Below are 41,526 nucleotides of genomic sequence, written 5' to 3' on the forward strand. Positions count from 1 at the left end.
CTGTAGCTCTGGTTGAACATCACCATTAACAAGCCTTTCTTCTGTATCACCACTCTCGTATTGCGGCATTGTTTCATCATGTCTAGGTTGCTTTGACGCCGTTGCTAACCTAATGGAACTCAGCGTTTCTAACGGTTGGTCACTCTGAGAAGGTGAGTGCGAAGGGGACTGAGAGAGTAATGGCGGTTGAGAATGCTCTTTGTTTTTGTTTTCGTTCTCGTTTTCGTTCTTGTTTTCGTTTTCCTTTTCGCTTTTATTTGGCTGATGGTCCTGACGAGACTGATGAAATCCACGTACAGGTGATGGGACCGGCGTTGATTTTTGTAAATGGCCTTGGAAAAAGACTCTTTCTTTGTTCCAGTCGGCTGGGAAGTCTGTGCCCACGACATCAGTAGGGTCTTCTTCCTGAGTAACGTCTTCTTGCCCTTTAATCTCCATTTCTTCATGACGATCGGCTTTATCCTTTACGGCCATATAAGGGTTATGGGAAGCCCAACGTTGCCCTTCTTTTTGCCTTTGCTCTTCAATCCGTTGTTGTACCTCCGTCATGTCTACATTTTCCGTTACTCGCTGGTGGGAGTAGACGTAAGCGACACGCCCTTCTACGCGCTTCGCATCATGCTCAGATTTTATATTTTGTTGATGATGGTTCAGCGTACCGAGCTTAGACGCTCGGTATAGACTCTCTTCTTGGCTTGTCTCTTGAACCTCGTTCTCCCATCTATGTTTAAGTCTTTGAATCCATTGTTTTAACATTTCTCCATCCCCCGTTGCTCGTAATGTGTCTTGCTGTCTATGCCATTTTTTTATATGTAAATTTTGGCTCTTGCTATCGTTATTTCTTTCTTTATAACATAATTCATCGTATAATATAAGGACTCTTAAATGTTAGGAGGGATCAGCATGGCTGATACTCACGAATATACGCTTAAAGAAGAAATTGTGAATGCCATCACCCATGGGATTGGCTTCTTACTCAGTATAGCGGCCTTGGTGTTCCTTGTCATATACGCTGCCAAGGATGGCACAGCTTGGCATGTCGTCACATTTTCAATATACGGTGCGACCATGATTTTTCTTTATCTCTCTTCTACTTTAGTTCATAGTTTTCCTAGGGGTAAAGTCAAAGATATATTTGAAGTGTTCGATCATTCTGCCATCTATTTATTTATCGCTGGGACGTATACGCCCTTTACGTTGATCGTGATCGATGGTCCTTTAGGTTGGACACTCTTAGGAATCGTTTGGTCCATTGCCATTGTCGGGATTATCTTCAAGTCTTTCTTCGTTAAGAAATTCTTATTTTTATCGACGGTGCTCTATCTTGTCATGGGCTGGCTCGTCGTGACGGCCTGGGGTCCATTAACGAGTACCCTCCCTCCTGCTGGTATAGCCCTACTCGTCATTGGTGGTGTCGCTTATACCATCGGGAGTATCTTTTATGTATGGAGAGGATTTCCGTATCATCATGCAGTCTGGCATCTATTCGTTATTGGGGGTTCTGCGGCCCATTTCTTCGCCGTCATCAACTATGTACTCCCCGTACAATAAAAAAAGTTTTTCCCAATCTCCCTTTATATTCAAGGGTGATTTTTTTTGCGCAGATATGGTATGATAAACAAAAGTCAGAATTTTCGTTTACTTCTTACAAAAGGTAAATAGACCTTTTCTTGAATTTGCAGTGATATGATCTTATGAACATGAAAAAGTCGCCCAATTTTTTGAAACGATGGAGAGAAAGGAAGAGGGGTTATGAGTAGATTCAGAGTAAAGCAAATCGATACGATTTACCTCCCTGTGTCGAAACCCGCCGTTGCAGCAGATTGGTACGTACAGTATTTAGGGTTGGAAATGGTTCTTCCTGTACATCCAGAGTCTGACCAAGCTCATCTGAAATTAACACCTGAGCAGTCATTATTTTTGATACAATCAACAGATCGTCACTGTGCAACCTTTACTGAAGCGAACGGGCATGAGCAGTGTGTGTTGACATTAGAAGTTGAGAACTTCCAAGCTTGTTATGACTATTTAAGCCGGCACCGGGTCAATGTTTCAGAAATTATCAATCATCATGAATGCGGCATGAATTTTTATGTCTATGACCTTGACGGGAATAAAATCGACATCTGGAGCGGCTGGCCTGAATATCAAATGAAACCACATGGCATGAGAGAAAAAGTGCATGGCAATGTATAAAAGAATAATGGTTCCAATAAGCCCCCTTTCACGTTGAGGGGGCTTTTACCATGATATCGTGACTTTATAGTCTTGTGGAAATGATTCGAATTGGCTCGTATCATAGTTTTGATAGTTCTCGCTATTGCCTGTCACACCTAAGGCCTCACGGTGTTCTAAATTGAGCCTAATGTGGTCAGAATGCAATGGTCCTATATCCTTCTGTACCGTTAAGCTTAAAGTATTTCCTGTATGTGATATAACTTCAATAGTGGATTGTTCTTCTATCCCCAACTCATTCATGGTATGTTCATTGAGTAAAGCGATGTCTTCTCCTCCCTGTACATCGGACCTTGAAAGCGCGACAATGAATGCCTGACTCGGGATGTCTTCAACCTCTGCTGCTTCATCTTTTTCTGTTTCTTCCTCCTCCGATTGCTCCAACATCCTTGTCACCGACGGATGTCTGTCCTCAGCTTCAGTTGTGTCGGATGCAAATAGTGGCCAAATCATATTGAATAATGATTTCAGTCCAATGAGTATCACGATGACGATTAAAGCTTTTTTCCAATGAGCCTGAACGTGTGCCTTAATGGTGGGTAATTGTTCATATAACTTGGGACTCACTTGCTGGGTGATATCCTTCAGGTCACTTTTGGCATCTTCGACAAATCCTTCGAATTCTTCTTTTAATACTTTTTTGTCAAAAGGGGCTGGATTATCTGGTGTGGTTTGGTGATTGGTAGAATTTGAGCCTAACAAGGTGGTTGTTTGTGATGCAGCATGTTTATGGTTATCCTGATTCTCCGATTCTTCCTTTTCTTCACGTCCCGCTCTATTATTGGAAGCAACATATGAATATTTAGGTGTAGAAGATGTCTTGTGATGGTCGTTGAACGCCTTATCCTCATTCTCTTCCTTGAGTCGCAAACGGAGTGCATCATCCAACCATTGTTGACGTATAGACGTCTCACTGTGAGCGTAAAAGAACTGGAGTACTTTCTCTCTATGATTTTCATCGAGCATCTTACCTTTATTCAGCTCTGGGAGTACGTCATAAAGAAGATCAGGAATGATGTCCTCCGTCGGTGTGAGTATGACTCCTCTTTCATTGGTTTCATCTAACAAATGGTTATACTGATCGATTCCAATTTGCTGCAAGCTTTGGTGTTGAGCTAAGATAATGACCATCCCTTGCAACCAACCTATTTTTTCTTCATGCACGAAGAAGTATCTATTACTGATCCAGCGACACTGATTAGCCACTTCATATATGGGGCTTTCTTGGAACACGCTTTCAGTGACCCAATCCTCTTCATCAAATTGCAGGGTCTGTTCCTTCGACTCACCCAGTCGAAACACAAATATTTTTGATCCTGTGACCAAGACAAGGTCCGGCTTTGTATGGGTTAGTCCTTTTTCTTTATCTAGGTAAGGAATTTTCAAATCCGTAAAGTATTGGTTATCATCGCCCTCAGGAAAAACCTCTTTTATTTTGTCTATGATGCGTTGATTAAATTCTAGCCCTTGTTCATCGTTTCTCCTTACCATACTCTTATCCTCCTGCCATACTTTGCCCTTGAATACCATTGACAAATATTTCGACAAATTAAATGAAATTCCTTTATTTTTGGGCATAAAGTTCTATGCGATTCTTTGTACCCAATTATGATTTAGACTTAGGACCTATAACAACGTATGAACCTTTTTTACAATGCCTTAACCACTAGGCACTACGTATGAAAAGTTTAATATATTTTAAAAATATCATCAGATTGATAGACAAATCTCGAACTAATTCGATAAAATATGAGTAATGAGAGGAGGAATTATTTAACATGGATCCAATTTTACGTACATATTTAGGGTGGGAAGTGAGTATTACACTTGCATTGGAGATTAACGGACGTAAAGTATTACAAGGTAAATTAGAAAGTGCAGATCATAATGGGATTCTCGTTTGTCCCAACGGCAGTAAAATCTTAGAATTCTATCCCTACGATAAAATTTCTGCCGTGTCTATTAATAGAGGCTAAAGGGTAACCTTAGTCAGCATTAATTTTATAAGAAGACTCAATATAAATGAAGAACCCTCGGGCATGAGGGCTCTTTTTTTTTAGCTAATTATTGAGTTAAAAGTTAGGAGATAGCCGATTGCGAACCTGATTGAGCTCCAGTTATCTGTGGATGCGTTGCATCTTTAATGTGTTGTTCTAGCTCATTTGTCATTGTCTGTTGTACGTTTTTGTTCCAACCCAAGCGCTTGGCCATATAAGCTATGACCTCACCTTTCCACTGTTGTACTTCATGCACGTTAAAGAATAGTGAACCTGTACGTCGGACAAAGAAATCTGCGGGCGTCACGACCATTTCCTCTTCAATACTGTATACGAGTGCGAGAAACATTTCTGGTGGCAGTGCTGTCTGTTTGGCTTCTTCTTTTAATACCTTGAAACGATGATAAAGTCGGTCGACGTTAGATCCGTATGTGTGTACAAGCCGCTTTGCGGTTTCCTCGTTTAACCCTAACGACATGCCTAAAGCCGTTTTTTCCTGTACAAATGGTGGGAAGTGTTCGGAGCCGCCTACATGTCCTCCTGAAATCGGCATGTCCTTTGTCTGACAAGGTTTGAACCGGTCATGTTCTTCTTTTTCTAACTGTTGGGCGAGCATATTGACAATACTCTCTGCCATCTTGCGGTATCCTGTCAGTTTCCCGCCGGCAATGGTGATCAGACCCGTATCGGACTGCCAAATTTCATCCTTTCGAGAGATTTCAGAGGGGCCCTTGCCCTCTTCATGGATGAGTGGTCGAACACCGGCCCAGCTAGATTCTACATGCTCCGCTGTCACCTTAAGGGTTGGAAACATATCATCAATGGCGTCGAGTAGATAATCTAAGTCATCTTTTGTCATTTTAGGATACGCTAAGTCCTCCTGAAACACGGTATCCGTTGTACCAACGTAAGTTTTACCATCACGTGGGATAGCAAATATCATACGACCGTCCGGTGTATCGAAATAGATCGCTTGCTGCAACGGAAAATACTTCTGGTCAATGACGATATGCACCCCTTTGGTTAATTGGAGCGTCTTGCCCCGTTTAGATTGGTCTTTTTCACGCAAAGTGTCTACCCATGGTCCCGTTGCATTGACTACTTTTTTGGCATAGATATCGGACGTCTTACCGCTCACATGATCGAGGACACGAACCCCAACCACTTGGCCATCTCGATAGATTAGAGATTCGACCTGCGCGTAATTGACAGCGCTTGCGCCTTGAGCCACAGCTTCTTTCAATACTTCAATCGTCAGTCTCGCATCATCAGTACGATACTCAACATATACCCCACTGCCTTTGAGCCCTTCCTCTTTCAGGAGCGGCTCCTTATCTAGGGTCGCCTCGGCCTTTAACATCTGTCGTCTTTCCTGCTTTTTCACGTTTGCTAAATAATCGTATACCATTAAGCCAATGGATGTACTGAACTTTCCAAATGTCCCGCCTTTATACACCGGCAATAGCATCCATTCCGGTGTGGTAACATGAGGACCATTTTCATAAACGATGGCTCTTTCCTTACCCACACTGGCCACCATCTTAACCTCTAGCTGTTTGAGGTACCTCAACCCTCCATGAACCAACTTGGTTGAGCGACTCGATGTTCCTGCTGCAAAATCCTGCATCTCGACTAAGGCTGTTTTCATCCCGCGAGTCGTCGCATCTAAGGCCACCCCTGCTCCTGTAATTCCTCCTCCTATGACGAGAACGTCATAAGTTGTCTGTTCCATTCCCTCTATTAAAGCGCGACGGTTCATACTTGAAAAATGAGACATAAAACCACCCTTTCTATGATTATCCTTCATTGTGCCGTGAAAAAAATGGTGGATATACAAAAAGAGACCACGACAAGTGACAGGGCAATATGCCCATGCTTGTTCGTGGTCTCTCCTAGTCTCCGACCCATCATATTCATCATTTTGTCATGTTATTATAACACGGATGTGAGTGAATCGGTAGGGGCGTGCGGACTATTTGCTAACGCTGGAAAAAACGATATAGAGTGCCTTCTTCAATGCCTACCCTTAGCTGTTCCGCACCCACGTACGTTAAGCTAGCGAAAGCCACACTCCACAGTGTTATGCTCGCCAGCATCCAGGCGGCGGTGTGTTTTTTCGTTCCTCCTAAAACCATACTCATCAAAGCAGTCAAGTGACTCCCAACGAAAAATGGTCCTATGATCGCTAAACCTGGTAATCCGTACTTTCCCCAAATCTTCCTCGCTCTTCTTTCTCGCTTGGATTCTTTGACAACCGTGTCTTCATTATTTTTTTCAGTTTCAACAATAGTAGTAGCATTCAGTGTATCGATCTCTTCGTTCCTAACCTTCGCCTGTTTTCTGTTTTGTCTCCAGCGTTTAATTTTATCAATGAAGACAATCATCAGAATCACTGTAGCTAAGTTCCCTAGTAATGCTAGAAGCAAAACAGGTATAGGTGCCAACCCAGCTATTATTGCAATGGGGATGACAACGGCGACCTCCAAAAACGGTATTGCGGCAAGCAAAGCCACTAGTATATATGCCCAAAGCCATTCAATAATAATAGATCAACCTCCTACAGTCCTATTACGTTTACCTAAGTATAACATGTCAATATTGCACAAGTATGACAAAAACCCTTTCTCATTTAGGTACAAAGAACTAATTTTGTTCGCCTTCTACTCATTTCGACAAATCCCTTTACTCGACTTTATTGCGCTTGTAGCCGCCATAACCATCGCTTCCTCCATTAAGAAAGCGATCATAGATCCTGTGGCAACTGTGGCAATGGTTGTCTCCTACCATGATGCCGTCCAGGATGAACAGCCCGCTGTTAATATGAAAGAAACGCTAGCAAATGTGTCTAATGGATTTAAAAAATTATTAGCAAAAGAAAATGAACCTCTACCTCAATCATCTTCGGAAGCCAAAGGGGGCGTCTCGCTTAAAGGTTAATCTGGAACAAAACCTTAGTGATTAAGTTTGTGATTAACAGGGATGATGTAGCCCTATGCTCCTGACAGGTGATAGGACAAGGGCTACTCAGTCTCCTATTTATCGTTTCACAAATACCACATTATCGGTACCCTAAGTGATGTAGTTCATTGGCTATGACCTGATAGCCCTCGGCATTGGGATGTAGATGGTCAAGGAATAGCAACTCTTTCTCCCTGCCTTTAAACGCGTGATAAACATCCGTTACTTTGATATGCCCTCCCTCAAATGACCTTAATTCTTTGTTGAATCTTCTAATCCATTTATCTGCTAAAGCTGAGCCTGGATACGGGTTATATAAATCCACGAGCCTGATGATATAGCGCTTTTTTTGCTTCCGTTTAAGGTGGTCAATTTGCTCTAACATGGACTCAAGATTGATGAGGTGAATGTTGAGGGCACGCTCTAGCACTTTCTGATCATGAAAAGCGACGAAGGTATCTGACGCCCGACGTAAATCATTGCCACCTGCCGTAATGGTGATGATTCGAGCATGCTTGATCGCTTGCCGCACCACTTTGTATTCGAGCTTCTTCAAGATCTCACCCGTAGTGGCGCCGTGTTTGGCAAATATGAAATGGTGTATTTCTTTGCCCAGTGTGTTCTCGGCCATTTCTTTGTACCTTTTCACAAACCCTGACTTTAAGATTGCGCCGATTCCTAAGCTGAGAGAATCGCCCAGAGCCACATAAAAAAGAGCATTTTGACCACGCTTTTTCTTTTTTTTAGCCATCTTGATCGTCAACCTTTTCCTTCATAAATTCTATAGCACTCTTTATCTATATATTCAAGAAAGGAATAGGCCGTCACCAGACCATTGATTTCTCCTTTAGAGACGTTAAACTTAGAAACGTCGTTAGTTAGATTTTTACAAGTTGAAGATATCGGATAGCGTACGAAGCAATTGCAATGTCACATGCTTCAAAATGCTAGATATCCATTCTCCCTGCGATATGTGGCAACGTCATCCACGGTTATCATATTAATGCCATACTGATGTGAAAAAGCGATAAGCTCCTGCTCCCTCGCCATATGCCCATCTTCTTTCATGATTTCACAAATAACAGCGGCGGGATAAAGTCCGGCTAGGCGCATGAGATCAATAGAGGCTTCCGTTTGTCCTCTTCTTTCCAACACGCCATTCTGTTTGGCACGTAAGGGAAACACATGCCCTGGCCTAACAAAATCTGTGGCCTTGGCATCCGCATCAATCAATCTCCTAATCGTGGTCGCTCTCTCGTACGCTGAAATTCCTGTTGTAACCCCTTCTAGGGCATCGACAGATACGGTAAACGCCGTTTGGTGTGACTCCTCGTTTTTATTCACCATTTGGGGCAATTCAAGATAAGTGAGACGTTCTCCTAGCATAGGGGTGCAGATGAGACCACACCCATTCCGAGCCATGAAATTGATGTGTTCCCCAGTTACCATTTCAGCCGCGCAGACAAGGTCTCCTTCATTTTCCCTAGACTGATCATCCTGTATGATCACCATCCTCCCCTGTCTTACGTCAGCCATCGCTTGTTCCACTTTGTTCAGAGCGGTTTGTATCATTCAAAAACCTCCTTAAGATTTTTGAATTGAAACAACCTAAAAATGCCTCGCTGTGGTAACGGGGCATGAGGAAATAAGCCTTACGATTATATTTTTTAATCGTAAAGCCACTTGTACCTTCTCCCATCCGGACTATACCGTCGGCCTCAGGTTCTCACTAAGTCAGTCACCCTCCATCACTGGTCCGTCTACAATGCTAACGACAAATAAAACTTTGTGATGAGAAGGTGAGTCGCGGGCTTAAACCTCATGGTTATCACCGCCGGTTGGGACTTTCACCCGACCCCGAAGGTTGTATTCAATTCACTATCACTATATCATAATGCCATTAACATTTGTTTCCTTAATTTCAATCTTTGTTTAAGTCGCTTTAACCATTGGCATGCGTGACTGTCTCTGGTTGTTCACTATAGGTTTGTTCTCTCTCTTTCTGATCAGTTGTTCCGCTGGGATCTTGGTTGGACGTTCTCAACGGTATTTCTTTTAGAAAGAGGGTTAATAGGAATGCTACGGTGACAATGATGGCACTAAACAGAAACACAAAGGTCAAGGCGTCGCTTAACGCGACTTTCAACGTATCAATCAGCTGATCAAAGGCAGGCCGCATCTGCTCTGCTAGCCGTTGTCTGATGCCTTCCAAGGCAGCTGCGTCCATGAGAATCTGTGGATTTTGCATATCTAACTCTCCGGCAACAGCAGACGATGGCATGGTCACATCCGTTTTGTTTAGCCGATCAATTATCCTAGAACTCATCATATACCCCATAATAGCAACACCGACCGTTCCCCCTAATTGTCTACATAACTGGGAAGTGGCTGTGCCTACACCTAAATATTTGTGTGCGACCGCATTTTGGACCGTCAATGTGAAGATAGGCATCGTCAGTCCTAATCCGATGCCGGTGACAATGAGATTGAATATGAGTACAGGTATCGTTGTATCAGGTGTTAGGCTGGTATTGAGATAGATGCCTGTGGCCATAATCCCAAAACCGAGTAAAGCTATGATTTTATACTTCCCTGTTTTGGTGATCAATTGTCCAGCTAGTGCACTACAACTCACCATGGCAATGGTCATCACCATTTCAATTAAGCCTGAGGTTGTGGCCGATCGCCCTAGGACCCCTTGCACGTAAAAGGGGACGTACATGATAACACCGAACATGGCCATTCCTGCTAAGAAAGAGATCGTATTAGAGACCGATACGACACTATTGCTGAACAAATGCAGAGGCACGACAGGACTTTTGACTCTTTTCTCCACCATAATAAAACTGATAAGAGACAGTAACGAGAGTGTAAACAGCCCTATGATTTGATAAGACCCCCATGCATACTCTGTACCGGCCCAACTAAATCCGAGTAATAAACTAAGGATAAATAGGGTCAGTATAAAGGAGCCTAAGAAATCAATTTTTTCTTTTTCCTTAGGTTCCGCTTGTGGATAAAGTCTTAAAATCATAAAGAAAGCGATAATCCCAATCGGAAGGAAAATCCAAAAGACCCATGACCAATGCATGTGGTCCACAATGTAGCCCCCTAATGTGGGGCCAAACAAGCTAGAGAGCCCAAAGACACCCCCCATGAGCCCTTGCCAACGCCCTCTTTCTCGTGGGGCAAACAGGTCTCCTATCGTCGTAAAGGCAGACGACATGATCATCCCACCACCGAATCCTTGTAACCCTCTAAAGATGATTAATTGATAGATATGACTTGAAAAACCACTGAGCACAGCTCCTATCATAAAAATACAAATCCCTGTTAATATGAAAATTTTACGTCCGTATATGTCGGATAATTTACCGACGAGTATCGCTGTCACGCTTGATGTGAGCATATATATGGTAAAGACCCAGTTAAAATACTCCATACCACCAATGTCCGCCACAATTTTAGGTAGTGACGTGGCCACAATGGTCATATTGAGAGCAGCAAATAGCATGACAGACATAATCGCGATCATAATGGTCACTTTTTTTCTCATATCTAAATGTTCCAAGAAGCCATCCTCCTAATCAGACGAATGCTCTGCCTGATATTGATCTAATGCGTGATAAATCTTATTGAGTGAATGTACCGTTGCTGCCAACTCTTCCTCTGAGAATTGGCCGAAAATCGATTCAAACACCTTCACATGCGCTTTTTTTTGATTCAACACGTACGCAAGCCCTTTATCAGATAACGAAATCACAACCATTCTACGGTCATTGGCGTCTCTTCCGCGTTCAATGAGCGCTTGTTTTTCCAGTTTATCGGCGATCCCCGTCGCAGCCCCTGGTGTGATACCGAAATAATGGGCGATGTCTGTCATTTTCATCTTGCCATGCTCGTATATCATAAAGAGTAGGAATAATTGCCCGGGTGAAAGCTCTTGAGCATTCTGTTTCATCACATCGACACTCGAACGGTGCACTTTCTTTAAGGATATCAACAACTGTTCGTAGACGTTCATATCTGCATCTTGACTCATATTAGTCCTCCCATTGCATATCTTTATCTATGTCTATCGTCTTATCATTCTTTTACTAAACAAGTTATATCACTTAAACTTATAAGGCATAAATATTTTATTTACTAAAATATTTATATGTTAAATATAGTGCCTTCCCGAATTAATGTCAATAAAAAGGCATGATAAAAGAGAGGGGTCTTGCACCCTCTCTTTTTGCTAATCATGATATGGATGGATAAGTCCCTTCATTTCTTTTCATTTCTCCTACACACTAAAATACCGGCCCTCAGGATGAGCAAACACCATGGCTGTGACGGACGCTTCTGGCTCCATCATAAAACCTTCGGTCAAGTCTATTCCGATGTCTTCAGGTTGAATCAGCTCAAATAGTTTAGCTTGGTCTTCAAGGTCAGGGCATGCTGGGTACCCGTATGAGACACGAACCCCTTGATATTTCGCCCCGAAGCGGTCTTGCATTGTGAAATCTGTCGGATCGGGAATCCCCCACTGGTCACGCATCAGGTGATGAACGTATTCAGCGAATGCTTCTGCTAATTCTAACGCTAACGCTTGTAAGGCATGACTGCGTAAGTATGCCCCTTCTTCTTTCCACTGTTGAGCGAGTGAACGAATGCCCTCCCCCGCTGTAACGGATAGAAACCCTACATAATCCATCTCTCCACTGTCTGCTTGTCGTATAAAGTCTGCGAGACATAAGTAGGGGGCTTTTGTTTGTCTCGGGAAGCGAAACGTTTGAATGACCGTTTGAAAGTCTTGTGGGTCGTAAATCACGATGTCGTCATCCTTGGCCTGTGCAGGAAAGAACTGATACATCCCGTGTGCTTTAATGATTTGATCGCGCTCGACCTCTTCTAAGATATGATCAACTTCTGCTTTGAGCGAGAGGGCTTTTTCATTTTTTTGCTCCAATAGGCGCTTCACCTTGCCTTGTAATCCTAAATGTTTGCCTAATAATGTTTGCCAATTGAGATACGGCAACAGATGAGCGATAGAGAACTGCCTCAAAACATGCCGATTAAAATCCGGAGGGACCTGCACTGGCACCGATTGTGACACGTCTGACTTGGCACGCGTGGCCACAGCTTGGGCTTGGGAGACAGCCACTTCCTGATTGTAGCGTTCCCGTTGCGCTCGCTTTTCCACCAACTCAGACTCCAGCTTTTCTCTTTCGTCCTCTTGTTGTAAACGACTGGCTAGGGACAATCCATCCATGGCGTCTTTGGCGTAGAGCACAGGGCCTTCATATTCCGGCGAAATTTTATTCTCAGTGAATTTTCGCGACAATGCTGCTCCCCCTACAAGGATGGGAACGGATATGTTTGACTGACGTAAGTCTTGGGCTGTTAACACCATTTGTTGCGCTGATTTGACGAGTAGGCCTGATAACCCTACGATATCCGGTTGTTCTTGCCTAACCGCTTGGATAAGCGTTTGGGGCGTCACTTTTATCCCTAGGTCGACCACTTTAAACCCATTGTTACTCAAAATGATTTCCACTAGATTCTTGCCTATATCATGAACATCCCCTTTCACAGTGGCTAAGATGACCTTTCCCTTTCCACTGTCATCTTTGACTTCCATAAACTGCTCTAAATAGGAAACGGCTGCTTTCATGACTTCAGCACTCTGCAAGACTTCAGCTACGATAAGCTGATTGTCATTGAATAATTTTCCCACTTCGGCCATCCCTGTCATGAGTGGCCCATTAATGATATCCAGTGGGTCAGAAAAGACGTGTAAGGCTTCCTCTAAATCTGGTATTAGGCCTTCTTTCGTTCCTTCGATGACGTAATACGCTAAGCGCTCCTCAAGGCTCATATCAGTTTTTGGTTGTTTGTCAGTTGACTTTTTGCCGCGATAAAAGTTGGTCAAGGTGGCTAGAGTGTCGTCCGTTGTTGCAAATAATAATTGCTCGGCCATGACTCTCTCTTCCTCTACAATCGAAGCGTAACGCTCTAGTTTCTCAGTGTTGACGATGGCGTAGTCTAATCCTGCTAGAGTACAGTGATAGAGATACACCGCGTTAACGACTTCACGTCCGACAGGAGGTAGACCGAAGGATACGTTACTGACGCCAAGTATGGTCAGACATTCAGGTAAAGCTCCTTTTATCAGACGTATACCCTCGATGGTCTCCTTAGCCGCACCGATATACTGCTGGTCTCCCGTGCCCACTGGAAAGACGAGCGGATCAAATATTATATCCTGTGCCGGAATCCCGTATTTGTGGACAAGCAGGTCATGCGAACGTTTGGCGATCTCTAACTTGCGTTGCGCCGTGGTCGCCATGCCTTCCTCATCTATCGTACCCACAATAATCGCAGCACCATACTGACGCACGAGTGGGAGTACTTTTTCAAATCGTTCTTCACCGTCTTCCAAATTAATAGAGTTGATAATGGCTTTACCCTGACAGTATGTCAGAGCCTTTTCAATGACCCTCTCATCTGTCGAATCGATCATCAGCGGCACCTTCACTTTGTTGACCACCTGTTGTAAAAAGGCCTCCATATCCTCCAACTCTTCCCGATCGGGATCCGCGAGGCACACGTCTATAACATGAGCGCCCCCTTTGACTTGGGCCCGGGCGATCTCAGAAGCTTCCTCATACTTTCCTTCGGCTATTAACCGCTTAAATTTACGAGAACCGATGACATTGGTTCGTTCTCCGACCATTAGGGGTCTCATATCTTCCTCATAAATCAGCGGCTCAATGCCAGATACTGCGTGAGGATGGCGAGATGGTATCTGTCGAGGAGCATAGGGTTGAACGGCTTCTCGGATGGCACGAATATGCTCAGGCGTGGTCCCACAACATCCGCCGACCATGTTCAGCCAGCCCTTCTCCGCAAAGGCGGCCACTTTTTTGGCGAGTGAATGAGGGGATTCATGGTAATGGCCTTCTTCATCGGGTAACCCTGCGTTTGGGTAGCAGCTCACCGCCGTCGTGGCTAGTTCAGAGAGCGAACGAACATGATCGCGCATAAACTCTGGTCCTGTGGCACAGTTCAGCCCTACCATTAAAGGGTTCATATGCTCACAGGACAGGTAAAAAGCTTCAATACTCTGTCCGGCGAGCGTACTTCCCATAGGCTCAATCGTCCCGGACACAATGAGCGGTACGGAGATATCTAACGCTTTAGACGCGCGCTCGATGCCTAGGTATGCGGCCTTAACGTTACGCATATCCTGACTCGTTTCTAGTAGCAAGACATCCACCTTTCCTCTTAAGAGACCCCGCGCTTGTAGCTCATAAGCTTCGATTAACGCTGCAAATGTGACCCCACCCGTCACTGAAATTGATTTGGTGGTGGGACCCATGGCACCAGCTACGAACCGAGGCCAATCTGGCGTAGATACTGTATCTGCTGCCTCTCGTGCAAGTTGAGCAGCGACAAGGTTAATCTCCTCTGACAAATGTCCTAATCCGTAATCGTCTAGCACGATATTCGTGGCACCAAAAGTATTCGTTTCAATTAAATCTGCACCCGCTTCAAGGTACTGTTCATGTATATGTTTAACCACTTGGGGGGCTGTAAGGTTTAGATATTCATTGCAGCCTTCATACGCCTCACCGCCGAAATCCGACGCTTGCAAATCGGCGTTTTGTAACATCGTTCCTGTGGCTCCGTCAAATACGATAATTTTCTGTTCTAACTCTTTTTCAAATGATGTTTTACCCATGGTTGACCCCCTCTATCAATCCTTGCTCTTGTTGGTGATGCGTTTGTTTGGCGTAGTGTGTGAGTTCAGCGCTCAATTCATAGCGCAGGAACGGTGTGATCAAATACAGACGTGTAAAGTATTGCTGCACCACATCAACCAATGATTTGGCTATAGCCAACCCCTCTTCGGTTGCCCGCTGTGGATCATCTTTGTATTTTTCCATCCGTCGACGCGTCTCATCTGACAACTGTATGCCTGGTACTTCATGATGTATAAACTCGGCGTTGCGATAGCTTGTTAACGGCATAACGCCCACATAAATAGGTGTAGATAGATGCTTCGTATGCTCATAGATCTCTATAATTTGGTTTTCATCATAGATCGGTTGAGTGAGAAAGTAGTCTGCTCCTTGGCTTGCTTTCTTCTCCGCCCGCTTAACCTCCTGTTCTAGATGACGTACATTGGGATTAAAGGCGGCAGCCACCGTAAAATTGGTTTTCCTTCCTAATGATTTACCCGAAAAAGCCTGACCTTCGTTACACTGTTTAATCATTCTAATCAATTCTAAGGATGACAAGTCATAGACGGAGCTCGCTCCCGGGACATCCCCTACTTTGGCCGGGTCTCCCGTGATGACTAACACATCCTCCAAGCCCTGTGTCGTTAAACCCATTAAATGAGACTGTAACCCAATAAGATTTCGATCACGACAAGCAATATGGACAATTGGAGGAACATTGAGACGCTCTTTGACCATAAGCGCCATAGACTGATTGCTGATCCGGGGTGAGGCTAATGAATTGTCTGCTAAGGTAATCGCATCTGCGCCGGCCTCCTTTAATACCCGCGCGCCTTCCATAAAGCGCTCCGTGTTTAGCGTGCGCGGCGGGTCTAATTCCACGATGACGTGCGGGCGTGTGTCGTTATGGTGGGGCTCGATTTGACCACCAGCGTACACAACAGGGTCGGATCGTAGCGCCATGTTTTCACCCTGGTCCTCGTTGTCATCACCTACAGTAACAGTTGATGTCTCTCTTTCACTTTCTATCCTTTTATGATCTATCACAGCATTTTTAGCATGGTCCAGCTCTATTTCCTTAAAAAGTAGGGGACGTCGGTCTGAGACGGCTTTTGTAATGGCTTTAATATGGTCTGGTGTCGTGCCACAACATCCGCCTATCACACGTACCCCCTGTTCCCACAGTGCTCGTGCTGCCTCCTCAAAGTAGGCTGCGTTGGGGGCGTACTGGTATCGACCATCCCGATAACTTGGGAGACTCGCATTTGGATAGGCTGATAAGTAAGCGTGTTGTGGTAGAGGGACCTTTTCCAATGATTGAATCATATGATGAGGACCTAACCGACAGTTCAGGCCAACGACGTCTGCGCCATATGCTTCTAATTGTGATATTGCCTGGTGCAAATGAAGTCCCCCTTGAACGTAACCCACCCCATGCAAAGTCACTTGGGCCACGATGGGCTTGGAAGTCATACTGCGCGCACACTTCAAAACGGTCAGTAACTCTTCAAAGTCATAGTACGTCTCTAACAGCAAGCCATCCACACCTGCTTCTAACAACAGGTTCAACTGCTCCTGAAAACACTGTTCGATATCCGCTAGACGTGTCGTCTTACTTGGTAGCCCACGAATCCCCCCCATAGTGCCAAACACATAGCGGCTCTCGCTGTCCTTCGCTTGAGCGCCCTGGACCGACTGCTTGGCTACACGAACCGCCTGAGTATTGATTTCAGCAACACGATGTTCCAGTCCATAAGGTGCCAGCTTCTCAGTGTTTGCTGCATACGTATGGGTCTGTATGAGCCTCGCCCCTGCTTCAACATACGCACGATGAATGTCATAGATTTGTTCTGGATGAGTCAGGTTCAACGCTTCATAACACTGACCGACACCGTAAGAATACAGCAACGTCCCCATGGCCCCGTCCGCTACGATCATGTTTTGCTTCAGATCATCTATAAAGTTCACGATCTGACCCCCTCTACTGCTTGACTTGCAGGAGGTGTACCCTTGTTTTCTGGTAGATATCCACGGTCTCGGTCTGCTGTCCCTTCCCTTAGCGCTTGAAAGGCCTGAGTGAAATCAGCGATAAGGTCCTCGAAGTGCTCCAAACCAACAGATAATCGCAGTAAGCCATCCGAAATCCCCCGCTTCTCTCGTTCTTCCTTGGGCATGGCCGCATGTGACATCATAGCTGGATAAGACAGAATCGATTCTACTGCCCCAAGACTAACGGCAAAGACAGGTATGTTAAGGTGAGAGACAAATCGATCAACGGCGGCCTTATTCTTTAAGCAAAAGGAAAAGACGGCCCCCGGTCCTCTTGTCTGTTCAGCGTGACAGGCACTTCCGGGATGCCCTGGTCGTCCGGGATAATAGATGTGCTGCACTTCTGGAATCGTTGAGAGGAAATCTACTAGTTTCCATGCCGTCTCTTGAGACTGTTGTAAACGGACATGTAGCGTCTTTAACCCTCTCAACACGAGCCAACAGTCCTGTGCACCCAAGACGGCACCAAACGTATTTTGTAGGAAGCTTATGTCTTCAGCCAACTGTCCATCTTTCACCACAACGAGACCGGCTAAGACATCACTATGTCCAGATATAAACTTTGTCGCACTATGCACGACAAGGTCAGCCCCTAAGGATAAGGGTTGTTGTAAGACGGGAGTTTGGAACGTATTATCGACAAAGGTCAGACATCCATGCTGTTGAGCGAGTTGGCTAATAGCCCGTATATCTGTGATTTTGAGTAAAGGATTTGACGGTGTTTCAATATAGATCACTTTTGTCGTAGGCTTTAAATGAGCCTTCACTTGCTCAATGTCCGTCATATCTACAAACGTGTAGTCGATGCCAAAGCGCCTTAGCACGCCTGTCACCATACGGTAAGTTCCACCGTACACATCTTCAGATATGAGAACGTGATCGCCTTTAGAAAACAATAAGAATGCTGTTGAGATGGCGGCCATGCCTGAGGCAAAGGCAAAACCTCTCGTCCCCCCTTCCAATTGAGCGATCGTCTCTTCTAGCGCTTCCCGTGTTGGGTTGCCTGAGCGGCTGTAATCATAGGTGCCTAACGTATCCGTCTGACGCTGGTGAAAGGTTGAAGCGTGATGAACGGGTACACTGACTGCTCCCGTATCCGGCTGGACAGCATGCTCATTGTGAACCAACTGCGTCTCTGTTCGCACATGATAGTTTTGCTTACTCATCTATAGACACCCCCTTAGTTGAGGCCGTACCGGATGCCTTAACGTCAGACTGCACAGATGGTGAATGCGCCATTTTATTTTGCGTTTGGTTTATGGCCTGTGAGTCTGCTATGACTTTTGTATCTTCTATGGCTTGTGTGTTTGCTATCGCTTGTGTGTCTGCTATGGCTTGTGTGAGGGCTTGATCAAGATCATCGATGATATCTGTACTCTGCTCAATCCCTACTGAGATACGCAACAGTCTATTACACACGCCATTTTTGATACGAATATCCGCAGGTATATCGGCGTGTGTCTGCGTCGCCGGATAAGTGATAAAGGTTTCTACACCACCGAGACTCTCAGCAAAGGTAATAAGCTGAAGGTGCCTAAGCAACGGCCCGACCGCCTCTTCTTTTTTTATCCTAAAAGAGGCCAATCCCCCAATCTCAGGGTAGAACACGTCATCGACGTATTCATGTGCTTTGAGGTAGGCAACCACTCGCTGGGCATTGGTTTCCTGTTTTTCTAAACGGAGTGCTAAAGTTTTCATCCCTCTCATGAGCAACCAGGCGTCAAGTGAAGACAATGTCGATCCTATCGCATTATGCAAAGTGGCAAGTCTCTCACATAAATCAGCTCCTTTGGCCACAATAAGACCAGCTAACACATCATTATGTCCTCCTAAATACTTGGTCGCACTATGTATCACAATATCGGCTCCTGAACGAATCGGCTGTTGCCGCAAGGGTGTATTCAGCGTGTTATCCACGATGAAAGTGAGCTTGTGAGCTTGGGCGATAGCGCTTAAAGCTGCTAAATCTGCCTGATGCATCAAAGGATTGGTTGGCGTCTCTATAAAAATCGCTTTGGTATGACTACTGAGCGCTGTTGTGAATGCCTCAGGTTCACGGATATCGACGTAATGAAAAACAATCCCATAGCACTGGCGTAAATGCTCAAACAAACGATACGTCCCGCCATAAAGATCCTGACCAACGATGATCTCATCTCCTTGTTCAAACAAGCTTAATACTAATTGGATGGCGGCCATACCTGAGCTACAAGCGAATCCTTGATCTCCTTTTTCTAGATCTGCAATGGTACGTTCTAAAACGTCACGTGTAGGATTACCCGTGCGCGTATACTCGTACCCTGTCGATTGTCCTAGTCCACCATGGCGGTAAGCCGTAGAGAAAAAAACAGGTGTACTGACGGTTCCAGTTTCAGTCTCACTACGATTCCCAATCTGTGCGAGCTGTGTTTCTAACTCGTACGATTTCTCTTTTTGTCTTTTCATGCTCATCCCTCTCATCCCCCTATCCATCAAATAAAAAGAGGCCCTCATACTGACACATACGTTTTAAAACGATGTCATGTACGAGAGCCTCCGGTTGTCCGGTCAGCACTCTGCTGCTATATATTGACGCGTTTTTAGCATTGTTTCTAAATCCTAAGCCAAGTACAACAAGCTAAGTATAATGCGTTATATACAGAACTACGATTGACGCTTATCCTTTTGCTTGTTTCCTTTTTCAAGTGGGAATCTTTGTTTATCCAAGCGATGAATCTCTACGATTTGTGAATCGTGTACCACAATCTGTACTGAGCCATACTCCAATCCTGATAAAGCTTCGGTTATTCTGTTATACGTTTCGTGAGGGATTGTACTAGTTTCATTTTTAGGCATGGTTTCTCCTCCTCCACTATGATGTTCAGAGGCGTTTTTTTTTAAATAAAAAACGACCTCTGATAAGAGGTCGACGCTTATAAGTTTATTTTTAGTCCGACCTCTCATCTTTCAGAACCAAGCGTTCTGCTGGATTTGGCACCTTTTGTGTGGACTGTCAATCGAGAAGCCACACAATGGTTGCCGAGGTATCATAGGGCCAGTTCCCTCAACCTCTCTTGATAAGAGTTCTTAATGAATATGTGATTTTCAATTTGTAATTTTAACCAATTATACTCCTGACTTGAGGTCTCGTCAATGTATTTTTTAATTTATTTTTAATTTTTCTACACTTGATGTTAAACGCGCTTGTATTTGATCCTCTATCCATAAACTTATGAGCGGATGAGGTAGAATCGCTCTCCCTCGGACGTAACGCACCGACTGTAAACGACTTGGGATCACATGAGAGGTGAAGTAACCCTCAGCGATAAAAAGAGGTAAAACCACCATGGGAGCTTCTTGATTGACCTCTTCCAGGGATCGGATTTTACTTGGCAGTTGATCAGGAAGTAAGGTGGCATAGCTTACGTGCTCTAGACCTGTCTCTTTTTTCAACTGTCGCACGATGCTTGCTAAAACCGTTTGCCACTTTGTCAGCCAATGAGCCTTATCACTGCCATGAGCGACGAGCAATACAGGCTGATGGCTACTTTGCATCACCTGCCCTAGGCGCTGACGGAGGATGGACACTAGATTAGGATGATCATCAATCGGAGGACACCACTGTATTCTGGCATTCGTCCGTACTCTGGGGACGTCTGTTGGTCTTACACACCGCCGATTGATTCCAAGTATATATTGGATCTCCGCGAGATGCGTACTCCCTGAACAAACGAATAGCGGAACAACGATAATGTCTTGCACCCCTTGTTGTTCAAGTTTTTGCACACCTTCGGCGATGCTTCTCTCCTCAACAAGCTCCAAATAGCTGATCACCATCGGAATGGGTGATCGCACCCGCCGACAAAGCCGGTCAATTTGCTTAACCCAGTTCGGATTGCGTGAGCCGTGAGCGATGATGAGCACCCCTTGCCTTAAATCACCGCGAGACAAGCGTAGATTTGAATACATCCCACTCATGATAGACTCCTTTTGGTTCTTTTAACTGCTGTTCGGTAAATTGTAAAGCCTCACTAACTGTGGGAAAACGGCCACAGAAATAGTAACGCACCGCTGTGTTAAAAAGCACTTGGGCTCGAAAGTCGGCAATGTCTGCTGATGTATCCCCTTTTAAAATGCGCTGAATGATTTCAATTTGTTGTTCGAGATTTAACGTCTCTCGTGAACGATCTCTTTTGCGCTTAAGCCCGTAATCTTCAGGATCAATTTCCAATGCGTGAACCTCTTCGGGGGTCACCTTATAGTAGAAGCTCTTTCGATGTAAGGGGAGATCCTCTGAGCCTTCCACTCCCTGAACGATATATGCTTCCCGATAACCTAAAGCTCTCACGAGTGCCACATGTAAGTCGATGACAGTACGGTGAAAAACGCCGACGATTAACGTATGCGCCTGTGTGATATTAAGTAATTTCTCAACCGTGTTCAGAAATGTACGCACCCCGATTTCTTCTCGAATATGACGAATCTGGGCAAGTGGGGCACACAAGTGCTCTGTGAGCGCAAAACCCATGTTCGTCTCCTTCAATTGTTGATTGAGATCCTGTAATGTCTCCGACGTTGGCAACCCTAAGCCTTGGGCCATATCAGCCAACGATACACCCCACTTAGGAGGTAAACTTGGACTACTATGCGTATAGACCGGCACCCCACTCTGGGCCATTAAGATAGCTGAGGGAAGGGTAGCTGCAAACGTATGGCGCCCCGTATAAGGACCCGCTAAGTCTATGATTGGTTTAGAATGAAAATTTGTTGCCAATGTCTGTGCATTGGCGTTATTCATGATAGGGGCTCTCAGTCGTTTACAAAAAGCGAGCACCTCATCCACCGACTCCGTTTTCAGGCGTTGTGCGACGAGGAACGCCCCAATTTGCGCGTCCGTTGCTTCACCTGAGATGATACGTTCCGCTACTGATTCAGCCTGAGCATACGTCAAGTCTTTTGAACCTTTCTTTCCCCTGGCTACGATTTTTAACCATTGCTCCATGTTCAGTTCCCCCTTAGCCTACATGCTCAAGTCATCACGCCATCATTGCCTTTTCTACGCTTAGGCCATTGATATGTTAGTGGTTAGGACGCTTCTACTCCGATGGCAAGGATATCGTCTAGTTTTTGCTGGAGATGTGCCACTCCTACGCGTTGCACAAAGGCATAAAAGTCCTCACCGACATGCTTGTGTGCACTGAAGTAAGTGAGGAAATCTTCTAATACACGACCAATGGCCTCTCCGGGTATCTTCCCTTTTAATTTTTGGTTAAACGTTGGCGTCTCATGTAAAGTCCCACCGACATAAATTTCAAAAGCCTCCACCATTTTTTTATCTTTATTTTTCATGAGTCCCCCTTGGAGGCCAATATCGGCAATTTGCCTTTGCCCACAAGAATTGGGACAACCCACCATGTGAATGCGGACCGGCACATCAAGTGAGAGGCGCTCATCAAGCTTGAGGGCGATCTGTCTCATTCGCTCTTTCGTTTCAACGAGGGCAAGGTTGCAGTATTCTATGCCCGTACAAGACACGGAGTAGCCTATGAATCGGTTGGGCTCGGTTGTAAACCTCTCAAATATCTCTTCCTTCAATACCGTGTCAACTACCTCAGACGGTATGTGCGGTATGATGATGTTTTGCGTGTTACAATTGCGTAATTCGCCTTGACCAAACTTTTCCGATATACGTGCGAGTTCATATAGATCTGCCGACGTCATACGCCCCATAGGGACATTAGCCCCGATGTATTTCAAACCAGGTTGCTTTTGGTCGTGAACACCGTAAAAATAACCGCCATTCCAGCCCTCAAAGCAGTTGACGCCCCGAGATGGTAGATCGATATGTTCTAACAGCTTTTCTTTAAACTTTTCCACTCCCCAATCATGGACCAGAAACTTTAAGCGTGCCCGATGTCGCTTGTCACGATAACCATGGTCACGGAAGATGGTGGTCACGGCAATGGTGACATCCTTGACTTGTTCAGGGCGTACGAACACATCTAGTTCTTGTGCGAGATAAGGCTTAGAAGATAGCCCTCCACCGACATAAACGTGAAAGCCACGTACTTTTTCTCCATCTATGTCCTTCATTGCCGGGATGAAAGACAAGCAATTGATTTCTGCATGCTGGGCGTTATAGACATTAGATGAGATAGATATTTTATATTTTCGCGGAAGGTTAGAGAAATCTGAATTGCTTTGAAAATAGTGATAGATGTCCTGCACCATATCCTGCGTATCCACCAATTCATGTGGATCAATGCCCGCTAAAGGGTTACCCACAATCGTACGCATAATGTCACCACAAGCGCCAACGGAAGATAGCCCTACTTCAGATAAACGATCGAAAATATCAGGGATGTCTTCTATTTGCAGCCAGTGGAATTGAATCGCTTGCCGCGTGGTAATATCTATGACATCACGACCATAATCTTTGGCTATAGACGCTAATACTTTCGCTTGATCATTCGTCATGATCCCTGAAGGAATGTTCACTCTCATCATAAAATAGCCGTCTTCCTTTGGTTTTTGGAGATATAAACCTGCCCATTTAAAATGGGACCAAAGTTCCTTGGGGATGGATTGAAATCCTTCTCGGGCGAAAGTCGGGATGTCCTGTAGGATCTCCAGACCGTCCTTTTCTAGCTTCATCTTTTCTTCTTTGCTTAGTTTTTCTTGCTGGGCCCATACTTTGTTATAGCTCACACTTTCCCCTCCGTTCTCAATATTTCTTGATTGTTCAGATAGGTTACAATCTGCTCTACAGCTTCCGCCACACTGACCTTATCCGTTTCAATTACAATTTCAGGGTTAACCGGCGCTTCATACGGTGCACTAATACCTGTAAACTGCTGAATCTCTCCCTTTCTCGCTTTACGATAGAGGCCTTTAGGGTCTCTTTTTTCACACTCGGATAACGGACATTGAACATACACCTCGATAAAGGCTTCCTCATCTAGTAGTTGTCTCACCAGCTGACGATCACTCTGATAAGGAGAAATAAAAGCCGTCATGACAATCAATCCTGCATCAACCATTAATTTGGAGACTTCGCCGATACGACGAATATTCTCTCGTCGATCAGCTTCACTAAACCCCAAGTCCTTATTTAAACCGTGGCGAACGTTATCTCCATCTAAAACATAGTTATGGGTCCCCATTTCATAAAGTCGTTGGTCTAAAGCGTTGGCGATCGTTGATTTGCCAGACCCTGAAAGACCAGTTAACCATATCGTGCAGCCACGATGGCCATTTAGATTAGCACGATTTTGTTGGTTCACTTGGCTTTGATGCCAATAGACCTGAGACGTAAGCGTCGTGCTCATACTTTCACCTCCATTCCTTGTATCAACACATTCGCAACTTCAGGCCTGCTGAATTCTGGTGGCGGCGCTTCACCATGCCGTAGCATCTCGCGTACTTTTGTACCGGATAGTATGAGCCTTTCCGACGCCTCGTGAGGACAGGTCTTACTCGAAGCCATATTGCCACACGCACGGCAGTAAAAACTATGCTCAAAGAAGAGGGGTGTAATCCCCAGGTCCTCGTACGTAAAAGAGGTAAATATCCGTTGCGCATCGTATGTACCGTAGTAATCCCCGACACCAGCGTGGTCACGGCCCACAATAAAATGTGTGCACCCGTAATTTTTACGTACAAGGGCGTGGAATATGGCCTCACGTGGACCAGCGTATCTCATAGCGGCAGGGAATACGGCTAAGTGGACCCTATTCTGTGGATAATAATGTTCCAAAAGCACGTCATAGCTTTTCATACGAATGTCGGCTGGTACATCGTCAGCCTTTGTTTCACCTACGAGTGGGTGAAGCAAAAGACCATCCACTATTTCCATCGCTGATTTCTGTATATACTCATGGGCTCTGTGTACAGGATTTCGTGTTTGAAACCCCACGACCGTTTGCCAACCGAGTGATTGAAACGCTTGTCGAGTTTCTTGCGGGTCTTGGTGAACGGTCGGAAACGCTTTTTCCGGCTTTCTTACAAGTGTCACCGGTCCTCCAAGATAGACCTCTCCGCGTTGGAATAACTTTTGCACCCCTGGATGCGCCTGATCGGATGTTCCGTAAACATGAGTAGCTTCTGATGTCTTATCAGGTTCATAGATATCTTCAACGTCTAATACCCCATAAACTGTTCCGTTGTAAGATAAACGAACACGTTCTCCAACATGTAATGTCTCCGCATGAAGACGAGAGACGGGCAAAGTGATCGGAATACTCCACACCAGACCATTGGCTAGCCTCATGTTTTCAACGACGGGAGTGTAATCTTCTCTCGTAAGAAAACCTTCAAGAGGACTATAAGCCCCGTTGGCAATAAGAGTCAGATCAGATAGTGCCATAAGGTCTAAAACCACTTCTCGTTCAATTGTGCTTAGGTCCAGGTTTAAGTTGGTTCTGTCTATTAAATGTCCCCCGTGTGGGATGCTCTTGCTCACATCTATCACTCCTTGCAGAAATATTTAGTTGCAAATAACCCTCCAAAGTAGGTGAATTTACAGTTGCCTTTGACTTTATGGATTGAGATTGGATTAAGGCCAAGATTAAGGCTAAGAGGTTAAGACTGATGTAACCCACATTCGGTCTTCGTTTGTCCTGACCAACGACCGGCTCGACTATCCTGTCCTTCCCTTACAGCGAAGGTACAGGGCTCACAGCCAATACTTGGATATCCCTGATCATGTAAAGGGTTATACGGCAATTTGTGCCTCATGATGTAAGTCCAGACGTCTGACCACGTCCAGTGGATCAGTGGACACACTTTGATAGATTTAAATTTATGATCTAAGTTAATGAACTGAGTATGGGCCCGTGTATGCGATTGTTCACGACGTAGACCGGATAACCACGCTTTCGCAGGAGATAGCGCCCGCTTAAGAGGCTCTATTTTACGCAACGCACAACAGAGATCGGGGCTCTTTTTCCACAGTTGATCTCCATGTTGCTCCGCTTGCTGCTGTATTGTCAGTTCTGGCTCAGTCATGATGATCTGTAATTCGGGAAAACGTTGCTTGACCTCATCGATCAACTCATACGTTTCTTTGAAATGCAGGTGCGTATCTAAAAACACCACTTTAGCTTTGGGCTGAACTTGGGCAATATGGTGTAGAAGAACGATCCCCTCCGCTCCAAAACTACAAGCGTAAACGAGTTCTTCCCTATACGTGTCATAAGCCCACTCAATGACACCAAGCGTATCCGTATTGTCTAACACTTCATTCATTTGATCTAAATCTGTTTGATTGATCTGGTCGTAGATCAACGGTTTATGGTTCATCCGTTTCATTTTGGACTTCCCCCTTCTTCTGATGCTGTATGTTCCCCCTGATCGCCATTTTTACCAGGAGGACTATTCCTACAAAGGCCAAAATCGTACACATGCATAAGAGAACGGCATTGGTGTAATCGGACATCATGAATACACGCACTAAACTATAGGCCACCACTAGAGATATAATAGGGGAGGCGATCCACACCTTTATAATCCTTTGCACGATCTGTTTGTGCCACACTTGCATGCCTGTATCAGCCATACCGATACCCACAATCGCTGACGTTGTGACTTGGGTTAAAGGGACCGGTATGCCAAACAATGAGGCCAACAAGACTAAAATCCCTCCCGTTCCAGATACGGCACTACCTTGTAATAACGTCAGTGAGGTGATTTTTTTGCCGTTTGTTTCTAGCACCTTACCTCCTAAAAGAACGGCCCCGAGTGCCATAAATAGCGCCCCTAACCATGTCCCGTTTTCTTCACTTACGAGTCCTGCCCCGATAATCGGACCGATGGCATTGGCTACATTGTTCATCCCTGCTGCGAAAGCTTCAATACAGCCCGTTAATAATAGCAGGATAATCAGGGGGCGGCGCCATTTTCCATTTTTAGCTTCTAAATGAGGCCATCTTTTGTCGATCCAAGACAAACCTTTACCTAAGACAAACGCAATCATGAGCGCCGTAAGAGGGATAGCGAACCAAAAAAGGACAATAAAAAGCGTATGCTCTATGAAAAGTGATTGAAAAGCGATGCCCACACCCACTAATGCACCAACAGTGACCTCACTCGTTGATAAGGGAATACCGAGTATATTAGCCATAAAGAGCGTTAAACAGGAAGAAATTAGTATGATTAGGACCACTTCAACTGTGAGAATGTGAGAAGGCAGTATATTCTCTCCGATGGTCTGAATCACCTTATCACTACCCAACATGGCACCGCCAAAAGCCATTACGGCAACCAGACATAGTGCAAACCTTCGGCTACGAACAGCACCACCGCCATAAGCAGGACCCATTGTAGCAGCAGCGCCACTTGCACCAATATTAAGAGCAAAAAGTAACGCGATTATAATGGTTAGTTCAGTTAATATCATGATTGAAACACCCTTCACCTTGCTTACCACCTGTACCTGTCCTTACAGGTACCTGTCTTTGTCGGTAACCCAAAAGCAAACAAAAAGAGGCCCCCTAGTTTCTCTTGTTTATAGAGAAACCAGGAAGCCTCCGGTTGTCCGGTCAGCAAGTTATCCAGTCTAATTTATGTGTCTATGTTTATGTGTTGGCGTGGTTGTAATTATGTGTGTTGGGTTTTAGTGCTAAGTGGTGCTACCAGGGGAGATATCATGCTCCCATGCTATTCGATGCACTCTCACTATGTCCTTGGTCGTTATTATATACCTAGTATTCCTAGTCGTCAACTAGTATTTAAATGAAACCTGAATACTTCAAATGATTGAAATGTTTTGAATCGATTGAGCGTAGAAGATTATACTGATGCTGTCTGAGACTTTTGAGTTGTTTGGACCGTACGTTTACGGCTTTTGTACCAAATGATACTAAATAAAACTAAGGTTAAAACGAGGCTGGAATGAAAGATGACATGAACGGTGTTAGGCACAATGCCATTCATGTATGGTAGAAACGCATGCGTGTTGCCAAACATGGTATTGTATCGATCGACAAAGGCGGCGTCCCCCGTCCCGAATAAGTAGGGTACCCACCAAGCCATAATAGCACCTATGAGCACTGAGGTGTAAGAGATAAAGATGAACAAGCTCGCTACGAGAGGGTATTTTTTACCCATATAGATGAGTGTTAAGGTCACCCCTATCAATGGCCATATACTATTTAATACCGTCCCTCGAATCATTTCTCCTGTACTATTCTCAGCTTTTACTGCTTGCACGTCGTTCAATGAACCTATAGGTATCCAATCGTGAAACAAACAAAACATGAGAATGAGGCCTTGTACACTTAAAAATACGTACTCCATACGCGTGACTTCTCGCTTCATGACATACTCCTCTCTACTTAAACAATATTTGTAATTGATATACGCTTATACTATAATATACCATTTCTAGTTTAGCAACAGCATACTGTCTTTAAAAAACTAAAAAAACTGTTCTACGTCAAATGTTGGGTAGGGAAAGAAGACCTGAATAAAGGCGGCAGATAAACCCTTCAGCACATCCCTTCATCCCCCATGTCTGAATTCATATAGCAGTTTCATAGGTGTATTGTAGAGCTTAAAAAAGTGGAAGACCTCATCTTCCACTTAAGTACTGCTGCTATTGACTTAGTCATCCTATGTGGCTTAGTCATCCTATGTGGCTTAGTCATCCTATGTCACCCATTGGTTGGCATCGTTAGAAATTTTGGCTAGTATGTAATGCTTAACATAATCGCTGAGTAGCTGGTGATCACAAACAACACGCTAGCACTTAAAGACACTAAGGATGAATAGTCGCGTTTGAATGAGACAACGGAACTTACGAGTAGCGCAATCGCTATAACAAATAGTAAGATACTTGTCACATTAAAACCAAATGTCAGTGGTATATCGGACTGTACAACGCCCTGGTGAAAAAGAGTGAACAGCGGTGAAGGCCCCTCATGTGACAAAACACTATGAATATCGTGAGGTGGCGCTTGCTGACTTAGAGCCGCCGTTGCTGTCAATATCAAGATAATAATAATGCTTTCTGCCCTCATCCAAGGATACGGGTTTGTGATAGATTTGCTCGACAATCTTCTTTTCATTAGAAAGCCATTAATGAAAGCAAACGCGAATAAAGGTATAATGAGTAAATGTTTAATTAACAAAGATTGTCCGTAAGAAATGGCCCAGGTACTAGGATAGGCCTCAAAACTATTAACGACTTTCATCAGTCCAAATCCGGCGGCTACGATGAGAACGACACAAACCGTCGCAACGGGATGGTACCATGTTAGAAAGGAACGAAAGTGTTTGGCCTCTTGGCCCCACCATCCTATCACGAGCATGATGCCCACCCATACAGTGACGCAGACAAAATGAACGGTTTGAGAAATGAAACCTATGCTTTTAGATATAGACGCCGCATGACTCGTCCAGCAAATTAATATAACAAGTAATAAAATAAACATCATCGCAATGATGGAAATTGATTTGCCTTGTGGATGATAAAACACGCCTTTTTTCTTTTCATGAATAAGTGATATAAATCCTAAAATGATACATATTAGAGTGATTAAAATCCACACTTGACCTACACTCGATACAAACGTCACAGACAGAAGCGCATCGGTCCACCCAACTCTATCTTTAAGGTATAAAATAATGTCTAACGCAGGAAAATACGAAAACACTGTTATAGCGATTAAAGACGTCATCAGCACCGACGTTGGCATATAAACTCTTGGTTTTTTATCTATGGGGATTAATTGTAAAATAAAATGTCCCAGAAGGATACATATCGAAACATAAAGCAATGTCTGGCCCAATGTATAGATCATCTAACCGTTACTCCTCCTACTCACATACCAAAAACTAGATCCACCTAACAAAACGATGATAGACATCATCGTTATAAAAGGAAAGGACTGTTCTTGGTGTGCATGAGAGGAAGCATTCTGAGACAATGTTTTAGTGTCTGTACTGTCCGATTCTAGTGATTCAGCATGCTTTTCCTCATCTATCTCTGTTCCGTCCTGCTCTTCGGATCTTGTATGCTCCACTGATGTAGATCGATTCTCCCCCTGTGCTTCCCCATTGGCTTCCTGTTCAGGACGAGGTTGATCAGCATGAACATCGAAAGAAAAGCTTCCTTGGATCAGATGGCCGTCAGCTCCGATAATATCCCAGTTTACAGTGTATGTACCCGTCGTTAACCGTTCTGTCATCGTGCCACTCATCACGTTCTTTTCTATGTTGGTTGAAGATGTCTGATAGACCTCTCCTGCTTCATCCACGACTTCAAAAGTACTTTGTGGCTCTACTTTCGTATCAAAATATAATATTATTTCTTTTACAGGTTGTCCTACGTCTGCCCCTGCCTGTGGATTGGAATCATTAAGATATGTATGGGCTTGAGTTGTAGTTGGGAAAAATAAAAGTAGGCTTGCAGCCATGATTAATATCCTTTTCATCAAAGTCCCGCCTTTCAAGTCCTTAAAGTCCTTACCGTTTCTGTATAGGGATTATGGCAACTCTTTTGCCTCTCAACTCTGCTTTTTCTCAACTAAGCCTCTTCCTAGCATAAACGCTGAATTTTTTGTCGATTCTTAATTTAAGGATAAATCTTTTGTCAATCATTGTCGAGAACCATATTTTAACCATCAATATTCAATGTTTCCATATTTTTATATTTTTTATGTGAATAATGCCCCAACAATACGATGATCAAAATGGGCGGAAAAAAGAATCGTGGTTTTAACCATATCATTGAGCATGAAACACCAAAAAGAGTAGCAAGCCCTTACCGCCTACTACTCTTCAAAGTTAAATGACTTTGTTTAGCTCAGATGGCCTGTTTTTTTCAAGTCTTTACTTCGGATCATTTTTATTCTTTTAACGTACTAATCGCTTTTGCTATGGTCACTGTACGTTTCGCTTGGTGTTTAACCGCTTCCTCAACATCTTCTTGCATATGACCATCTTGGTCTACAGTGACACTCGTACCGTATGGGTTTCCACCTGAAGTGAACGCCACAGGATCAGTATAAGCAGGCGACGCAATAATGGCGCCCCAATGGTGCATCGTTGTGTAGAGATTTAAGATGGTGGCCTCTTGTCCTCCATGTGGATTATTTGCTGAGGCCATTGCACTGACAACTTTGTTCACTAGTTTACCGTTAAACCACAGTCCTCCCGTTGTATCGAGGAACTGTTTCATCTGAGCGGGTACGTTACCAAAACGTGTTGGCACACTGAAGATAATAGCGTCAGCGTTTTCTAGGTCATCTAAGGTGACTTCAGGTACGTCTTGAGTGGCTTCGATATGCGCTTTCCATGCTGGATTGGACTCAATCGCATCTTTAGGGGCAAGCTCAGGTACTTTTAAAATTTTCACATCTGCACCTGCAGCCTTACCTCCTTCTGCTGCCCATTGTGCTAATTGGTAGTTTGTCCCTGTTGAACTATAATAAATAATCGCTAACTTAATGTCTGCCATCGTATCATTCTCCTTTGTGTTTTTTCCAAATAACTTATCTAAGAATCCCATGTCAGTCACCTCTACTCATATTTCTGCCCACGCTGAGATCGTATGTTATACCACCTCCAAGAACAACTGGATACACGTCAACGACTGTTTGTCCATATTTATTGGTTACCCAATTAGAGGGTAATTTATTCTTAAAAGCCAACATAGCGCTTGACTATGTTGATTTTTTAAGCAAAGTTTTAAACAAAACAAATAACTAATATATCGTCTAGTTCATTTAAAAAGTAAGCACCTTACCTGTAGGTATGAGAACATAAGCAGCATTCTAGAAGGTTAGTAACGGGCTTGATACCAGGCCGCTGCCGCTTGTACTTCGGTCTGGGTTAAGCTATGCCCCTGTTGTTCCCAATGGAGTTCAACCTCGGCGCCAGCTTCTTGTAAAGTATCTTTAAGCTCCATAGACTCTTCAGGGGAACAAATGGGGTCGTTCTTCCCTGCTCCGATAAAGACAGGCGTAGCTGATAAGTCGGGTAACGTCACTCCTCTTCTTGGTACCATAGGGTGGTGTAGGATGGCCCCCTTCAATGCGTTTTCATAATGATAAAGGAGGCTACCGGCTATGTTAGCACCATTAGAGTACCCCACAGCCAGTACATTTTGACGATCAAATCCGTACTGCTGCGCAGATTCGTCTAGAAATTGATTCAATTCTTTTGTACGAAAAATTAGATCATCCTCATCAAATACGCCTTCAGCTAAACGGCGAAAAAATCTGGGCATGCCGTTTTCGGACACGTTCCCTCGAACACTTAACACGGAGGCTGTGTCATCGATCATGGCCGCGAGAGGGAGTAAGTCTCTTTCATTACCGCCTGTGCCATGGAGTAATAACAGTACGGGCTTCGTTTCATCTGATCCTTTTTGAAAAATATGTTCCATCATGATTCTCTCCTTTATCGTCTGATAAGTGTATGGCGTGCGTCTAGGGTTTGGTTAATGTCATACCCTCGCATAGCTATCATGCTCTTGTGCCAGAAGACATGTGAACAGCGGTTTAACGGGCATCCTGATCTTGTTCAGGTACAGTGATCGGTTGAAGATGGTCCTCAATCTTCTCTCTCTGTGTTTCATACCATTCTGGTAGCTTAAGTGAGTGCCCAAGCTCATCGTAAGTTTCATCTACTTCAAATCCGGGTGGGTCGGTGGCTATTTCAAATAGGATTTGACCATGCTCCCGGAAGTAGATGGAGTTAAAATACTGTCTCGGTTGCACCGGAGTGACGTGATAACCCTGGTCTTGTATGAGTTGTCTCCACTCTAACTGCTCTCCATCATCTTTCGTTCGCCAGGCGATATGATGAACCGTACCAACCCCAGTCACTCCTCTCTGTCTAGTTGTAAGACTCATGTCGATGATGCTACCGATGTCGCCCGGGGCTTTAAACCGAAGGAGGTCATTTTCCGCTCCCCATTTTTCCAGGCCCAGTATATTAGTGAGAAGGCTTTCCGTATACTGTGGGTGGTGAGACCATAACGTTGCGCCAGCAAAGCCTTTAATGGCCACTTCGGGGGTAATTTCACCAATTGCCCACTGACTTAAGTCACCTTGATTATTTTCAACCAAGGATAGCTTTAGTCCATGAGGGTCTTCAAAGTGGATCGACTTCTCTCCGAAACGTTCAAGGTGATTATAGGGTACCTTAAAGTGGGCTAGCCTTTCCTCCCAGAACGCTAAACTGCCTTGTGGTACAGCAAAAGCGGTCGTTCCCACTTGCCCGCTCCCCACTCTGCCACGTCTCCCATTAGGCCAAGGAAAGAAAGTCATAATCGTGCCCGGACTGCCACTATCATTACCAAAATACAAATGGTACGTCCCGGGATCATCAAAATTCACGGTACGCTTAACTAGACGTAACCCTAGTAGGCCGGCGTAAAAATCGACATTCTCTTGAGGGTGGCCTACAATTGCAGAAATGTGATGAATGCCCATCGTTTGTTTCGCCATATATCCCGCTCCTCTTCGTTGTATTATTTTTTTTAGCGTATCCAACCACGTGAATGATCAAACCAACTACCCTAATATCATATATCTTTATTTCGAGATATTTTTTTTATAAAAAATGATGACCGAGACCATCACGAATCATCATTTAAAGCCCTTAAACCATAAAACCCTTTACTATAAAACCCTTTCATCTGGCGTCATACTTGACGCATTCAGTCTTCGGATTTAGGACTGCTCAGGTTGCTTTTTATCTATCAATTATATAGTTTATAGGTTTGGCAAGATTAGGCATCAATGTCTTTGACGAATAACCCTAGCTTTTTCAATTTATCAATCATTGTTGCTTTCTCGTCATTATCTAACACACTAAACATCTCTTCTAAAGCCTCACGATGTCTGGGAAAGATATCATCCATAAGCGTTTTACCATTGGTCGTAATCGCAGCATACGTCACTCTGCGATCCTTAGGGCAGGATCGACGCTCAAGGTACCCTTTTTGTTCTAATCGATCAACGACATAAGTGATGCTGCCACTTGCTAGAAGAACCCTCTTTCCTATTTGCTGAATCGGTTGATCCCCTTTATGGTATAGCAACTCGAGGACTTGAAACTCAGTTGGATTCAAACCATGACTTCTCATATCCGATTCAACGCGGTCCGCTATTTCTCGTGCTGCCTTGTTCAAGACAACGAATAACTTGAGTGCGAGATCATTTTCATTATTCTTTTGTGTATTCATCAATGTCACACCTTTAATATATCAACAACATTTTTTCGCATTTATCTCGAATTCAAGATAAATATACTTTATTCTGATTCCAATGTCAAATGATAATCTGAAGCTTTATCTCAAACTTGATGAATTCACCTTTAGTATATAGACACATGTTTATATTTAATGGTTGCAAAAATCGAGTAGGAGGGGAAATAACCCCCGTCCTCTCACACCACCGTGCGTACGGTTCCGTACACGGCGGTTCAATAGTTTGAGTGTGCTTTCTCGAGGAGTTGGTTCAGGTCTTTCAGACCAACTCTCTCGAGAATTTCATTTTTAATGGCTCGATGTAGAATAAAGCTGCAGGCGATATGCCAGTGCCCTTTGCGTGTGTTGGCCCATTCCCAAGCTTTTTGTTTTGGTATTTTAAGTTTCATTAGACTTTTATATCTTGTTTTGACTTTCTTCCAGCGTTTCCATATGATTTGTCTAATTCTCCTTCTTAACCATTGGTTAAGCGAGCGAATATAGTTCTTCATATAGCTAATGCCATAATAGTTAATCCATCCAGTCGTTACTTCATTTATTTCTTTGATGATAAGCCGGATGTTGCCATAACGGTTACGCTTTGTGAGTTGTCTAAGCTTCTTTTCTAATTTCTTTTTAGATTTGTTATGTGGACGAAAGCCTACACCATCCTTTGTAACGTGTAGGCAAAAGCCTAGAAACTTACGTTTCAACGGGCTTCCAACTTCACTTTTCTGACGGTTCACAACGAGTTTCAGACTATTTTCCAAGAAGTTGGTTATGCTTTCCATCACTCGGTACCCTGCTTTTCTCGATTTCACATAGATATTACAGTCATCGGCATATCGTATGAATCGATGTCCGCGTTTCTCCAATTCCTTATCCAGTTGATCAAGATAGATGATGCTCAATATCGGAGAGAGGTTTCCACCTTGAGGGCAACCAACCTCAGTTGAGTAGACTTTGCCATCTATTGAAACCCCACTTCTGAGAAATTTCCGAATGAGTCGAAGAACTATTGGGTCTTTGATATGTTCTTCAACATGGTACATAAGCTTGTCGTGGTTTACCGTATCAAAATATTGTTTCATATCAATATCAACTACGGTTCGATAACCTTTCTCATAATATTCTTTTGCTTTTCTCATTGCGTCATGCGCACTTCGTTTTGGTCTGAATCCGAAGCTCGAATCAGAGAAAGTTGGGTCAACCACCTTCTCTATGACTTGGTGAATGGCTTGTTGTACGAATCGGTCTGTTGCAGTTGGGATTCCTAGTTTTCTTTTTGACCCATCTTCTTTATCGATTTCCACGCGTTTAACAGGTTGAGGCTCATATGAGCCGTCTTTGATTTGAGATATAATGGATTTCTTGTTTTGTACTAGATGTCCATAAAGTTCTTCCACTTCCATCTCATCAATACCTGCAGAGCCTTTATTAGCCTTTACTCTCTTGTAAGCGAGATTCAAGTTGTCATGGCTAACAATTTTGTTTATAAGGTTGTACACACCATCTTTTCTTTCACCTTCACCGCGAGAAATACTACACACTCTCCCATTATCTTCGGATTCCATCCTATTCTCCTGAGAGTAGTCGTCCTTGAACGTTGTCTGTGATTTTTGCATTTCTCACACCTCCGATGTTTCCAAGATTACTATTGTTCAGCCCTTCATCCTTTAGGATTACTATGGCTTCTGCTGACTTCTTACAATTCATCAAGACATCCTTGCCTTGATTGTTCCTGTGGGAAATTCCTTCCCTCTTGTCGGGAACCCTTGTAAGACCTCCCCGGGTAAGAACTATAACCTTCCTCCCACGTAACTGCTGTATTTACTGTATGGAACTCGGGCAGTATTGGACTTTGTTTTGTAGTGCAAACTCGTCCGTTCCATTTCAGCCTTATATACAGTTCCTGTTCGTCAGTCCGGGAGTTTGCCTCCGGCTTCCTTCAGATTCCACCTCACGGTGGACACCCTTGCCTTTGGCTAACAGTTCCTACTGCCAAGCCTGTAGTGGACTTTCACCACCAAGTTATAATCCATGCCGGGCACACACTTAAAAAAAGCTTGGCACAAGGCCAAGCTTTAAGTCATACAAGTGTTCATATTTGAACGCCTGTGCAATGCTCATGTTAGAACTACATTTTTTAATGTTCTCCACGACGCTCTCTTAACGATTTCATAAACGCTTGTTCATCATCAAAGGCCTCTAATCCTTGTAGATATGAAATAATCTGTGGGAGCTCAGTGTTATCTATTAATCCAATAAACTCCCCAGCCCCTTTACCATACGCATAAAGGGGCACATCTACCCCTGTATGATATCTCGATCCCCAACTGATCATGGCATACTCAGAAAGAACCGGGCCTATAACCTGACCGAGTTGTCCCCAGTCTGAATTGACTATCGTTAGAACATCATCTTCTGTCACGTCGATACCCGAGAGCTCACTCACGATGCTCTGTATTTTAGTGAAGTATCCGTAAGTTGGTGTCTCATCATCCCATTCTACCCCTACGTCCAAGTTAAGCCATTCTGAGAGTTGTGTGAGTGAGACATAACTATTATTGTTAACTAACTGAATTCTCTCGTCATTCGGATGAATCACGATAGTCTGGTTATCCTGATCATGAAGGTCTACACTAATCTCATTTGTCGCAGACTGGTATTTCACTTGTCCTCCCAGCGTATCAATCGTCTCCCGTAGGGGGACGAATACTTCTTCATCTACCAGGATAGCTTTTTCCAAATTCAATACCCATTGAGCATCCGTCTTTAATTTATCTGCTATGGCTGCACTACTTGCTTGAGCCTGTTTTAATGCTTGTATGTTTTCATTGTAGCCCCCTGCTGTTGTACCGATGTTCATCCCGCCAGTTTCGTGGTCACCTACCACTATCACAAGTGTATTCTTGTCTTCTTGAGCAAAATCAAGTGCTTCCTCTACAGCTTGGTCAAAAGCGATTGTATCAGTAATAGCGGCTACAGGGTCATGAGCATGTCCTGCCCAATCAATTTGACTTCCCTCTACCATTAGAAAAAAGCCATGATCATTACGCTGGAGTTGTTCGATGGCGTATGCCGTCATTTCAGCTAAACTTGGAACATGTGGCTCCCGATCAATATCGTACTTAAGATCTGACATGGCAAATAAACCTAACACTTTATCCCCAGTGGTGTTGTTTAACTCATCTGTTGTTGAGACATACTGATACCCCTCAGCTTGATATTCCTTTATCAAATGACGATCTCCTTGTTTTCCACCCTCGTCAGCTGGAAGGAACATGTCTCTTCCCCCGCCTAAGATGACGTCAACCACATTGAGAAACTGGGGAGCTATCTCTTCTTCATTTTGTCTACTCTCTGTGTGAGAGGCAAAGACAGCTGGAGTTGCGTGAGTGATACGCGAAGTGGCCACCAGCCCAGTGGCTTTTTCTTGTGCTTTTGCTGCTTGTAAAATTGTTGGCAGTATCTCACCGTCCGGTGTCATGGACACCACGCCATTATTCGTTTTAACTCCGGTTGCCATTGCTGTTCCAGCAGCTGCCGAATCCGTTACATTCGTATCTGCAGATCCTGTTTTCACCATGCCCTTTAGATAAGGCTCAAATGATAAGTGGTCACCTTTAAAAATTCTTGTAGCCGTGACATAACTCGCGCCCATACCATCCGGTATGAGTAGAATGACATTGTCGACTTTCTTTTGATTTGCTTCAGCAACTGAATGAAACGGTGTGTAGATCAGTAAGATGGCTAAGACAACAACGCATACTTTTGACCAACGTAAATTTTTCATTTGCTCTCCTCCTATTTCTCTATACTACAATTTCAATGTATATTTTAAATATTAAGAGGCTATAACATGTCTATAAATTTTGTGTAAATAAGCACTTAGGGTAGAATGACATCAAAGCTCCATATATTAACCCATAGCATATTCCAGATGCTCCACTTTTTCCAATCTTTTGATGCAAAAAAAGACCTTGCACTTTTCACAAGGTCTGTTGCACTATAACAATAATCTTACTATTCACTAACCCTATTATTGTAGGGATTTCTTTAATCAGTATATTCGTAGACGATACGTTGGATATGACGGGTGTCATCATACCAGAACTGTAGTCGTGTGTTCCGTTCCTTATCGACGTACTCAATATAGGAACCCATCCCCATCTCTTTTGATTCTCGATAATGTTCCCCATAGGGCTCTATAGCCATATCTACTTCGTCCCCAACCTTAATCCCTTGAGATGTTTCATAATCTGGGTCCTCGATGGAAAGATACGAGATCTCATTTTGTTCATTAAGTCCTATTCGCATAGAGGCATACACACGCATTTTCTCAACATTTACGTTGTCCTCCTGCGTGTACTCCCCTAATTGAATTTCCACATCTTCAATCGATTGTCCTAGCATCATTGTTCCAACTTGCTCCCCACCGAGATCCGTGCTTTTTACAAAAACACTCGTTGACGTCCCCCAACCGACAAGGATCATGACGGCTACCAATGGTACTAACAACAGGAACAAAGGTTGTTTCCTTTTTGTTTTTTGGTACATCACGAGACTTAAGATAACCAAAACTGCGCATACTGTTAAAACCAAGATAGTCATACGGCTCCTCCTAGATGTTATTTAATATGTTTAGTGTCGGTGATACAAAGCACTGTGACCAATATGAGTTGAACATGCTGCAGCAGGCCCCTCAATATTACAATGGTCATGGCTATAACATTTTAGCCACCTTAATAAGGCCATATCGCAGTCACTACCGGTGAAATTTCTCACCGCTTTAAACGGATTTTTAGCTTTATCATAGTGCACGTCATCTGAAAGTGGACCATTAAATCGATTGCAGTGGACCCATTCTCCGGGTGAATATTTCTTTCCATAACTTAACGGTGAAATCTCACCATGTTCATCAGATAGATGTACTCTGTCCATGCTATCCATCATCTCATAGAAATCCTCTTCATGTACGAGTATGTATTCTCCTTCGCTGTTACGACTAACACTGTAAGTACCGGCAGGTGTTCGAATGTCTATCGTGTCTGGTGATCCTTCCACTTCAAATAGACCATCATTAACCGGTGTCTGAATTCCATTCACTTCAATCTCGGCCTCTTGCACTTTAGACAACCTGAATATTTGATCCTCTTCTACCGTCCATCCTAGGGATTGTAGTTCATCCATCTCTGAATGAGTGAATGCCTTTTCTGTATCTAGTTCATATTTCAGTTTAATGAACGCTTTCCCTACGCTCTCGTCGTCATGACTTTCGTTACTTACATCCTCCCCATTCGCCGCAATCATACCGGTAAAAACACTTAAGACTAGCATTACAAACAGGACGATACTGACATATTTTTTAAACAATATATCCCCTCCCACTTTAAGATTAAGTCAACCTCCGCATCGTCTACGTTTTTATTTTACATTATTTGGATACAATTTTGAACTAAAACTTTAGGTTTACACAAAAACAGGACTTTAGTCTTATCCACAAAACCAATTTGATTGGCGAAAGTTATAAGACAAGGTGCAGGCAATAATACTTCTTTCTTTTTCGTAGTCCTGTTAACTTAGGGGTATCACTGCACTTGTGACAAACCAGGTATAGGAAGGCTTCAATCTCTCATTGTGACGAGAGACTACGCCTTACTTATAGCTGGTTTTTTAATGATGGCTTTTCATATAGCCCGCACAACACATAACAGCTCGTAAAAACACACCCATGACAGATCGTTTCTAAAATCGTTTCTACGGTAACGTTGGCTGGAGGCAAGCCCAATAAAAATAAGGATGGTGCTATAGCCCATCCTTCCAGATGATACATCCTGTACTTAAACACTTATAGACTATTCGTTTATAAGACTCTGGCCCAACTTTAGAGCAGAGGCGATACGCCGTGATGTTTGATACACGTACTGTTGGGCATTGGCCATCGCTTCATCTATGGATATCACGCCAGGTACGATACTAAACAGTTTGTCCATACCATACTGAGCAAAGTGATTGTCATTTCCTTCAGTCTGTATTGTACCGGCTATACATATGACTGGAACACCATGTCTCTGAGCGAGTTGAGCGACACCAACCGGGACTTTCCCATGTAAAGATTGTTGATCTATTCTTCCTTCTCCTGTTATAACAAGCGAGGCATCCTTAACATAAGATTCGAGCCGTGTAATAGATACCATCAGATCAATCCCGCTTCGGAGTTCTGCTCCGAGAAAGGCAACAAGTGCTGCGCCAATCCCCCCTGCTGCACCCGCTCCTTTCATGTTAAGAACATCAATCCCGAGTTGATCTTTTATCGTCTGTCCGTAATGAGCCAAATTATGATCTAGTATTTTGACCATGTCTTCCGATGCGCCTTTTTGTGGACCGTAGACATACGAAGCTCCACGAGGGCCTATGAGAGGATTATCGACGTCGCAAGCGACCTCTATTTTGACCTCACTTAATCTCGTATCACACTCACTCGTATCAATCTTATATAGTTGATGTAGTTGACCACCACCATCACCGATCTGTTGTCCGTTATAGTCTAATAACTTATAGCCTAGTGCCTGGAGCATGCCTGCTCCCCCATCGTTAGTCGCGCTTCCACCGATGCCCATGATGATGCGTTGAACCCCATCATCTAAAGCTGCTTTGATTAACTCACCCGTTCCCCACGTTGTCGCGTCTAGAGGACGGCGCTGTGTAGGAGCCACTAAGGGCAACCCGGAGGCAGCTGACATTTCTATCACGGCTGTACGACCGTTTTGAATTAATCCGTAGCTTGCCTTAACTGTGTCCCCCAATGGTCCCCTGACGGAAGCTTCCTTTAAGTCACCATCACAAGCACGGACGAGGGCGTGAACAGTCCCTTCTCCACCATCAGCCATAGGAATCTTAACATATTCACTTGACGGAAATATCTCTTTAAAGCCTTCTTCTATAGCGTTGGCGACTGCATGTGCAGTTTTCTTTGAAAGAGTCCGGCGCGATAATGATTTTCATCCATTGACCTCCTGTATCTAAAACTTGAATTTTCTTTCTTCTTAAAGCTATATACATAAAGGCCCCGTGCATTATATAATGATAAAAATATAAAAGGGGATGTCGGTTATGAGAAAACATTTGATTCTCGTCATCATCCTAACACTTCTAACGAGTACCCTTTTTCTTACATGGTGATGCTCCAATCTATCAGTCTATCACCTTAACAGAAGGTGAAAATCCCACTACGGATATGGGTGGCGCTGGTGGAGATCATCTGCTGGGCATGATTGTCGCTCTTTTTGTCACTTTTACTTGTTGTCTCACTTATATCTTTTATTTTTATATCCAACTTCACTAGCATTGCATTAATTAAGTTTGAACATTCATAATA

The 41,526-nt window shown here is 43.9% G+C and carries 36 protein-coding genes and 2 riboswitches; of the genes, 4 read left to right on the forward strand and 32 right to left on the reverse strand.

What is annotated here, in order from left to right; translation table 11 throughout:
• A partial coding sequence (locus JKM87_RS09395) for a hypothetical protein (protein ID WP_202080100.1) occupies positions 1-756 on the reverse strand: 756 nt, incomplete at its 3' end.
• Between the two features lie 147 nt (positions 757-903).
• Between JKM87_RS09395 and trhA the strand changes: the two genes are divergently transcribed.
• Entirely contained in the window at positions 904-1,551 is a 648-nt protein-coding gene (trhA, locus tag JKM87_RS09400; RefSeq protein WP_202080101.1) for a PAQR family membrane homeostasis protein TrhA, read from the forward strand.
• Between the two features lie 201 nt (positions 1,552-1,752).
• Entirely contained in the window at positions 1,753-2,196 is a 444-nt protein-coding gene (locus JKM87_RS09405) for a VOC family protein (protein ID WP_202080102.1), read from the forward strand.
• Between the two features lie 45 nt (positions 2,197-2,241).
• On the opposite strand, the gene JKM87_RS09410 is transcribed toward JKM87_RS09405, so the two are convergent.
• Positions 2,242-3,726 (reverse strand): hypothetical protein, encoded by a 1,485-nt coding sequence (locus JKM87_RS09410; protein WP_202080103.1) that lies wholly within the window; start codon positions 3,724-3,726, stop codon positions 2,242-2,244.
• 287 nt (positions 3,727-4,013) lie between these two features.
• On the opposite strand from JKM87_RS09410, the gene JKM87_RS09415 reads away from it, so the two are divergent.
• Positions 4,014-4,211: an LSm family protein gene (locus JKM87_RS09415; RefSeq protein WP_202080104.1), complete on the forward strand. Its 198-nt coding sequence runs from the start codon at positions 4,014-4,016 to the stop codon at positions 4,209-4,211.
• Between the two features lie 103 nt (positions 4,212-4,314).
• Here JKM87_RS09415 and JKM87_RS09420 read toward each other — a convergent pair whose 3' ends face one another.
• Together JKM87_RS09420 and JKM87_RS09425 are read right to left on the reverse strand one after the other, a co-directional pair.
• The gene (locus JKM87_RS09420) at positions 4,315-5,991 is read right to left on the reverse strand and encodes a glycerol-3-phosphate dehydrogenase/oxidase (protein WP_419761851.1); all 1,677 of its coding nucleotides are present in this window, start codon (positions 5,989-5,991) and stop codon (positions 4,315-4,317) included.
• Between the two features lie 220 nt (positions 5,992-6,211).
• Positions 6,212-6,718, reverse strand: coding sequence for a small multi-drug export protein (locus tag JKM87_RS09425; protein WP_336885157.1), 507 nt, complete (start codon positions 6,716-6,718; stop codon positions 6,212-6,214).
• Between JKM87_RS09425 and JKM87_RS17900 the strand changes: the two genes are divergently transcribed.
• Positions 6,603-7,169, forward strand: coding sequence for a hypothetical protein (locus tag JKM87_RS17900; RefSeq protein ID WP_236838733.1), 567 nt, complete (start codon positions 6,603-6,605; stop codon positions 7,167-7,169). The genes JKM87_RS09425 and JKM87_RS17900 overlap by 116 nt on opposite strands.
• A 121-nt stretch (positions 7,170-7,290) precedes the next feature.
• On the opposite strand, the gene JKM87_RS09430 is transcribed toward JKM87_RS17900, so the two are convergent.
• From JKM87_RS09430 to JKM87_RS09565, 28 genes are all read right to left on the reverse strand, one after another.
• The gene (locus JKM87_RS09430) at positions 7,291-7,941 is read right to left on the reverse strand and encodes a GDSL-type esterase/lipase family protein (RefSeq protein ID WP_202080106.1); all 651 of its coding nucleotides are present in this window, start codon (positions 7,939-7,941) and stop codon (positions 7,291-7,293) included.
• Between the two features lie 188 nt (positions 7,942-8,129).
• Positions 8,130-8,762, reverse strand: a complete 633-nt coding sequence (gene ribB, locus JKM87_RS09435) for a 3,4-dihydroxy-2-butanone-4-phosphate synthase (RefSeq protein WP_202080107.1) — start codon at positions 8,760-8,762, stop codon at positions 8,130-8,132.
• 111 nt (positions 8,763-8,873) lie between these two features.
• Positions 8,874-9,059: riboswitch (FMN riboswitch) on the reverse strand.
• 73 nt (positions 9,060-9,132) lie between these two features.
• On the reverse strand, positions 9,133-10,761 hold the full coding sequence (locus JKM87_RS09440) for an MDR family MFS transporter (protein WP_202080108.1): 1,629 nt from the start codon (positions 10,759-10,761) through the stop codon (positions 9,133-9,135).
• Between the two features lie 12 nt (positions 10,762-10,773).
• On the reverse strand, positions 10,774-11,232 hold the full coding sequence (locus JKM87_RS09445) for a MarR family winged helix-turn-helix transcriptional regulator (RefSeq protein WP_202080109.1): 459 nt from the start codon (positions 11,230-11,232) through the stop codon (positions 10,774-10,776).
• A 246-nt stretch (positions 11,233-11,478) separates the two neighbouring features.
• On the reverse strand, positions 11,479-14,919 hold the full coding sequence (gene metH, locus JKM87_RS09450; RefSeq protein WP_202080110.1) for a methionine synthase: 3,441 nt from the start codon (positions 14,917-14,919) through the stop codon (positions 11,479-11,481).
• On the reverse strand, positions 14,912-16,888 hold the full coding sequence (locus tag JKM87_RS09455) for a bifunctional homocysteine S-methyltransferase/methylenetetrahydrofolate reductase (RefSeq protein ID WP_336885155.1): 1,977 nt from the start codon (positions 16,886-16,888) through the stop codon (positions 14,912-14,914). Before JKM87_RS09455 ends, metH begins: the two co-directional genes overlap by 8 nt.
• On the reverse strand, positions 16,885-18,135 hold the full coding sequence (metC, locus tag JKM87_RS09460; protein ID WP_202080111.1) for a cystathionine beta-lyase: 1,251 nt from the start codon (positions 18,133-18,135) through the stop codon (positions 16,885-16,887). The genes JKM87_RS09455 and metC overlap by 4 nt, the downstream gene beginning before the upstream one ends.
• A complete protein-coding gene (locus JKM87_RS09465) occupies positions 18,128-19,414 on the reverse strand; it encodes a methionine biosynthesis PLP-dependent protein (protein WP_202080131.1) in 1,287 nt (428 codons plus the stop codon). The genes metC and JKM87_RS09465 overlap by 8 nt, the downstream gene beginning before the upstream one ends.
• A gap of 198 nt (positions 19,415-19,612) precedes the next feature.
• Positions 19,613-19,804, reverse strand: a complete 192-nt coding sequence (locus JKM87_RS09470) for a YezD family protein (protein ID WP_202080112.1) — start codon at positions 19,802-19,804, stop codon at positions 19,613-19,615.
• Between the two features lie 101 nt (positions 19,805-19,905).
• Positions 19,906-20,032, reverse strand: a riboswitch (SAM riboswitch).
• A gap of 78 nt (positions 20,033-20,110) precedes the next feature.
• The gene (locus JKM87_RS09475) at positions 20,111-20,926 is read right to left on the reverse strand and encodes a sirohydrochlorin chelatase (protein ID WP_202080113.1); all 816 of its coding nucleotides are present in this window, start codon (positions 20,924-20,926) and stop codon (positions 20,111-20,113) included.
• Entirely contained in the window at positions 20,886-21,950 is a 1,065-nt protein-coding gene (locus JKM87_RS09480) for an anthranilate phosphoribosyltransferase (protein WP_202080114.1), read from the reverse strand. Before JKM87_RS09480 ends, JKM87_RS09475 begins: the two co-directional genes overlap by 41 nt.
• Positions 21,951-22,033: 83 nt before the next feature.
• Positions 22,034-23,656, reverse strand: coding sequence for a nitrite/sulfite reductase (locus JKM87_RS09485; RefSeq protein ID WP_202080115.1), 1,623 nt, complete (start codon positions 23,654-23,656; stop codon positions 22,034-22,036).
• The gene (gene cysC / locus JKM87_RS09490; protein WP_202080116.1) at positions 23,653-24,276 is read right to left on the reverse strand and encodes an adenylyl-sulfate kinase; all 624 of its coding nucleotides are present in this window, start codon (positions 24,274-24,276) and stop codon (positions 23,653-23,655) included. The genes JKM87_RS09485 and cysC overlap by 4 nt, the downstream gene beginning before the upstream one ends.
• The gene (sat, locus tag JKM87_RS09495) at positions 24,273-25,409 is read right to left on the reverse strand and encodes a sulfate adenylyltransferase (protein ID WP_202080117.1); all 1,137 of its coding nucleotides are present in this window, start codon (positions 25,407-25,409) and stop codon (positions 24,273-24,275) included. Before sat ends, cysC begins: the two co-directional genes overlap by 4 nt.
• 119 nt (positions 25,410-25,528) lie before the next feature.
• Positions 25,529-26,257, reverse strand: coding sequence for a phosphoadenylyl-sulfate reductase (locus JKM87_RS09500; RefSeq protein ID WP_419761852.1), 729 nt, complete (start codon positions 26,255-26,257; stop codon positions 25,529-25,531).
• A complete protein-coding gene (locus JKM87_RS09505; RefSeq protein ID WP_336885156.1) occupies positions 26,238-27,362 on the reverse strand; it encodes an inorganic phosphate transporter in 1,125 nt (374 codons plus the stop codon). The genes JKM87_RS09500 and JKM87_RS09505 overlap by 20 nt, the downstream gene beginning before the upstream one ends.
• 374 nt (positions 27,363-27,736) lie before the next feature.
• Complete coding sequence (locus tag JKM87_RS09510) at positions 27,737-28,264, reverse strand: hypothetical protein (protein WP_202080118.1); 528 nt, start codon at positions 28,262-28,264, stop codon at positions 27,737-27,739.
• 368 nt (positions 28,265-28,632) lie between these two features.
• On the reverse strand, positions 28,633-29,748 hold the full coding sequence (locus JKM87_RS09515; protein ID WP_202080119.1) for a copper resistance D family protein: 1,116 nt from the start codon (positions 29,746-29,748) through the stop codon (positions 28,633-28,635).
• Positions 29,749-30,381: a copper resistance CopC family protein gene (locus JKM87_RS09520; RefSeq protein ID WP_202080120.1), complete on the reverse strand. Its 633-nt coding sequence runs from the start codon at positions 30,379-30,381 to the stop codon at positions 29,749-29,751.
• A gap of 413 nt (positions 30,382-30,794) precedes the next feature.
• Entirely contained in the window at positions 30,795-31,406 is a 612-nt protein-coding gene (gene wrbA, locus JKM87_RS09525) for an NAD(P)H:quinone oxidoreductase (RefSeq protein WP_236838728.1), read from the reverse strand.
• A 324-nt stretch (positions 31,407-31,730) separates the two neighbouring features.
• A complete protein-coding gene (locus JKM87_RS09530; protein WP_202080122.1) occupies positions 31,731-32,336 on the reverse strand; it encodes an alpha/beta hydrolase in 606 nt (201 codons plus the stop codon).
• A 115-nt stretch (positions 32,337-32,451) separates the two neighbouring features.
• The gene (locus tag JKM87_RS09535) at positions 32,452-33,402 is read right to left on the reverse strand and encodes a ring-cleaving dioxygenase (RefSeq protein WP_202080123.1); all 951 of its coding nucleotides are present in this window, start codon (positions 33,400-33,402) and stop codon (positions 32,452-32,454) included.
• 284 nt (positions 33,403-33,686) lie between these two features.
• Positions 33,687-34,142, reverse strand: coding sequence for a MarR family winged helix-turn-helix transcriptional regulator (locus tag JKM87_RS09540; protein ID WP_202080124.1), 456 nt, complete (start codon positions 34,140-34,142; stop codon positions 33,687-33,689).
• Positions 34,143-34,381: 239 nt separating this feature from the next.
• Positions 34,382-35,770, reverse strand: a complete 1,389-nt coding sequence (gene ltrA / locus JKM87_RS09545; RefSeq protein WP_202080125.1) for a group II intron reverse transcriptase/maturase — start codon at positions 35,768-35,770, stop codon at positions 34,382-34,384.
• A 521-nt stretch (positions 35,771-36,291) separates the two neighbouring features.
• A complete protein-coding gene (locus JKM87_RS09550) occupies positions 36,292-37,941 on the reverse strand; it encodes an alkaline phosphatase (protein ID WP_202080126.1) in 1,650 nt (549 codons plus the stop codon).
• Between the two features lie 263 nt (positions 37,942-38,204).
• Positions 38,205-38,759 carry a hypothetical protein gene (locus JKM87_RS09555; protein ID WP_202080127.1) on the reverse strand — a complete coding sequence of 185 codons (555 nt, stop codon included), beginning with the start codon at positions 38,757-38,759 and terminating at the stop codon, positions 38,205-38,207.
• A 30-nt stretch (positions 38,760-38,789) separates the two neighbouring features.
• Positions 38,790-39,521: a hypothetical protein gene (locus JKM87_RS09560; RefSeq protein ID WP_202080128.1), complete on the reverse strand. Its 732-nt coding sequence runs from the start codon at positions 39,519-39,521 to the stop codon at positions 38,790-38,792.
• A 482-nt stretch (positions 39,522-40,003) separates the two neighbouring features.
• Positions 40,004-41,092, reverse strand: a complete 1,089-nt coding sequence (locus JKM87_RS09565) for a glycerate kinase (protein WP_336885158.1) — start codon at positions 41,090-41,092, stop codon at positions 40,004-40,006.
• Positions 41,093-41,526: the final 434 nt, after the last annotated feature.

The sequence above is a fragment of the Caldalkalibacillus salinus genome (assembly GCF_016745835.1).
Taxonomy (GTDB): domain Bacteria; phylum Bacillota; class Bacilli; order Caldalkalibacillales; family JCM-10596; genus Caldalkalibacillus_A; species Caldalkalibacillus_A salinus.

What these genes read in the sequence shown, in the direction of transcription:
- trhA (WP_202080101.1), top strand. Translation starts at nt 904, where the DNA reads ATGGCTGATACTCACGAATATACGCTTAAAGAAGAAATTGTGAATGCC.
- JKM87_RS09405 (WP_202080102.1), top strand. Translation starts at nt 1,753, where the DNA reads ATGAGTAGATTCAGAGTAAAGCAAATCGATACGATTTACCTCCCTGTG.
- JKM87_RS09410 (WP_202080103.1), bottom strand. Translation starts at nt 3,726, where the DNA reads ATGGTAAGGAGAAACGATGAACAAGGGCTAGAATTTAATCAACGCATC.
- JKM87_RS09415 (WP_202080104.1), top strand. Translation starts at nt 4,014, where the DNA reads ATGGATCCAATTTTACGTACATATTTAGGGTGGGAAGTGAGTATTACA.
- JKM87_RS09420 (WP_419761851.1), bottom strand. Translation starts at nt 5,991, where the DNA reads ATGAACCGTCGCGCTTTAATAGAGGGAATGGAACAGACAACTTATGAC.
- JKM87_RS17900 (WP_236838733.1), top strand. Translation starts at nt 6,603, where the DNA reads ATGAAGACAATCATCAGAATCACTGTAGCTAAGTTCCCTAGTAATGCT.
- JKM87_RS09430 (WP_202080106.1), bottom strand. Translation starts at nt 7,941, where the DNA reads ATGGCTAAAAAAAAGAAAAAGCGTGGTCAAAATGCTCTTTTTTATGTG.
- ribB (WP_202080107.1), bottom strand. Translation starts at nt 8,762, where the DNA reads ATGATACAAACCGCTCTGAACAAAGTGGAACAAGCGATGGCTGACGTA.
- JKM87_RS09445 (WP_202080109.1), bottom strand. Translation starts at nt 11,232, where the DNA reads ATGAGTCAAGATGCAGATATGAACGTCTACGAACAGTTGTTGATATCC.
- metH (WP_202080110.1), bottom strand. Translation starts at nt 14,919, where the DNA reads ATGGGTAAAACATCATTTGAAAAAGAGTTAGAACAGAAAATTATCGTA.
- metC (WP_202080111.1), bottom strand. Translation starts at nt 18,135, where the DNA reads ATGAGTAAGCAAAACTATCATGTGCGAACAGAGACGCAGTTGGTTCAC.
- JKM87_RS09465 (WP_202080131.1), bottom strand. Translation starts at nt 19,414, where the DNA reads ATGAAAAGACAAAAAGAGAAATCGTACGAGTTAGAAACACAGCTCGCA.
- JKM87_RS09470 (WP_202080112.1), bottom strand. Translation starts at nt 19,804, where the DNA reads ATGCCTAAAAATGAAACTAGTACAATCCCTCACGAAACGTATAACAGA.
- JKM87_RS09475 (WP_202080113.1), bottom strand. Translation starts at nt 20,926, where the DNA reads ATGAGTGGGATGTATTCAAATCTACGCTTGTCTCGCGGTGATTTAAGG.
- JKM87_RS09480 (WP_202080114.1), bottom strand. Translation starts at nt 21,950, where the DNA reads ATGGAGCAATGGTTAAAAATCGTAGCCAGGGGAAAGAAAGGTTCAAAA.
- cysC (WP_202080116.1), bottom strand. Translation starts at nt 24,276, where the DNA reads ATGAGCACGACGCTTACGTCTCAGGTCTATTGGCATCAAAGCCAAGTG.
- JKM87_RS09500 (WP_419761852.1), bottom strand. Translation starts at nt 26,257, where the DNA reads ATGAAACGGATGAACCATAAACCGTTGATCTACGACCAGATCAATCAA.
- JKM87_RS09510 (WP_202080118.1), bottom strand. Translation starts at nt 28,264, where the DNA reads ATGAAGCGAGAAGTCACGCGTATGGAGTACGTATTTTTAAGTGTACAA.
- JKM87_RS09515 (WP_202080119.1), bottom strand. Translation starts at nt 29,748, where the DNA reads ATGATCTATACATTGGGCCAGACATTGCTTTATGTTTCGATATGTATC.
- JKM87_RS09520 (WP_202080120.1), bottom strand. Translation starts at nt 30,381, where the DNA reads ATGAAAAGGATATTAATCATGGCTGCAAGCCTACTTTTATTTTTCCCA.
- wrbA (WP_236838728.1), bottom strand. Translation starts at nt 31,406, where the DNA reads ATGGCAGACATTAAGTTAGCGATTATTTATTATAGTTCAACAGGGACA.
- JKM87_RS09530 (WP_202080122.1), bottom strand. Translation starts at nt 32,336, where the DNA reads ATGGAACATATTTTTCAAAAAGGATCAGATGAAACGAAGCCCGTACTG.
- JKM87_RS09535 (WP_202080123.1), bottom strand. Translation starts at nt 33,402, where the DNA reads ATGGCGAAACAAACGATGGGCATTCATCACATTTCTGCAATTGTAGGC.
- JKM87_RS09540 (WP_202080124.1), bottom strand. Translation starts at nt 34,142, where the DNA reads ATGAATACACAAAAGAATAATGAAAATGATCTCGCACTCAAGTTATTC.
- ltrA (WP_202080125.1), bottom strand. Translation starts at nt 35,770, where the DNA reads ATGCAAAAATCACAGACAACGTTCAAGGACGACTACTCTCAGGAGAAT.
- JKM87_RS09550 (WP_202080126.1), bottom strand. Translation starts at nt 37,941, where the DNA reads ATGAAAAATTTACGTTGGTCAAAAGTATGCGTTGTTGTCTTAGCCATC.
- JKM87_RS09555 (WP_202080127.1), bottom strand. Translation starts at nt 38,759, where the DNA reads ATGACTATCTTGGTTTTAACAGTATGCGCAGTTTTGGTTATCTTAAGT.